The 56,745-nt window shown below is 73.1% G+C and carries 49 protein-coding genes, 1 tRNA gene and 1 pseudogene (1 of these 51 cut by a window edge); 13 read left to right on the forward strand and 38 right to left on the reverse strand.

What is annotated here, in order from left to right; all coding sequences use genetic code 11:
- Window positions 1–88 precede the first annotated feature (88 nt).
- Entirely contained in the window at window positions 89–568 is a 480-nt protein-coding gene (locus ACFV9M_RS05310) for a type II toxin-antitoxin system PemK/MazF family toxin (RefSeq protein ID WP_385062292.1), read from the forward strand.
- Between the two features lie 13 nt (window positions 569–581).
- Here the strand turns inward: ACFV9M_RS05310 and ACFV9M_RS05315 are convergent, their stop codons facing one another.
- The 7 genes from ACFV9M_RS05315 to clpS form a co-directional block, all read right to left on the reverse strand.
- Window positions 582–1,532 carry a PLP-dependent cysteine synthase family protein gene (locus tag ACFV9M_RS05315; protein WP_385062290.1) on the reverse strand — a complete coding sequence of 317 codons (951 nt, stop codon included), beginning with the start codon at window positions 1,530–1,532 and terminating at the stop codon, window positions 582–584.
- Window positions 1,533–1,548: 16 nt separating this feature from the next.
- Window positions 1,549–1,827 carry a MoaD/ThiS family protein gene (locus ACFV9M_RS05320; RefSeq protein ID WP_385062289.1) on the reverse strand — a complete coding sequence of 93 codons (279 nt, stop codon included), beginning with the start codon at window positions 1,825–1,827 and terminating at the stop codon, window positions 1,549–1,551.
- A 111-nt stretch (window positions 1,828–1,938) separates the two neighbouring features.
- Window positions 1,939–2,034 (reverse strand): putative leader peptide, encoded by a 96-nt coding sequence (locus ACFV9M_RS05325; RefSeq protein WP_385062288.1) that lies wholly within the window; start codon window positions 2,032–2,034, stop codon window positions 1,939–1,941.
- Between the two features lie 180 nt (window positions 2,035–2,214).
- The gene (locus tag ACFV9M_RS05330; protein ID WP_385062286.1) at window positions 2,215–2,637 is read right to left on the reverse strand and encodes a Mov34/MPN/PAD-1 family protein; all 423 of its coding nucleotides are present in this window, start codon (window positions 2,635–2,637) and stop codon (window positions 2,215–2,217) included.
- Between the two features lie 145 nt (window positions 2,638–2,782).
- Window positions 2,783–4,216, reverse strand: a complete 1,434-nt coding sequence (locus ACFV9M_RS05335) for an amino acid permease (RefSeq protein ID WP_385062284.1) — start codon at window positions 4,214–4,216, stop codon at window positions 2,783–2,785.
- Window positions 4,217–4,636: 420 nt separating this feature from the next.
- Window positions 4,637–5,239 (reverse strand): DUF2017 domain-containing protein, encoded by a 603-nt coding sequence (locus tag ACFV9M_RS05340; protein WP_385062283.1) that lies wholly within the window; start codon window positions 5,237–5,239, stop codon window positions 4,637–4,639.
- A gap of 11 nt (window positions 5,240–5,250) precedes the next feature.
- Complete coding sequence (clpS, locus tag ACFV9M_RS05345) at window positions 5,251–5,568, reverse strand: ATP-dependent Clp protease adapter ClpS (protein ID WP_365462008.1); 318 nt, start codon at window positions 5,566–5,568, stop codon at window positions 5,251–5,253.
- A gap of 56 nt (window positions 5,569–5,624) precedes the next feature.
- Between clpS and ACFV9M_RS05350 the strand changes: the two genes are divergently transcribed.
- Window positions 5,625–6,971, forward strand: coding sequence for a nicotinate phosphoribosyltransferase (locus ACFV9M_RS05350; protein WP_385062281.1), 1,347 nt, complete (start codon window positions 5,625–5,627; stop codon window positions 6,969–6,971).
- Window positions 6,972–7,114: 143 nt separating this feature from the next.
- Window positions 7,115–7,702 carry a nicotinamidase gene (locus ACFV9M_RS05355; protein WP_385062279.1) on the forward strand — a complete coding sequence of 196 codons (588 nt, stop codon included), beginning with the start codon at window positions 7,115–7,117 and terminating at the stop codon, window positions 7,700–7,702.
- Between the two features lie 49 nt (window positions 7,703–7,751).
- Here ACFV9M_RS05355 and ACFV9M_RS05360 read toward each other — a convergent pair whose 3' ends face one another.
- Together ACFV9M_RS05360 and ACFV9M_RS05365 are read right to left on the reverse strand one after the other, a co-directional pair.
- Entirely contained in the window at window positions 7,752–8,105 is a 354-nt protein-coding gene (locus ACFV9M_RS05360) for a hypothetical protein (protein WP_385062277.1), read from the reverse strand.
- Between the two features lie 132 nt (window positions 8,106–8,237).
- A complete protein-coding gene (locus tag ACFV9M_RS05365) occupies window positions 8,238–10,586 on the reverse strand; it encodes an immune inhibitor A domain-containing protein (RefSeq protein ID WP_385062275.1) in 2,349 nt (782 codons plus the stop codon).
- Between the two features lie 352 nt (window positions 10,587–10,938).
- Between ACFV9M_RS05365 and ACFV9M_RS05370 the strand changes: the two genes are divergently transcribed.
- Window positions 10,939–11,277: a hypothetical protein gene (locus ACFV9M_RS05370; protein WP_385062274.1), complete on the forward strand. Its 339-nt coding sequence runs from the start codon at window positions 10,939–10,941 to the stop codon at window positions 11,275–11,277.
- Window positions 11,278–11,338: 61 nt separating this feature from the next.
- Here the strand turns inward: ACFV9M_RS05370 and ACFV9M_RS05375 are convergent, their stop codons facing one another.
- Window positions 11,339–12,046 (reverse strand): RDD family protein, encoded by a 708-nt coding sequence (locus ACFV9M_RS05375; RefSeq protein ID WP_385062273.1) that lies wholly within the window; start codon window positions 12,044–12,046, stop codon window positions 11,339–11,341.
- 99 nt (window positions 12,047–12,145) lie between these two features.
- Window positions 12,146–14,224, reverse strand: coding sequence for an RDD family protein (locus ACFV9M_RS05380; protein WP_385102342.1), 2,079 nt, complete (start codon window positions 14,222–14,224; stop codon window positions 12,146–12,148).
- A 247-nt stretch (window positions 14,225–14,471) separates the two neighbouring features.
- Here ACFV9M_RS05380 and ACFV9M_RS05385 point away from each other — a divergent pair, with 247 nt between their 5' ends.
- Window positions 14,472–15,038 (forward strand): SsgA family sporulation/cell division regulator, encoded by a 567-nt coding sequence (locus tag ACFV9M_RS05385; protein WP_385076707.1) that lies wholly within the window; start codon window positions 14,472–14,474, stop codon window positions 15,036–15,038.
- A gap of 15 nt (window positions 15,039–15,053) precedes the next feature.
- On the opposite strand, the gene ACFV9M_RS05390 is transcribed toward ACFV9M_RS05385, so the two are convergent.
- A complete protein-coding gene (locus tag ACFV9M_RS05390) occupies window positions 15,054–16,472 on the reverse strand; it encodes an FAD-binding oxidoreductase (protein WP_385076704.1) in 1,419 nt (472 codons plus the stop codon).
- 92 nt (window positions 16,473–16,564) lie between these two features.
- Between ACFV9M_RS05390 and ACFV9M_RS05395 the strand changes: the two are divergent.
- Window positions 16,565–18,013, forward strand: a pseudogene (locus tag ACFV9M_RS05395) (tetratricopeptide repeat protein); the annotation flags it as partial.
- Window positions 18,014–18,405: 392 nt separating this feature from the next.
- On the opposite strand, the gene hppD reads toward ACFV9M_RS05395, so the two are convergent.
- Window positions 18,406–19,551, reverse strand: coding sequence for a 4-hydroxyphenylpyruvate dioxygenase (hppD, locus tag ACFV9M_RS05400; RefSeq protein ID WP_385076701.1), 1,146 nt, complete (start codon window positions 19,549–19,551; stop codon window positions 18,406–18,408).
- A gap of 123 nt (window positions 19,552–19,674) precedes the next feature.
- On the opposite strand from hppD, the gene ACFV9M_RS05405 reads away from it, so the two are divergent.
- The 5 genes from ACFV9M_RS05405 to ACFV9M_RS05425 are packed head-to-tail and all read left to right on the forward strand — an operon-like array spanning window position 19,675 to window position 23,935.
- The gene (locus ACFV9M_RS05405) at window positions 19,675–20,169 is read left to right on the forward strand and encodes an Lrp/AsnC family transcriptional regulator (protein WP_385076698.1); all 495 of its coding nucleotides are present in this window, start codon (window positions 19,675–19,677) and stop codon (window positions 20,167–20,169) included.
- Window positions 20,170–20,174: 5 nt separating this feature from the next.
- A complete protein-coding gene (locus tag ACFV9M_RS05410; RefSeq protein ID WP_385076695.1) occupies window positions 20,175–20,822 on the forward strand; it encodes an ABC transporter permease in 648 nt (215 codons plus the stop codon).
- Complete coding sequence (locus ACFV9M_RS05415) at window positions 20,815–22,077, forward strand: betaine/proline/choline family ABC transporter ATP-binding protein (RefSeq protein WP_385076693.1); 1,263 nt, start codon at window positions 20,815–20,817, stop codon at window positions 22,075–22,077. Before ACFV9M_RS05410 ends, ACFV9M_RS05415 begins: the two co-directional genes overlap by 8 nt.
- Window positions 22,074–22,910, forward strand: coding sequence for an ABC transporter permease (locus tag ACFV9M_RS05420; protein WP_385076690.1), 837 nt, complete (start codon window positions 22,074–22,076; stop codon window positions 22,908–22,910). The genes ACFV9M_RS05415 and ACFV9M_RS05420 overlap by 4 nt, the downstream gene beginning before the upstream one ends.
- 32 nt (window positions 22,911–22,942) lie before the next feature.
- Window positions 22,943–23,935, forward strand: a complete 993-nt coding sequence (locus tag ACFV9M_RS05425) for a glycine betaine ABC transporter substrate-binding protein (RefSeq protein WP_385076687.1) — start codon at window positions 22,943–22,945, stop codon at window positions 23,933–23,935.
- Window positions 23,936–23,956: 21 nt separating this feature from the next.
- Here ACFV9M_RS05425 and ACFV9M_RS05430 read toward each other — a convergent pair whose 3' ends face one another.
- The 6 genes from ACFV9M_RS05430 to ACFV9M_RS05455 all read right to left on the reverse strand — a co-directional run bounded on the left by ACFV9M_RS05430 (window position 23,957) and on the right by ACFV9M_RS05455 (window position 30,006).
- On the reverse strand, window positions 23,957–24,748 hold the full coding sequence (locus ACFV9M_RS05430; RefSeq protein ID WP_385076685.1) for a S16 family serine protease: 792 nt from the start codon (window positions 24,746–24,748) through the stop codon (window positions 23,957–23,959).
- A 206-nt stretch (window positions 24,749–24,954) separates the two neighbouring features.
- Complete coding sequence (locus ACFV9M_RS05435; RefSeq protein WP_385076682.1) at window positions 24,955–25,596, reverse strand: IclR family transcriptional regulator; 642 nt, start codon at window positions 25,594–25,596, stop codon at window positions 24,955–24,957.
- 380 nt (window positions 25,597–25,976) lie between these two features.
- Window positions 25,977–27,782 carry a DEAD/DEAH box helicase gene (locus ACFV9M_RS05440; protein WP_385076679.1) on the reverse strand — a complete coding sequence of 602 codons (1,806 nt, stop codon included), beginning with the start codon at window positions 27,780–27,782 and terminating at the stop codon, window positions 25,977–25,979.
- Between the two features lie 114 nt (window positions 27,783–27,896).
- Complete coding sequence (locus tag ACFV9M_RS05445) at window positions 27,897–28,280, reverse strand: type II toxin-antitoxin system death-on-curing family toxin (protein WP_385076676.1); 384 nt, start codon at window positions 28,278–28,280, stop codon at window positions 27,897–27,899.
- A 3-nt stretch (window positions 28,281–28,283) separates the two neighbouring features.
- Complete coding sequence (locus tag ACFV9M_RS05450) at window positions 28,284–28,481, reverse strand: Arc family DNA-binding protein (protein WP_385076716.1); 198 nt, start codon at window positions 28,479–28,481, stop codon at window positions 28,284–28,286.
- A gap of 49 nt (window positions 28,482–28,530) precedes the next feature.
- Window positions 28,531–30,006, reverse strand: a complete 1,476-nt coding sequence (locus ACFV9M_RS05455; protein ID WP_385076673.1) for an MFS transporter — start codon at window positions 30,004–30,006, stop codon at window positions 28,531–28,533.
- 212 nt (window positions 30,007–30,218) lie between these two features.
- Here ACFV9M_RS05455 and ACFV9M_RS05460 point away from each other — a divergent pair.
- Window positions 30,219–30,290 (forward strand) — tRNA-Cys (locus ACFV9M_RS05460).
- A 256-nt stretch (window positions 30,291–30,546) separates the two neighbouring features.
- Here ACFV9M_RS05460 and ACFV9M_RS05465 read toward each other — a convergent pair.
- The 9 genes from ACFV9M_RS05465 to ACFV9M_RS05505 form a co-directional block, all read right to left on the reverse strand.
- Window positions 30,547–31,728: an SUKH-4 family immunity protein gene (locus ACFV9M_RS05465; RefSeq protein ID WP_385076671.1), complete on the reverse strand. Its 1,182-nt coding sequence runs from the start codon at window positions 31,726–31,728 to the stop codon at window positions 30,547–30,549.
- Window positions 31,729–31,848: 120 nt separating this feature from the next.
- On the reverse strand, window positions 31,849–32,379 hold the full coding sequence (locus tag ACFV9M_RS05470) for an AAA family ATPase (RefSeq protein WP_385076713.1): 531 nt from the start codon (window positions 32,377–32,379) through the stop codon (window positions 31,849–31,851).
- Between the two features lie 14 nt (window positions 32,380–32,393).
- Window positions 32,394–34,703, reverse strand: coding sequence for a xanthine dehydrogenase family protein molybdopterin-binding subunit (locus ACFV9M_RS05475; RefSeq protein ID WP_385076668.1), 2,310 nt, complete (start codon window positions 34,701–34,703; stop codon window positions 32,394–32,396).
- Entirely contained in the window at window positions 34,700–36,595 is a 1,896-nt protein-coding gene (locus tag ACFV9M_RS05480; RefSeq protein WP_385076665.1) for a 2Fe-2S iron-sulfur cluster-binding protein, read from the reverse strand. Before ACFV9M_RS05480 ends, ACFV9M_RS05475 begins: the two co-directional genes overlap by 4 nt.
- Complete coding sequence (locus tag ACFV9M_RS05485; protein WP_385076663.1) at window positions 36,592–37,485, reverse strand: FAD binding domain-containing protein; 894 nt, start codon at window positions 37,483–37,485, stop codon at window positions 36,592–36,594. Before ACFV9M_RS05485 ends, ACFV9M_RS05480 begins: the two co-directional genes overlap by 4 nt.
- Before the next feature lie 283 nt (window positions 37,486–37,768).
- A complete protein-coding gene (locus ACFV9M_RS05490; protein WP_385076661.1) occupies window positions 37,769–39,418 on the reverse strand; it encodes a beta-N-acetylhexosaminidase in 1,650 nt (549 codons plus the stop codon).
- A gap of 374 nt (window positions 39,419–39,792) precedes the next feature.
- Window positions 39,793–40,047 carry a hypothetical protein gene (locus ACFV9M_RS05495; RefSeq protein ID WP_385076658.1) on the reverse strand — a complete coding sequence of 85 codons (255 nt, stop codon included), beginning with the start codon at window positions 40,045–40,047 and terminating at the stop codon, window positions 39,793–39,795.
- Between the two features lie 373 nt (window positions 40,048–40,420).
- Window positions 40,421–40,702, reverse strand: coding sequence for a DUF3039 domain-containing protein (locus ACFV9M_RS05500; protein ID WP_381017077.1), 282 nt, complete (start codon window positions 40,700–40,702; stop codon window positions 40,421–40,423).
- 29 nt (window positions 40,703–40,731) lie between these two features.
- Window positions 40,732–41,304 carry a YqgE/AlgH family protein gene (locus tag ACFV9M_RS05505; protein ID WP_385076655.1) on the reverse strand — a complete coding sequence of 191 codons (573 nt, stop codon included), beginning with the start codon at window positions 41,302–41,304 and terminating at the stop codon, window positions 40,732–40,734.
- Window positions 41,305–41,647: 343 nt separating this feature from the next.
- Here ACFV9M_RS05505 and murA point away from each other — a divergent pair, with 343 nt between their 5' ends.
- Complete coding sequence (gene murA / locus ACFV9M_RS05510; RefSeq protein ID WP_385076652.1) at window positions 41,648–42,994, forward strand: UDP-N-acetylglucosamine 1-carboxyvinyltransferase; 1,347 nt, start codon at window positions 41,648–41,650, stop codon at window positions 42,992–42,994.
- Between the two features lie 84 nt (window positions 42,995–43,078).
- Here the strand turns inward: murA and ACFV9M_RS05515 are convergent, their stop codons facing one another.
- The 10 genes from ACFV9M_RS05515 to ACFV9M_RS05560 form a co-directional block, all read right to left on the reverse strand.
- A complete protein-coding gene (locus ACFV9M_RS05515; RefSeq protein ID WP_385073629.1) occupies window positions 43,079–43,360 on the reverse strand; it encodes an HU family DNA-binding protein in 282 nt (93 codons plus the stop codon).
- Between the two features lie 460 nt (window positions 43,361–43,820).
- On the reverse strand, window positions 43,821–45,239 hold the full coding sequence (locus ACFV9M_RS05520; protein ID WP_385073627.1) for an NAD-dependent malic enzyme: 1,419 nt from the start codon (window positions 45,237–45,239) through the stop codon (window positions 43,821–43,823).
- A 382-nt stretch (window positions 45,240–45,621) separates the two neighbouring features.
- Window positions 45,622–48,036, reverse strand: a complete 2,415-nt coding sequence (locus ACFV9M_RS05525; protein WP_385073624.1) for a HelD family protein — start codon at window positions 48,034–48,036, stop codon at window positions 45,622–45,624.
- A 142-nt stretch (window positions 48,037–48,178) separates the two neighbouring features.
- Window positions 48,179–48,955 (reverse strand): anti-sigma factor family protein, encoded by a 777-nt coding sequence (locus tag ACFV9M_RS05530; protein ID WP_385073621.1) that lies wholly within the window; start codon window positions 48,953–48,955, stop codon window positions 48,179–48,181.
- A gap of 50 nt (window positions 48,956–49,005) precedes the next feature.
- Complete coding sequence (locus ACFV9M_RS05535; RefSeq protein ID WP_030167252.1) at window positions 49,006–49,590, reverse strand: sigma-70 family RNA polymerase sigma factor; 585 nt, start codon at window positions 49,588–49,590, stop codon at window positions 49,006–49,008.
- A gap of 313 nt (window positions 49,591–49,903) precedes the next feature.
- Entirely contained in the window at window positions 49,904–50,521 is a 618-nt protein-coding gene (locus ACFV9M_RS05540; RefSeq protein WP_385073618.1) for a CGNR zinc finger domain-containing protein, read from the reverse strand.
- 334 nt (window positions 50,522–50,855) lie between these two features.
- Entirely contained in the window at window positions 50,856–52,037 is a 1,182-nt protein-coding gene (locus ACFV9M_RS05545) for a uroporphyrinogen-III synthase (protein ID WP_385073615.1), read from the reverse strand.
- Window positions 52,038–52,157: 120 nt separating this feature from the next.
- Window positions 52,158–53,552 carry a nitrate/nitrite transporter gene (locus ACFV9M_RS05550; RefSeq protein ID WP_385073612.1) on the reverse strand — a complete coding sequence of 465 codons (1,395 nt, stop codon included), beginning with the start codon at window positions 53,550–53,552 and terminating at the stop codon, window positions 52,158–52,160.
- A 239-nt stretch (window positions 53,553–53,791) separates the two neighbouring features.
- Entirely contained in the window at window positions 53,792–55,054 is a 1,263-nt protein-coding gene (locus ACFV9M_RS05555; protein WP_385073609.1) for an acyltransferase family protein, read from the reverse strand.
- Window positions 55,051–56,745, reverse strand: the 3' portion of a protein-coding gene (locus ACFV9M_RS05560; protein WP_385073606.1) for a bifunctional polysaccharide deacetylase/glycosyltransferase family 2 protein. The gene runs 387 nt beyond the window's last position; the window shows 1,695 of its 2,082 coding nt (coding positions 388–2,082); the start codon falls outside the window, past its right edge; it ends in the stop codon at window positions 55,051–55,053. The genes ACFV9M_RS05555 and ACFV9M_RS05560 overlap by 4 nt, the downstream gene beginning before the upstream one ends.

Consider the following 56,745-nt stretch of genomic DNA (forward strand, 5'->3'; position numbering starts at 1 on the left):
GTGGTGTCACCGGTTCGGCTGGACGCGGGGCGTATGGGGCGCGCGAGAGGGCGCGCACGGTCGCGGGTGCGCCGGTAACGTCGTGTCCATGGACACGTCCTGGTGGCTGGCGCTCGCGGCGGTGGTGCTGCTCGCGCTGGTCGCCACGCTCGTCGACGGCTGGGGACGCGGCCGGCGGCCCAAGGGGCGGAGGTCCCGGCCCCCGGGGCGGCCGGCGCGGGGCCGCGGCCCGGCGGGGCGCGGCCGGGGTGCGGCGGGGCGGCCGCAGCCGGCGGAGATCTGGTGGGCGAACGTGCCCTACGAGGACGGGCCGGGCGCAAAGGACCGGCCGTGTCTGGTGCTGGTGGTGCGCGGTGACCGGGTGACGGTCGCGAAGATCACCAGCCGGTACCGCGATGTGCGGTCGGGGGTGATCCCGCTGCCGCCGGGCGCCGTCGGGGACGCGCGGGGGCGTCCGAGCTTCCTGGAGACGGACGAGCTGCGCCAGGTCCCGGTGCGGAACTTCCGCCGCCGGGTGGGTGTGGTGGACCCGGTCCTGTGGGACCAGGTCCGTCACCTGACGACGTGAGGCCCGCGGCGGCTCACGCCCAGAGCTGGCCCTGGAGCGTCTCGATGGCCTCTTCCGTGGTGGCCGCCGTGTAGACGCCGGTGGAGAGGTACTTCCAGCCGCCGTCGGCCACGACGAAGACGATGTCGGCGTCCTCGCCGGCCTGCACGGCCTTCTTGCCGACGCCGATCGCGGCGTGCAGCGCCGCGCCGGTGGAGACGCCCGCGAAGATGCCCTCCTGCTGGAGCAGCTCCCGGGTGCGGGTGACCGCGTCCGCCGAGCCGACGGAGAAGCGGGTGGTGAGGACGGAGGCGTCGTACAGCTCGGGGACGAAGCCCTCGTCGAGGTTGCGCAGGCCGTAGACCAGGTCGTCGTAGCGCGGCTCGGCGGCCACGATCCTGACGTCCGGCTTGTGCTCGCGCAGGTAGCGGCCGACGCCCATGAGGGTGCCGGTGGTGCCGAGGCCGGCCACGAAGTGCGTGACGGAGGGGAGGTCGGCGAGGATCTCCGGGCCCGTCGTCGCGTAGTGGGCGCCCGCGTTGTCCGGGTTGCCGTACTGGTAGAGCATGACCCAGTCGGGGTGCTCGGCGGACAGCTCCTTGGCGACCCGCACAGCGGTGTTGGAGCCGCCGGCGGCCGGGGAGGAGATGATCTGCGCGCCCCACATGCCGAGCAGGTCGCGGCGCTCCTGCGAGGTGTTCTCGGGCATCACGCAGACCATGCGGTAGCCCTTGAGCTTGGCCGCCATGGCGAGGGAGATGCCGGTGTTGCCGCTGGTCGGCTCGAGGATGGTGCAGCCGGGTGTGAGGCGGCCGTCCTTCTCCGCCTGCTCGATCATGTGCAGGGCGGGACGGTCCTTGACCGAGCCGGTGGGATTGCGGTCCTCCAGCTTGGCCCAGATGCGGACGTCGGCGGACGGCGACAGCCGCGGCAGGCGCACCAGAGGGGTGTTGCCCACCGCGGCCAACGGGGAGTCGTAACGCATGGGTGTCAGCGGCCTGTCAGGCCATGCCGCCGGCCACGGCCGGCAGGATGGTCACGGTGTCGCCGTCGGTCAGCTTGGTGTTGATGCCGTCGACGAAACGGACGTCCTCGTCGTTCAGGTAGACGTTGACGAAGCGGCGCAGCTGGCCGTCGTCCACGATGCGGGCCTGGATGCCCGCGTGCCGGGTCTCGAGGTCGGCGAACAGGTCGGCGAGGGTGGCACCGCTGCCCTCCACCGCCTTCTGACCGTCGGTGTACTGGCGGAGGATGGTCGGGATGCGGACCTCGATGGCCATGGCTCAGGGCTCCTGTCGGGGAGTGGTCAGGTCGGTAAGCGCGCGGCTGCGCAGTACGGAGGGTCGTGCGTCGCGCCGCGGCTCACGAGCCGTGCGGCGGCAGGGAAAGCGTCAACAGATGGCGCTGGCGAGCCTGCACAGGTCGACGTGCAGCCGCGCCACGAGCAGCGTGCCCGGCGTCCTGTCGCTCACGTCGTTGAAAACCATGGGCTCATCGTATCGATTCCCCCTCGGGCTACCCGAGGGTGATTCCACATGGTGGACGGAATCCGGCCGGAAAATGAGACCGCCCTGGTGGGACGGGTCCGGCGGACACCGCGCGGACCCGCCGTCGGCACGCGTCCCCTCCGTACGCGCGCCGTCCGCGTGCCGTCCGCGCGACGGGCGTCAGTACGCCTCGACGACGCGGACCTCCTCCTCGGTGACCTCGCCCTCGACGATGCGGAAGGAGCGGAACTGGAACTCGCCGGCGCCGTCGGTGTCGGCGGTGGAGACGAGGACGTAGTGGGCGCCGGGCTCGTTGGCGTAGGAGATGTCGGTGCGGGAGGGGTAGGCCTCCGTCGCGGTGTGGGAGTGGTAGACGATCACCGGCTCCTCGTCGCGGTCGTCCATCTCCCGGTAGAGCTTCAGCAGGTCACCGGAGTCGAACTCGTAGAACGTGGGCGACATGGCCGCGTTGAGCATCGGGATGAAGCGCTCGGGGCGGTCCGAGCCCGCCGGGCCGGCGACGACGCCGCACGCCTCGTCGGGGTGGTCCTTGCGCGCGTGCGCGACGATCCGGTCGACGAGGTCCTGGGTGATGGTCAGCATGGTCGCCAGGATAAGCAGAGGGGCCGCCCCGTACCGAGGGGCGGTACGGGGCGGCCCACATGGCGGACGTCCTGAGCGGCGGGCGGAGGGGGCACCGCGTGGGTCGGCGTGTGTCCCCTCCGGCCGGACGTCCCGCGGTGGCGGGTCAGCCCACCTTCTTCGGGGCCGCCTCGCGGCGCCCGGTGACCTCGGGGCTGCGGGACTTCAGCACGGCCCAGCCGGCCGCGAGGGCGGCGGCCCAGCCGGCCATCACGTAGAGGCAGACGCGGGAGTCGGCGTCGTAGGCGATCAGGCCGGTGACGAAGAGCAGGAACGCGATGGCGATGTAGGAGCACACCGCGCCGCCCGGCGCCGGGAAGGAGGAGGCGGGCAGCCGGCCCGCGTCGACCGCGCGGCGGTAGAGGACGTGGCTGATCAGGATCATCAGCCAGGTCCAGATGCCGGCGGCGGTGGCGACGGAGGTGACGTAGCCGAACGCCTTCTCCGGGACGATGTAGTTGAGGATGACGCCGATGCCCATGAAGAGGACCGAGACCGTGATGCCGAAGGCCGGGGTCTTGGAGGCGGACAGCCGCCGGAACGCCGCCGGGGCCTCGCCGCTGTCGGCCAGGTTCCGCAGCATGCGGCCGGTGGAGTACATGCCGGAGTTGCAGGAGGAGAGGGCCGCGGTCAGCACGACGAAGTTGACGATGGCGGCGCCGGCCGGGATGCCGATCTTGGCGAAGGCGGCGACGAAGGGGCTGACGCCCGGCGCGAACTCGGTCCACTTGACCACGCACAGGATGACGGTGAGGGCGCCGACGTAGAAGAGGGCGATGCGCCACGGGAGCGTGTTGATCGCCTTGGGGAGGGTCTTCTCCGGGTTCTCGGACTCGCCGGCCGTGACACCGACCAGCTCGACGGCGAGGTAGGCGAACATGACGCCCTGGAGGGTCATCAGGGACGAGCCGATGCCGTTGGGGAAGAAGCCGTCGAAGGCCCACAGGTTGGAGACGGCGGCGGTGTCACCGGCGGAGCTGAAGCCGAAGGTGAGGACACCGAGGCCGATCACGATCATGCCGATGAGGGCGGTGACCTTGACCATCGAGAACCAGAACTCCAGCTCGCCGAAGAGCTTCACGGAGATCAGGTTGACCCCGAAGAGGACCACCAGGAAGACCAGGGCCGTCACCCACTGGGGAATGGCCGGGAACCAGTAGTTGACGTAGATCGCGGCGGCCGTCAGCTCGGCCATGCCGGTGACGACCCACATCAGCCAGTACGTCCAGCCGGTGAAGTAGCCGAAGAACGGGCCGAGGAACTCGCGGGAGTACTCCGCGAACGAACCCGAGACCGGGCGGTAGAGCAGGAGCTCGCCGAGCGCCCGCATGATGAAGAAGATGATCACACCGGCGAGGGCGTACATGAAGATCAGGCTGGGGCCCGCTTTGGCGATGTTCGCCCCGGCCCCCAGGAACAGGCCGACGCCGATGGCGCCGCCGATGGCGATCATCTGGACCTGGCGACTGCCGAGGCCGCGCTCGTACCCCTCTTCCGGCTCTTCGGGGGCCTTTTCCGTGTCGACCTGAGCGGAGGTCATGTGGTGGTGCGCCTTTCTCCATGCCGACCCGGGCCTTCGTCGGCCTCGGATCGGGTCTCGATCCCCCCGGAAATGATGGAGCTGAGCGGGCCTCACGGGCCCGCTCGTGCCTGGCCGGCGATCCGCCGGCTCGGTGGCGCACCCGGCCGAACATTCGGGTGGTGTTCGCCGGGCGGTCGTGAAGATTTATCACGGCCGCAACAGTGATCACCCGTACGAAATATGACGCACGGCACAGGAAGAAGCGGACAAACAGCACCCGAAAGGGTCAAAGAAGGTTGTCGCGGTGACGCGATCGTTATCCGGATTTGAGTGTCCGCTGAGCGAACACGGAATCGTCACACGTCAGGACGGAACCCTCACGAGGACGGAACCCTCACGAGGACAAGACCCTCACCAGGAGGCCGAAGACCCTCACGATCACGGCATCAGCGTGGTCAGGAGCGTCTCCTGGAGCCCGCCCAGCCACAGGTACGCCATCACCATCGGCTTGCGCGGGTCCTCGTCCGGCAGCCGGTAGAGGAGGTCGGTGTCCTCGTCGTCGGCGATCTCCAGCCGGGACCCGATCGCCAGCCGCAGGTCGTTCAGGGCGCCGAGCCACTGCCGGGACTCGTCGGGCGACAGCTTCAGCACCGCCGCGCCCTCCTCCTCGACCGACAGCGCGTCCAGGGAGCGCACCACGGCCAGGGCGTTCTCGCGCTTGCCGGCCCGCAGGTCGTTCTCGGTGTACCGGCGGAACTCGGCGGAGCGCGTCCGCCGTTCCTCCGCCTCCCGGGGTCCCGGGGCCGCCTCGGGGTCGGTGTAGGCGTCGGGGAAGAGCCGCTTGAGGACCGGGTCGGCGGGCGGTTCGCTCGGGCCCTCGGCGAAGAGTTCGGCGAGCGGGTCGCGGGAGGCGTCCTCGGCGGGGCCGGGGCCGATCAGCTCCAGGAGCTGCACGGCCAGCGACCGGATGATGGAGATCTCGACGTCGTCGAGCGCGACGGCCGCGCCGCCGCCGGAGAGCGGTTCGAAGTGTCCTGGCATCAGTGAGGTGACTACTTCCGGTCCTGCTGGAGGGTGGCCCACAGACCGTAGCCGTGCATCGCCTGCACGTCGCGTTCCATCTCCTCGCGGGTTCCGCTGGAGACGACCGCCCGGCCCTTGTGGTGGACGTCGAGCATGAGCTTGGTGGCCTTGTCCTTCGGGTAGCCGAAGTACGTCTGGAAGACGTACGTCACATAGCTCATGAGGTTGACCGGGTCATTGTGGACGATCGTGACCCAGGGGACGTCCGGCTCGGGTACGGCGAAGACCTCCTCCGCCGACTCGGTGCGTTCGATCTCAAGGGGAGCGGGTGACGTCACACGAACCATGCTGCCACGCCCCCCGGAAATCGTCACACCGACGAGAAGGGAGTACCATCCTTGCCATGAACACAGCGGACCTTGGGCTGCCGGTGGACGTTCCCTCGACGGCGCTCTTCACGGACCAGTACGAGTTGACGATGCTGCAGGCCGCCCTGAAAGCGGGAACGGCCGGGCGGCGCAGCGTGTTCGAGGTCTTCACCCGCCGGCTGCCGGAGGGGCGGCGCTACGGCGTGGTGGCGGGCACCGGACGCGTGCTGGACGCCGTGGAGAACTTCCGTTTCGACCCGGGGGTCCTGGGCTTCCTGCGCGAGCGGTCGATCGTCGACGACGAGACGCTGGACTGGCTGGCCTCGTACCGCTTCTCGGGTGACATCTGGGGCTACCCGGAGGGCGAGGTGTACTTCCCGGGCTCGCCGATCATGCGGGTGGAGGGCTCCTTCGCCGAGTGCGTGCTGCTGGAGACGGTGATCCTGTCCATCCTCAACCACGACTCCGCGATCGCCGCGGCCGCCTCCCGCATGGCCTCCGCGGCCGGTGGGCGCCCGCTGATCGAGATGGGCGCCCGCCGCACCCACGAGCTGGCCGCCGTCGCCGCCTCGCGCGCCGCGTACGTCGGCGGCTTCGCCACCACCTCCGACCTCGCCGCCGGCTTCCGCTACGGCATCCCCACCGTGGGCACGAGCGCCCACGCCTTCACCCTCCTGCACGACGCCGAACGCGACGCCTTCCGGGCCCAGGTGGACTCGCTGGGCGCGGGCACGACCCTGCTCGTGGACACCTACGACGTCGCCGAGGCCGTCCGTACGGCGGTGGAGGTCGCCGGGCCCGGACTGGGCGCGGTGCGCATCGACTCCGGCGACCTGCTGCTCGTCGCCCACCGGGTGCGCCAGCAGCTCGACGAGCTGGGCGCGACGGGGACGCGGATCGTCGTGACCTCGGACCTCGACGAGTACGCCATCGCCTCGCTGGCGGCGGCCCCGGTGGACGCGTACGGCGTCGGCACCCAGCTGGTGACCGGCTCCGGGCACCCGACGGCCTCCATGGTCTACAAGCTGGTCGCCCGCGCCGAGTCGACCGACCCGAAGGCGCCGCTGGTGGCCGTGGCGAAGAAGTCGACCGGCGGCAAGACCTCCGTCGGCGGGCGCAAGTGGGCCGCCCGGCGGCTGGACGCGGACGGGGTGGCGGAGGCCGAGGTCGTCGGCACCGGCCCGGTCCCCGACGGGCTGGCCGGCCGGCAGCTCCTCGCCGAGCTGGTCAAGGACGGCGAGGTCGTCGGCCGGGAGTCCCTGGACGTCGCCCGCGACCGGCACCTCGCCGCCCGGGCCGGCCTGCCGATGTCCGCGACCCAGCTCTCGCGCGGGGAACCCGTCATCCCCACGGAGTACGTCCAGGCGCGCTCGGGTAACTAGGCCCTGTCGGCCCGGACCTGCCGGCCCGGGCCCTGTGCCGCCACGCGGGCCCTGTGCCGCCACGCGCTCGGGTCGCGCCCCTCCCCTCCCGCCGCCGAAGTCTCTAGGCTCGTACCGTCACCCATAGTCGAAGGACACCCACCATGCGCCGCGCCTTGATCGTCGTAGACGTGCAGAACGACTTCTGCGAGGGGGGCAGCCTGGCGGTGTCCGGGGGCGCCGACGTCGCCGCCGCGATCACCGAGCTGATCGGGCAGGCCCCCGCCGGTTACCGGCACGTCGTGGCCACCCGCGACCACCACGTCGCGCCCGGCGGCCACTTCGCCGACAACCCCGACTACGTCCACTCCTGGCCCGCGCACTGCGTCGCGGGCACCGAGGGCGTGGGCTTCCACCCGAACTTCGCCCCGGCGGTCGCCTCCGGCGCCATCGACGCCGTCTTCGACAAGGGCGCCTACGCGGCCGCGTACAGCGGATTCGAGGGCGCCGACGAGAACGGCGTCAAGCTGGGCGACTGGCTGCGGGCGCGGGAGATCGACGAGGTGGACGTCGTCGGCATCGCCACCGACCACTGCGTGCGGGCGACCGCGCTGGACGCGGCCCGGGAGGGCTTCCGCACGCAGGTCCTGCTCGACCTGACGGCCGGGGTGGCCGCGCAGACCACCGAGCGGGCGCTGGAGGAGCTGCGGGAGGCGGGCGTGGAGCTGTCCGGGAAGCCGGTGGTGCAGTAGGGGCCAGGGGCCCCCGGACGCCCGCCAGGCGCCGGGCCGCGGCCCGGGCTCACGGCTGGGGTGCCGGGCTCCTCAGCAGGGAGCGGATCGGGCGCCACAGCTCGGGGGCCGTGGCGGCGGCACCGCCGGGGGCGGCCCGCCATATCAGGCCGTCAGGGTGGTGCAGGACCGCGGTGATCTCGTCCGGGGTCGGTGGCGCCGCGTTGCCGCGCAGGTAGACGGCGCGCAGGCCCAGGTTGCGCAGCCGGGTCAGGGCCCGGGCGCGGTTGCGGGCGAGGACGAGGACGCGCACTCCCACGGCGGAGCCGGGGTCCGCGGTGGTGCCGTCGGCGGTGGGGCTGGGCAGGTTCAGTGCCACCACCACGGAGCCGTCGGGCAGCTTGCAGAAGCCTCCTGCGGCCATGCGGTCACACCCCCGTGCGTGTCGGTGTCGATGCGGGTGTCAATAACGAAGTCACAGGACGCACCTAAACACGATCGGCGGCGACCCGCCAGGGGTCGCCGCCGATACGCGTCTGACCTGCGAAGACGTCGACTAGTTCGCCGACGGTCCGACCTTGACCGTGATCGTCGAGCCGCTCAGGGGCTCGTTGACGATCTTGATCGAGGTGTCGGTGTCAGTGACCTTGACGCCGGCCAGCGGGTTCGACGCGTCGTAGTAGCTCGAGGCGCCGTCGTCGAAGACCGGGACGCCGGGACGCGCCTTGATCTTCGTGGCGACGTCGGCCTTGTGCAGCGTGATCGCGTCGGTCGGGTACTGGCTGAAGGTCGAGTCGAAGGCCTGGATGCGGTTGCGCATCAGGGTGCCGTCGGACCACTTCAGCGCCGTGGGGTGGGCGTCGACCGGCAGGATCAGGCCCTCGCCGGGGTGCTGGCTGGTGTTGTCGTCCGCCTGGGAGGTGTCCCACTTCCAGATCAACAGGCCGTTCTGGTACGGGTAGTGCTCCACCCAGTCCGGACGGGTCGTCGAGAAGCCGAAGTTGTACGGGCCGACCTTGAGGGTCTTGTCGTACGACACGTACTGGCGGTTCTCGGCGATGTAGTACTGGGCGTAGTCGTCCGTGATGGACGCGCCGACGCGGGTGAAGCCGTCGGCCGTCCAGGCGGCGTCCGCCGTCTCCGCGTCGTCGGAGAACAGGGTCGCGCCGTCGGCGGTCACGGTGATTCGGTCGGCCGCGAAGCCCAGCTGGGCCACGCCGCCGTCGGTGGCGTAGCGGAAGCGCAGGCCGATGTTCTGGCCGGCGTAGGCGTCCAGCGGGAACGTCAGCTTCTGGTAGGCGTCGACCGTGCCGGTGAGGGCGGGCTTGCCGCTGCCGTCGCGCGGGATGGCGGAGCCGTCGGCCAGCGTGCCGTCGATCGGCGTCCAGTTGGTGCCGTCGGTGGACACCTCGGTGTAGAGGTAGTCGTAGTCGGTCTCGATGTCCCACCAGCCGTCGAGGGACAGGGAGGCGGACGACGTGCCGGTCAGGTCGACCGAGCGGGTCAGGGTGTTGCGCAGGTCGTCACCGCTGCCGCTCCACCACTGGGTGGCGCCCTGCGCCGGGGTGACGACGTCGGTGGTGACCGTCTTCTCCGGCAGGACGACGACGACGGCCTGCGGGTTCTCGGTGTTGTACTCCGCCACGCCCAGCTTGTGGGTGGACTTCACGCCCGCCTCGGCGACGTCGTAGTCGAGCCAGCCGAGCTGGAGCTTGTCCCAGGCGTTCATGTCGCCGGGCAGGTCGCCGATGGACTCCTTGCCGGTGCCGAGCCAGGAACCGGACGACATCAGCGTCCAGAAGCCGGTGGAGTTCTCGCCGCCGCCGGAGGTGTCGTACTCGTCGGGCAGGCCGAGGTCGTGGCCGTACTCGTGGGCGAAGACGCCGAGTCCGCCGTTCTCCGGCTGGATGGTGTAGTCGCCGACCCAGATGCCGGTGTCGCCGATCTGGGTGCCGCCGAGCTTGTTGGTGTCCGGGCCGGTGGCGCCGGCGTCGGTGGCGAAGGCGTACCAGCGGTGCGCCCAGATGGCGTCCTCGCCCTGGGCGCCGCCGCCCGCGGACTCGTCCTCGCCGGCGTGCACGATCTGGAAGTGGTCGATGTAGCCGTCGGACTCGTTGAAGTCGCCGTCGCCGTCGTAGTCGTAGCGGTCCCACTGGTCGAACTCGGCGAGCTCCGCCTTGATCTCGGCGGCGGTGTCACCGGCGGCCTCACGCTCGGCGACCCAGGCGTTGACGCCGTCCTGCACGGCGTACCAGGCGCCGGTGGGGGCGTCGTTGGAGCCGTAACGGGCCTCGTTGTAGGGGACCTTGACCCAGTCGGTGACTTCGCCCTCGACCGAGTAGCGGCCCGAGGACTGCTTCTCGTAGTACTTCTTCAGCGACTCGGTGCCCGCGCCGGTGCCGAAGTAGAGGTCCTCGAAGTGCTGCTGGTTGTAATCCGCCTGCCAGGCCGTGCTGTTGTCCTGGGTGCGGTCCGGCTCGGCTATCTCGTTGTGGAGCGGGCCGGCGGTGCCGCCGTAGCGGCTGTCGACCTGGTCGCCGAACTCGACCAGGATCGTGAAGATCTTGTCGGTCTGCTCGCGGCCGAGCTCGACGTACTTGCTGCCGCCCTTCCCGCCCTGGAGCTGGACGACCTTGGAGCCGTCGCGCTCCTTGACCGTGGCCTCGCCGGATATGACCTGCTTGAGGGCCTCCTCGCGCTGGGCCTCCTGCGTCTTGCTGAGCGGCCCGTCGAAGTCGTGCTCGCGGGCCTCGGCCGGCTGCGGGTCCTGCCGGTCGGCCGCCGGGGCCTTCGCCGGCACGCTGTCGGCCGCCTGCGCCACGGCGAACGTCGAGAACGTCGCCGAGGCCGCCGCGAGGGCGACGACCGTGGCGGCCGTCCTGAACGTCCAGGATCTACTGGTCACTTGATGCCTCCCCTAACGCATCCCGATCGCGCGGATGGGGGATCCATGTCAAGGGATGTCCGCGCGCGGTTATACGCGTGTAGTCAAGTGCCGTCATTTGACTACTGGTTCGACGGAAAAGACAGACCTTGACTTGGACAGATCAAGTGCATTATTGGGAGCCGACGTTCGTATTGCGGACACATGACCGTAACGTGACGGGCGCGCACGGCCGTCCGGGTACCGAACGGCATGACTCCGTGCGCCCCCTGTGCTCCGGCACCGTGGGTTAGGTCACGCTTACTGCTCGTTCCGCTCGGGCATGCAGGCGAATAGAGTCGAGACCGCCCCCGCTTCCGAGGACACGATTGCCATGCCTCGTCCGACTGTCGCACAGCTCACGTACGGTTCCTGCACCGTGATCTTCTCGGCACTCGCCATGCTGGCGCTGTCCCAGACGAGTTCGGGCTCCCTCATCGCGGTCATCTCCATCACCGCGGTCGCCCTCGGCGTACTCGTCGCCATGACGGTGCCGGTCCCCCGGCGGGGCCCCGTCGTCGTCGCACGCTCCACCGCCACCGCGGACGAGCCCGTACGCGCCTCGGTCGTCCCGGCCGCCTCGGTCGTCCCGGTCGTCCCGGTCGCCTCGGTCGTCCCGGTCGTCCCGGCGGCCTCGGCACCCGAGCCCGTCCGGGAACCGTCGGCATCCTGACCTCCACGACGACGGGTCCCCGTCCGGCGCGGCGGGGGCCCGTCGTCGTGCTGTCACCGCGTCAGGCGGCGCTCACCACCACCGTCTTGGCCGCCTTGTCGTGCAGGCCCTGCTTGTAGGGCTTGTCGAAGAAGCTCCAGCCGCCGCAGATCACCGTCCACAGGCACGCGCAGCAGAACGCGAACGGCACCCACAGCACCAGGGCCCGGATCAGCGAGGTCTGCACGGAGGGCGTCGAGCCGTCCTCCAGGTTGGCCACCCGCATGCCGAGCCACTTCTTGCCCAGCGTCCGCCCGGTCCTGGCGATCAGGACGGTGTCGTAGGCGATGTAGAGCACGGCGGCGATCAGGGACTGGGCGAGGGACTTGCCGACCTCGACGCGGTCGCCCTCCATGTCGTACTCGTTGACCCCGAACCCCCACGTCAGCAGCCAGACGACGATCGCCACCAGGATCATGTCGATGATCCTGGCCAGCGTCCGCTTGCCGCTGTCGGCCAACGGGGGCATGCCGGCGAGCGGGTCGGCCGGGTATCCCCCGTACGGATCGCCGCCGTGCGGACCACCGCCGTACGGGCCGCCGCCGTAGGGCGGGGGCTGTCCACCGGGCGGCGGCTGCCCGCCCCCGCCCGCACCGCCGTACGGGCTGTCGTACGGCGACCCCTGGGGGCCCTGCCCCTGACCGTACGGGGGCTGCTGCGGGGGCTGCTTCCTGAACGGATCGTCCTCCGGCGGCTCGCCGCCGGAACCGGGGGGCGGTTCGGTCGTCATGGCCCGAGTCGACCGCGAACCCCGCGGCCGCGCATCCGGCGAGCGGCCGTCCGGAGTACGAATTTCCCTGCGCCGCCCGCCGTACGGGGTGGTGGCCGGTCAGTCCGCCACGAACGTGTGCGCCGCCTTGTCGTGCCAGCACTGGCGCCACGGCCGGTCGAACAGGCACCACAGGACACCCACGACACCGACGGCGAGCAGGCCGGAGACGCTGTACACGAGCCAGCGGCGCACGGCCGCGCCGAAGGACGGCGGCTGATGGCCCTCGATGTCCCGCACCTCCAGCCCGAACAGCCTCTTGCCCAGCGTGCGCCCCCACTTGGCGGTCGGCAGCGCCTCGTACAGGAGCCCGGCCACCAGCAGCACCGCGAGGACGATGCCGAGGTACACCGACGTCGTGCCGTCCAGCAGCCAGACGGTGACGGTCTGCCCGGTCAGCTCGGCCGCCTCGATCTTGTCGTTGACGTGGTCGACGGCCTTGGCACCGAGCGGGACGGCTGCCGCGGAAGTGACGGCGCCGAGGACGAGCGAGTCGACGAGCCGGGCGGCCAGCCGCTTGCCGAGCCCCGCCGGACGGGCCGCCGCCTGCCGCCGGGCGGCCGCCTGGAAGAGGTCCTCGACCGGCGGCTTCCACGGCACGACCGGCTGCTGGTCGTCGCCGGCCCCCGCCAGCCGGTGCACCTGCTGCGCCCAGGAGGGCTGCCCACCGCCGGGGCCGGCGCTCATCGGCGCGGGCTGGGCACCGGCGGGGGCGGCGGGGGAGGGCTGGGGGCCGACGGATTGCGGATTGGTGGGCTGGGGACCGATGGGCTGCGGATTGGTGGACTGCGGGCCGGTGGACTGCGGACCGGCGGACTGGGGACCGATGGACTGCGGATTGGTGGACTGCGGATTGGTGGACTGCGGGCCGGTGGACTGCGGGGGAATGCTCGGGGGGGCCTGTCGGGGGCCGGAGAAGGCGGGTCCGGAGCCCTGAGCGGCGTCCGGGACGGCGGACCGGGCGGCCGGCAGGCCCGTGGGGCCCTGCGCGGCCTGCGCGGCGGCCTGGGCCTGCGCGGCCTGCGACGCCTGCGCGGTCGCGGCGCGTTCGGCGGCGGCCTTGCCCGCGGCGAAGCCGGGCTTGGCGGCGGGCGCGGCGGACGGGCCGGCCGAAGCGGAAGGGGCGGCCGGAGCGGAAGGGGCGGCCGGAGCGGAAGGGGCAGCGGGGGCGGCCGGGGGGCCGAACCCGGCACCGGGGGCGCCGACGGGTCCCTGGGCGGCGCCGACGGGTCCCTGGGCGGCGCCGAGACCCGCGGCGGCCTCACCGGAGCCGGGCGCGCCCACGGGCCCCTGGGCCCCGAAGCCGCCGCCGGCCCCGCCCGGCCCGCCGTAGCCGGGCACGCCGTAGCCGCTTCCGGCGGCGGCCGGCGCGCCCGAGCCCGCGCCCGCACCCCCAGAGCCCGGCGGGCCGAAACCCGCCGCCGAGAGTCCCGGAGATCCGGCAGTCCCCGGAGTCCCGGGGTTCCCCGGGGTCGGCCGGGCGGGTCCCGCCGGTGCGCCCGTGCTTCCGGGCTGCGCCCCGGGCGCCCCGTCGGGGCGGGGCGTGCGCGGGACGGGCGCGCGGAAGGTCATGGTGCCGTCGTCGGAGCCGGGGCCACCGGGGTGGGAAGCGGCGGGCGGGGCGGCCGCGGGGGCGGATCCGGCCGTCGGCCGGCGGAAGACGAACGTGCTGCCGGAACCGGCCCGGCCCGCGCCCGCGTCCGGTTCCGCCGGAGGGGTCGCCGCCGTGCCCCCGCCGGCGGCCGGCCGCCCGTCCGGCGGGGCCGCGCCCACGCGCGGGTCCGGGCCCTGCGGACTCCCCCAGGCCGCCTGGCGGTCCTGGTCCCCGCCGGAGCCGGACCGGGGGGAGCCGTCGGCGCCCCACGCGGACGACGGGCCGTCAGGACCGCCGTAGGGCCCGGCCGGTGCCGGGTCCTCGTCGAAGAAGTGCGGGCCGGTCTCCTCCACGGACGCCGGGGGAGCCGCCGGCCGCGCACCGGACGGAGGCGCGAGCAGTTCGCCGTCGGACGGCGCCGGGCGGCTGGTGCCGGGCACCCAGGAGGCACCGTTCCAGTACCGGACGTATCCGGGGATGGACGGGTCCGGGTAATACCCTTCGCGGGGCCTGTCGTCGCCGGGGGCCGGGGTTGGGGCGCTCATGTCCGTCGTCCCGTATCTGCTCGGGGGTGGGATGGGGGCCTCCACATCTATCAGACGAGCGCAACCCCCACCGCCAGTCCCGCCGTACCCGCCCCCTTCCGGGCAACCGCGTGCACACCCTTCACACGTTCGGACCGCAGGCGGAACACGTTCTCACAACCCGCGTAATGCTCCGGGCCGGACCCGCTCTCCCTCCCGTACGGGTCACGCGGACCCCGTGCGGAACGGCACCGAGAGGAGAACGGACATGCATCCCACCGTGGTGGAGCGTGAACTGGAGGTCGGGCTCGTCCTGTCGCCGGAGCGGAGCGTCCCGGTCCCGGCCCGGCTCGGCTACCGCAGCGACGACCCCTTCGCCGTGCACATCACCTTCCACATCGACTCCGAACGGCCCGTCGAGTGGACGTTCGCCCGCGAACTGCTGGTGGAGGGCGTGTTCCGGCCGTGCGGGCACGGGGACGTACGGGTGTGGCCGGCGAAGGCGCACGGGCGCGGTGTCGTGCTGATGGCGCTGAGCTCACCCGACGGTGACGCGCTGCTGGAGGCGCCGACGGCCCAGGTATCGGCCTGGCTGGAGCGGACGCTGCGGCTGGTGCCGCCCGGCACCGAGGGCGGGCGGCTCGGGATCGACGACGCCCTGGCCGGCCTGCTGGCCCCCACGCCCGCGGACGGGCTGTGGGGGTGGGAACCCCACGGCCCTCTCGCCCCCCTCGACCCCCTCGACCCCCACGCCCCCCCCGACCGCCACGACCCCCGCGACCGCCGCGACCCCCGGTGCGCGTGGCCGTCGGACGGGTCCGCGGACGCGGAGTGAGCCGTCGCGGGAGGGTCAGAACAGTTTGCCCGGGTTGAGGATGCCGAGCGGGTCGAAGACGTCCTTGACGGCCCGCTGCATCTCCAGGCCCACCGGGCCGATCTCGCGCGCCAGCCACTCCTTCTTCAGCACGCCCACCCCGTGCTCGCCGGTGATCGTGCCGCCGAGCTCCAGACCGAGGGCCATGATCGCGTCGAAGGACTCGCGGGCGCGCCGGACCTCGTCGGGATCCTGGGCGTCGAAGCAGACCGTCGGGTGGGTGTTGCCGTCGCCCGCGTGGGCGACGACGCCGATGGTCAGCCGGTACTTCTCGGCGATCCGCTCGACGCCGTCGATCATGTCGCCGAGCCGCGACCGGGGCACGCACACGTCGTCGACCATGGTGGTGCCCTTGACGGCCTCCAGCGCGACGAGCGTGGACCGCCGCGCCTGCAACAGCAGTTCGGACTCGGCCGCGTCCTCGGCGGGGACGACCCGGGTGGCGCCGGCGGCCTCGCACAGCGCGCCGACGGCGGCGAGGTCGGCCGCCGGGTCGGTGGTGTCGAAGGCGGCGAGCAGCAGGGCCTCGGTGGCCTCGGGCAGGCCCATGCGCGTGAGCTCGTTGACGGCCCGGACGGTCGTACGGTCCATGAGTTCGAGGAGGGACGGCACGTGCCCCGCCTCCATGATCCGGCACACGGCGTCGCAGGCGGCGGCGCCCGACGCGAACTCGGCGGCCAGCACGAGCTGCGCGGGCGGCTTCGGCCGCAGCGCGAGGACGGCGCGCACGACGACGCCGAGCGAGCCCTCGGAGCCGACGAAGAGGCGGGTCAGGTCGTAACCGGCGACGCCCTTGGCGGTGCGGCGGCCGGTGGACATCAGGCGGCCGTCGGCGAGGACGACGTCGAGGCCGAGGACGTACTCGGCCGTCACCCCGTACTTCACGCAGCACAGGCCGCCGGAGGCGGTGCCGATGTTGCCGCCGATCGTGCACGTCTCCCAACTGGAGGGGTCCGGCGGGTAGGACAGGCCGTACTCGCCCACCGCCCGGGAGAGCGCCGCGTTGACGACGCCCGGCTCGACGACGGCGATGCGGTCGACCGGGTCGATCTCCAGGATCCGGTCCATCTTCGTCAGGGAGAGCACGACGCAGCCGTCGGTGGCGTTGGCGGCGCCCGACAGTCCGGTGCGGGCGCCCTGCGGGACGACCGGGACGCGCAGCGCGGTGGCGGTGCGCAGGACGTGCTGGACCTGTTCGACCGTGCGCGGCAGCACCACCACGGCCGGGCTGCCGGCCGGGCAGAAGCTCGCCATGTCGTGGGCGTACGAGGCGGTGACGTCGGGGTCGGTGAGGACGGCCTCGGCGGGCAGGCCGTCCAGCAGACGGGCCGGCAAGGACTCCGGGAGGCCGCCGGTCGCTTCGTCGCGGGGAGCTTCGATACGGCTCATGATCACAGCGTCGCACCCGGGGCCATCGGTGTGAACCCCGTCCGCGGCACCCGGCGGAAGCTGTAATCCGGTCGTCGTACTGACGCACAGTGAACGCCATGGACAGCGCCGTGCAGACCGAAGCCGCGGGCCGGCAGCCGCGGCCCCCCGCTTGCCGTGAAGGGGCCCGGCCGGACCGCTCCCGGCGGCGGCGCCGGCTGTTCCTGGGCGCGCTGGCCGGATGCCTGGCGCTGGTCGGGGTGCTGGTGCCGGTGCTCGCGGAGCGGGGGCGGCCGCCCGGACCGCTGCCGGGGGCGCAGGCCCACACGGCGGTGCGCACCGGGGTGGCGGCCGCGCTGCCCGACCTGGCCGCGCTGATCGACGAGCGCGAGGACCGGGTGCGCGACCGGCCCGGGGACGGCCGGGCCTGGGCGGTCCTCGGCGCGGCCTACGTCGAGCGGGGCCGGCGCACCGCCGACGCCGCCGTCTTCTACCCGAAGGCCGATCGGGCGCTGCGCACGTCGCTGAAGGTGCGCCCCCACCGCAACGCCGAGGCGCTCACCGGCCTGGCCGCCCTCGCCAACGCCCGCCGCGACTTCCGGGCGGCCCGGGCGTGGGGAGAGGCCGCGCGCAAGCTGGCGCCGAGGCAATGGACGACGTACGCGCAGCTCATCGACGCCTACACCGGGCTCGGTGACCACAAGAAGGTCCGTTCCGCGCTGGACCGGATGACGGCGCTGCGGTCCGGTACGGCGGTGCGGGGGCGGGCGGCGGCCGTCTACCGGGACCGGGGCCGGCGCGAGGACGCGGCGGCCGCGCTGTCCGACGCGGCGGCCGGGGCGGCCACGGCCGCCGAGGAGGCGGCGTGGCGGGAGCGGGCCGGGCAGCTCGCCTTCGAACGCGGCGATGCGGAGGTGGCCCTGCGGTACTTCCGGGAGGCGGTGCGCCTCGACGCCGACCAGCGGGCCGCGCGGGCCGGGCAGGGGCGGGTGCTGGCGGCCCTGGGGCGGACGACGGAGGCGGTGCGCGCGTACCGGTCGGCGCTCGCCCGGCAGCCGCTGCCGGAATACGCGCTGGAGCTGGGCGAGCTGTACGAGTCGCTGGGGATGGTGCGGGCGGCCCGGGTGCAGTACGACCTGGTGCGGACGCAGGTGCGCAAGGAGGCGGTCGGCGGGGTCGACGGGGAACTGGTCCTCGGCCGGCTGGAGGCCGACCACGGGGATCCGGCGGAGGCGGTGCGGCGGCTGCGCGCCGAGTGGCGGCGGCAGCCGGGCGTCGAGGTCGCGGACGCGCTGGGGTGGGCGCTGCACCGGGCCGGCCGGGACGCGGAGGCGCTGCGGTACGCCGTGATCGCCACCGACCGGGCGCACGGCGGCGCGGTGCGCAGCGCGCCGTACGCCTACCACCGGGGGATGATCGAACTCGGGCTGAAGAAGCACGGGCCGGCCCGGCGGTACCTCGCCGAGGCGCTGCGGATCAACCCGTACTTCTCCCCGTCGGCCGTGCGCGCGGCCCGGGCGGCCCTGGCCGAGCTGGGCGAGCCGTCGCCGGCGGCGCCCCCGGAGGTGACCGCCACCTGGCCCTCTCCGCAGGACGACGCTCCCGACACGGCCTCCGTCGAGCGGCCTTCGCAGGACGGCGCTCCCGGTGCGGCGTCCGCCGGGCGGTCCTCGCGGGACGACGCTCCCGGTACGGCCTCCGCCAGACGGTCCTCGCAGGAGGACGACGATGCCGGCGCGGCCTCCGCCAGACGGTCCTCGCAGGAGGACGACGATGCCGGTGGGGCCTCCGCGGGGCCGTCCGAGCGGGGCGGTTCCCGCTCGGAGACCGAACCGTCCGAGCGGGACGGCTCGCGCTCGGAGACCGAACCGTCCGAGCGGGACGGTTCCCGCTCGGAGGCCCCCGCCGGGCCGTCCTCGCGGGGCGGCCGGCCCTAGGCCAAGGCCAAGGCCAAGGCCTGCTAGAGGTTGCCGCGCCGGGCCTGCTCCCGTTCGATCGCCTCGAACAGGGCTTTGAAGTTGCCCTTGCCGAAGCCCATCGAGCCGTGCCGTTCGATGAGTTCGAAGAAGACGGTCGGGCGGTCCTGGACCGGCTTGGTGAAGATCTGGAGCAGGTAGCCGTCCTCGTCGCGGTCGGCGAGGATCTTCAGCTCGCGCAGGGTCTCGACGGGGACGCGGGTGTCGCCCACCCACTCGCCGAGGGTGTCGTAGTAGGAGTCGGGGGTGTCGAGGAACTGCACCCCGGCGGCGCGCAGGGTGCGGACCGTCTCGACGATGTCGTGGGTGTTGAGCGCGATGTGCTGGACGCCGGCGCCGCCGTAGAACTCCAGGTACTCGTCGATCTGCGACTTCTTCTTGGCGACGGCGGGCTCGTTGATCGGGAACTTGACCTTGAGCGTGCCGTCGGCGACGACCTTCGACATCAGCGCGCTGTACTCGGTGGCGATGTCGTCGCCCACGAACTCCTTCATGTTCGTGAAGCCCATGACCTTGTTGTAGAAGCCGACCCATTCGTTCATCCGGCCGAGTTCCACGTTGCCGACGCAGTGGTCGATCGCCTGGAAGGTGCGGTGGGCCGGCGGCTCGACGATCGGGCTCGCGGCGACGAAGCCGGGCAGGTAGGGGCCGTCGTAGCCGGTGCGTTCGACGAGCGTGTGGCGGGTCTCGCCGTAGGTGGCGATCGCGGCCAGCACGACGGTGCCGTGCTCGTCCTTCAGTTCGTACGGTTCGGCGACCGGGCGGGCGCCGTGCTCCACGGCGTAGGCGTACGCGGCACGCGCGTCCGGGACCTCGAGGGCGAGGTCGACCACCCCGTCGCCGTGCTCGGCCACGTGCCGGGCGAGGAAGTGGCCCCAGGGGCTGTCGGGCCTGATCACCGAGGTGACGACGAAACGCGCGGAGCCGTTCTCCAGGACGTAGGAGGCGGTCTCGCGGCTTCCGTTCTCCGGTCCGGAGTACGCGACCAGCCGCATGCCGAAGGCGGTGGAGTAGTAGTGCGCCGCCTGTTTGGCGTTGCCCACGGCGAAGACGACCGCGTCCATTCCCTTGACCGGGAAGGGGTCGGCCTGCCGGGCGGTGTCGGGAGTGTGCTGTGTGGTCTGCGTCATAGCCGAAGCCTCGCGCCGCCCGGCAAGGTGCGCAACACTTCGCTCGTCCGCTGGGCAGTCCGCCCAGTGCCACGGCGCCTGCGGCGGGCTTTCTGTACAGGCTGACCATCTCGGAGGCAGGGTATGGCGATCGATCGTCTGGACGGCCGGATCATCGTGCTGCTGGCCCGGGAGCCGCGCATCGGCGTGCTGGAGATGTCCCGGCGGCTGGGGGTGGCGCGGGGCACCGTGCAGGCGCGGCTCGACCGGCTTCAGTCGAACGGAGTCATCCGCGGGTTTGGTCCCGAGGTGGACCCGGCGGCCCTCGGCTACCCGGTCACGGCGTTCGCCACGCTGGAGATCCGGCAGGGGCAAGGGGCCGACGTGCGGGCGCACTTGGCGGGCGTCGCGGAGGTGCTGGAGCTGCACACCACCACCGGCAGCGGGGACATGCTGTGCCGGCTGGTGGCCCGTTCCAACGCGGACCTCCAACGGGTGATCGACCGGGTTGTCGGCTTTGATGGGATCGTCCGGGCCTCCACCGCGATCGTGATGGAGAACGCCGTTCCGCTGCGGATCATCCCGTTGGTGGAGCAGGCGGCCCTGGGACCGGGAGAGGAACTGACCGACTCGGGGTGAGGCGCGTGAACTTCTGGGAGTACCTGGGCAACCGTCACCAGCAGTTGCTCACCGACGCCTTTCAGCACGCCAGCGTCGTCTTCCAGTGCATGGTCGTGGCGACGGTGCTCGGTGTGCTGATCGCGGTCGTCACCTACCGCAGCGGCTGGGCCGGCAACCTCGCCACCACCGCCACCTCCACCGTGCTGACCGTCCCGTCCCTCGCGATGATCGGTCTGCTGATCCCGCTGGTGGGCCTGGGTGTGCCGCCGACGGTGATCGCGCTGACCCTGTACGGGCTACTGCCGGTCGTACGGAACGCGATCGTGGGCCTGCGGGGCGTCGACCCGTCCCTGGTGGAGGCGGCGACGGGCATCGGGATGTCCCGGCTGACGCGGCTGGCGCGGGTGGAGCTGCCCCTGGCCTGGCCGCCGGTCCTGACCGGCATCCGGGTCTCCACGCAGATGCTGATGGGCATCGCCGCCATCGCCGCGTACGCCTCGGGGCCCGGCCTCGGCAACGAGATCTTCCGCGGCATCGCCTCCCTGGGCAGCGCGAACGCGCTCAACCAGGTCCTCGCGGGCACGCTCGGGATCATCGTGCTGGCCCTGCTGTTCGACGCCGCCTACGTCCTCATCGGGCGGCTGACGATTCCGAGGGGGATCCGTGTCTGAGGCCCGGCCCGGCTCCCCGGACACGTCCGCCTCCCACGGCGCGACGATCGAGCTGGAGAACCTCACCAAGCACTACCCCGGCAGCGCGCAGCCGGCCGTGGACAACGTGACCATGGAGATCAAGGCGGGCGAGACCGTCATCTTCGTCGGGCCGTCGGGCTGCGGGAAGTCGACCACCCTGAAGATGATCAACCGGCTGATCGAGCCGAGCGGCGGCCGCATCCGCATCGACGGCGAGGACGTCACCGACATCGACCCGGTGCGGCTGCGCCGCAAGGTCGGCTACGCCATCCAGTCGTCCGGCCTCTTCCCGCACATGACCGTCGCGCAGAACGTCGCGGTCGTGCCGCGGATGCTGAGCTGGCCGAAGGCGCGGACCAGGGACCGGGTGGACGAGATGCTCGACCTGGTCGGCCTCGACCCCGGGGAGTTCCGCGGCCGCTATCCGCGCCAGCTCTCCGGCGGGCAGCAGCAGCGCGTGGGCGTGGCGCGGGCGCTGGCGGCGGATCCGCCGGTGCTGCTGATGGACGAGCCGTTCGGCGCCGTGGACCCGATCACCCGCGACCACCTCCAGGACGAGCTGATCCGGCTCCAGCACGAACTGCACAAGACGATCGTGTTCGTCACCCACGACTTCGACGAGGCGATCAAGCTGGGCGACCGGATCGCGGTGCTGCGCGAGCGCTCGCACATCGCCCAGTTCGACACCCCGGAGGCCATCCTGACCAACCCGGCGGACGACTTCGTGTCCGGGTTCGTGGGCGCGGGGGCGGCCCTGAAGCGGCTGAACCTCACCCGCGTACGGGACGTCGAGGTCACCGGCTACCCGACGGTGAGCGTGGAGGACCCGCTGCAGACCGTCTTCAACCAGCTGCGCACCAGCGGCACGAACGAGATCCTGCTGCTGGACCGGCGGGGCCGCCCCTACAAGTGGCTGCGGCGCGGCGACCTGATGCGCGCCAAGGGCTCGCTGGCCCGCGCGGGCACGCTGGTGACCGACACCGTGACCAGGGACGCGACGCTGCGGGACGCGCTGGAGGCGGTGCTGACGGACAACACCGGGAGGGTCGCGGTCACCGGGCGGCGCGGCGAGTACATCGGCGTCGTCGACATGGAGACGCTGCTGAACTCCGTGCACGAGCTGCTGGAGGCCGACCGGCTGGAGGCGCTGGAGGCCCAGCACGAGCTGGAGGAGGCGCGGGCCCCGCAGACGCACGCGGAGCAGGAGGGCCACGGCGGCGAGGTGAAGGCATGAGGAGCCCGGAACCGGCCGAGGAGGAGCTGAGGGACGCGGAGGCCCCCGGCCTGGACGGCACCGAGGGCCCGCCGCCGGCGCCCGGTCCCCCGCGGCGCCACCTCACCTGGCAGCAGCTGACGATCCTGCCCGCCTTCCTGGTCGCCCTGCTGCTCGCCACCTGGCTGTGGTTCCAGCAGGCGGACCTGGACACGATCTCCGAGAACGCGCTGTCCGGCGGACAGGTGTCGAAGGCGCTGTGGCAGCACATCGAACTGACCGTGATCTCCACCTTCTTCGTGCTGGTCATCGCGATCCCGCTGGGCATCCTGCTCACCCGCATGCCCCTGCGCAGGGCCACCCCCTTCGCGATGGCCATGGCCAACATGGGGCAGGCGACCCCCGCGATCGGTCTGCTCGCGCTGCTGGTGATCTGGCTGGGCACGGGCGAGAAGGCGGCCCTGATCGGCATCATCGTCTACGCCATCCTGCCGGTGCTCTCCAACACCATCGCCGGGCTGAAGGCGAACGACCCGACGCTGCTGGAGGCTGCGCGCGGCATCGGGATGTCACCGGTGGGCGTGCTCACGAAGGTGGAGCTGCCGCTGGCGGTCCCGCTGATCCTGGCCGGTGTCCGCACCGCGCTCGTCCTGAACGTCGGCACGGCGACCCTGGCGACCTTCGGCGGGGGCGGCGGGCTCGGCGTCCTGATCACCACCGGCATCACCAACCAGCGGATGCCGGTACTGGTGCTCGGCTCCGTCCTCACCGTCGCCCTGGCCCTGCTGGTGGACTGGCTGGCCTCGCTGGCCGAGGTGCTGCTGCGGCCGCGGGGGCTGGAGGTGGGCGGATGAGACCTCGGAGGCGGACGAGACCACGCAGGCATATGCGGCCCGTGAGGTCGACGAGACCCGTGAGGCGGGTCCGGCGCACGGCCGGGTGCCTCGCCGGGGCGCTGGTGCTGGCCTCCGGCTGCGGGCTGACCAGCGGCTCCCCCATGGTCGACGACGTCTCGCCCGGGTCGATCGGGCAGGGCGAGCCGCTCAAGGGCGCCCATCTCACCGTGACGTCGAAGTCGTTCACCGAGAACCTCATCCTCGGCGCCATGATGGGCATCGCCTTCCAGGCGGCCGGCGCCGACGTCCTGGACCGCACCGGCATCCAGGGCTCCGTCGGCAGCCGCGAGGCCATCCGCAACGGGGACGCCGACGCCATGTACGAGTACACGGGCACCGCCTGGATCACGTACCAGGGCAACAGCGAGCCCATCACCGACCCGCGGAAGCAGTGGGAGGCCGTGCGCGACGCGGACGTGCGCAACGGGGTGACGTGGCTGCCGCAGTCCCGGCTGAACAACACCTACGCGCTGGCGACGAACCAGGCCAACTACAAGAAGTACCGCACCAGGACGCTGTCGGAGGTGGCCGCGCTGTCCACGTCCGACCCGGCCGCCGTCACCCTGTGCGTGGAGAGCGAGTTCGCCAACCGGGCGGACGGGCTGCCGGGCATGCAGAAGGCGTACGGCATGAACGTGCCGACGTCGCGGATCACCCAGATGGACACCGGCATCATCTACACCGAGACGGCGAAGGGGAGCTGCACGTACGGGGAGGTGTTCACCACCGACGGGCGCATCAAGTCCATGAACCTGGTGGTGATGGAGGACGACAAGAAGTTCTTCCCCAACTACAACGCCGCCCCGGTGATCAACACCAGGACCTTCGAGAAGTGGCCGGCGATCGCGGACGTCATCGACCCGGTCACCGCGAAGCTGGACAACACGGTGGCCCAGGACCTGAACGCCAAGGTGGACGTGGACGGCGAGGACCCGCACCAGGTGGCGCTGGACTGGATGAAGGAGCAGGGGTTCGTGAAGTAGGTGACCGGGCCTGCCAGGGGCTCAGCAGCTCGGTACGGAGCCCTTGCCCGTCGCCAGGGCGGTCAGGGAGGCCACCGCCCCCTTCAGGGTGGTCACCGGGATCAGCCGCAGCCCCGCGGGCAGCTCGGCCCGGGCGTCCGCGCACTCGTCCTTCGGCACGAGGAAGACGGTGGCGCCGTCCCGGCGGGCGGCCTGCGTCTTCAGCGCGACCCCGCCGACCGCGCCGACGGTGCCGTCGGCGTCGATCGTGCCCGTCCCGGCGACGGTACGGCCGCCCGTGAGGTCACCGCCGCTGCCGTCGCCGTCCAGCTTGTCGACGATGCCCAGGGAGAACAGCAGACCCGCGCTGGGACCGCCGACGTCGGCGAGCCTCAGCGTGACCTCGATGCCGTCGTCGTCGCGGCCGAGGTACCGCAGCGCCGCCTCGGTCGCGGCGTCCTGGGACGCCTCCATCTGCTCGGTGTTGTACCGCTCGATCTCCTCGGTGCTGTCACCGCTGGGGTACACCGAGTCCCGCGGCATGATCGCCTGGTCGGTGCGGAACCAGCCGTCGACGACGTCCTCCAGCGAGACCCGCGCGTCCGGACCGGTCGCCTCGATGGTCGTCATCCGCAGCTGCCCCCGGGTCTCCCGGGCGGTCGCCCCGGAGATCGTGATGACCGGGGTGCCCTTGTTCTCCCCCAGCACATCCGCCGTCATCCCCGGCTGCGCCACCGAGAACGGCAACGGCGCCAGCCCCGCGGTGGCGAGCAGGGCGACGAGGGGCAGGGCACAGACAGCCAGGGACTGGAGACGCGTGAGGCGTGAGAGCACGGAGTCAATCTAACGCGAGGGGGTGACGCGGCCGCGGGGGCGGTGGGCAGGGGCCGCAGCCGTATCCGTCGCAGCCGCGGGCGGTCGGCCGCGGGGGCGGTGGGCAGGGGCCGCAGCCGTATCCGTCGCAGCCGCGGGCGGTCGCGCCCCAGCCCAAGCCGCCGTACCCGCCGCAGCCGCGGGCGGTCGCGCCCCGGCGCCCGGCGTCAACGCAACGCCTCCGCCACCTCCCGGGCAGCGTCCACCACCCGCCGGCCCACCCGCTCCGGCACCGCCTCGGCCAGCATCACCACTCCCACACTGCCCTCGACCCCCGTCACCCCCAGCAGCGGCGCGGCCGCGCCGCTCGCGCCCGCCTCCAGCTCGCCGTGGGTCAGCGCGTACCCGGGATCCTCCAGCGCCCGGTGCCGCGCGGCGAGTATCGCCTTGCCCGCGGCCCCCCGGTCCAGCGGGTGCCGGAACCCGGCCCGGTACGCCACGTGGTAGTCCGTCCACGTCGGCTCCACCACGGCGACGGCCAGCGCGTCCGTCCCGTCGACCAGGGTCAGATGGGCGGTCGCGCCTATGTCCTCGGCGAGGGACCGCAGCGCCGGCAGCGCCGCCTCCCGCACCAGCGGATGCACCTGCCGGCCCAGCCTCAGCACTCCCAGCCCGACCCGGGCCCGTCCGCCCAGGTCGCGCCGTACGAGTGCGTGCTGCTCCAGCGTGGCGAGCAACCGGTACACGACGGTCCGGTTCACGCCGAGCCGCTGGGAAAGCTCGGTGACGGTCAGCCCGTGGTCGGTGTCGGCCAGCAGCTTGAGGACCCGCAGCCCTCGATCGAGCGTCTGGGAGGTCTCCGCGGTCACGACGCCCACTCCTTAGTGGTGAGGTCGGCGGCCCTCTCGCGGCGGATGCGTCACCGAGTCCCGTCGGAGACGCGCTTCAGAGGCCGCCGATCGGCAGGTGGGCCCGGCGTGTCCGGGCCCGGTCGCTTCACGGCTGCGCTCCGCGGCGGCGCTGCCACGGGGCGTGTGCGTATCCGGACAGTAGCGAAGCCGGTTCGCTGAGCGGAAGGCTCCGTCCAGAATCCGGGCAACGACCGGATGGGACTACCTGTGTTTGTCCCGATACGTACAGCACGCACCGCGGAACGCCGGAGAACGCCGGAGAACGGCGGAGAAAGAAGGGGCGGCGGGGCGGCGGGGGGCCACGGAAGAAGCGTGGCCCCCCGCCGTCCCCGGGAACGTCACTTCATCCGGGTCGCCCACTCCTGCACCTTGGCGATCCGCTGCCGCAGCTGGCCGGCCGTCGCCTCGGCGCTCGGCGGCCCCCCGCACACCCGCCGCAGCTCGGTGTGGATCACCCCGTGCGGTTTGCCGCTCTGGTGGACGTAGGCGCCGACCATCGTGTTGAGCTGCCGGCGCAGCTCCATCAGCTCCTTGTGGGAGACGACCGGCCGCCGTTCGGCGGGCAGCTCCAGCAGGTCGGCCTCGTCGTCCGGCTTCTTGCGGCTGTGCGCGATCTGCTTGGCCTGCCGCTTCTGCAGCAGCAACTGCACCTGCTCGGGCTCCAGCAGCCCCGGGATGCCGAGGTAGTCCTGCTCCTCCTCGCTGCCCGGGTGGGCCTGCATGCCGAACTCGGCCCCGTTGTACATGACGCGGTCGAAGACGGCGTCGGACTCCAGCGCCTCGAAGGGCAGCATGTCCTGCTCGCCGGTGTCCTCGTCCTGCTCCCGGTTCGCCTCGTCCATCTCCTTCTCGGACTCGGCGTACGGGTCCTCCTCGCCGCCCTCCTTCTTGGGCTTGTCGAGGACGTGGTCGCGCTCGCGCTCCATCTCGTTGGCGAAGCCGAGCAGGTCGGGGACGGTCGGCAGGAACACGGACGCGGTCTCGCCGCGCCGCCGCGACCGTACGAAACGCCCGACGGCCTGCGCGAAGAAGAGAGGGGTGGAGATGGTGGTGGCGTACACCCCGACCGCGAGCCGCGGCACGTCGACGCCCTCGGACACCATCCGCACCGCGACCATCCACCGGTCGGTGCCGCCGCTGAACTCGTCGATGCGGTCGGAGGCGCCGGCGTCGTCGGAGAGGACGAGGGTCGCCTTCGTCCCCGTGATCTCGCGGATCAGCTTGGCGTAGGCGCGCGCGGAGTCCTGGTCGGAGGCGATCACCAGCGCCCCCGCGTCCGGAATCGCCTTGCGGACCTCCGTCAGCCGCTGGTCGGCGGCGCGCAGCACGCTCGGCATCCAGTCGCCGCGCGGGTCCAGGGCCGTACGCCAGGCCTGGCTGATCGCGTCCTTCGTCATCGGTTCGCCGAGCCGCGCGGCGATCTCGTCGCCGGCCTTGGTCCGCCAGCGCATGTTGCCGCTGTAGGAAAGGAAGATCACGGGCCGCACGACGTTGTCGGCCAGCGCGGACCCGTACCCGTACGTGTAGTCGGCGGCCGACCGCCGGATCCCGTCGTTGCCCTCCTCGTACGTCACGAAGGGGATGGGGTTGGTGTCGGAGCGGAACGGCGTACCGGTGAGGGCGAGCCGCCGCGTGGCCGGCTCGAACGCCTCCAGACAGGCCTCGCCCCACGACTTGGAGTCACCGGCGTGGTGGATCTCGTCGAGGATGACGAGCGTCTTGCGCTGCTCGCTGCGGTTGCGGTGCAGCATCGGCCGCACCCCGACGCCCGCGTACGTCACCGCGACGCCGTGGTAGTCCCTGCCGAGCGGCCCCGCGCTGTACTCGGGGTCCAGCCGGATCCCTATCCGGGCCGCCGCCTCCGCCCACTGCTTCTTCAGGTGCTCGGTCGGCGCGACCACGGTCACCTGCTGCACGACGTGGTGGTGCAGCAGCCAGGACGCCAGCGTCAGCGCGAAGGTCGTCTTGCCGGCGCCGGGGGTGGCGACGGCGAGGAAGTCGCGCGGCTGCTCCTGGATGTACTTCTCCATCGCCCCCTGCTGCCAGGCCCGCAGCTTGCTGGCGGTGCCCCAGGGGGCTCGGCCGGGGAAGGCGGGTGACAGATGGTGGGAGTGGGAGGTGGAGGAGGCGGCGGTGGTAGTCACGGTCTCCGGTTCGGGGGTCGGTCTCGGCTACGTATGACAACCGGGCCACCCTACCGGCGGCCCGCCCTCGTCATCGCGTGGACGAGGCGGGGGCGCGCCCGGATGGGAGACAGGTCACATCGCCTCGTGCAGAGCCTCCAGCCGCCGGGCGATCATCCCCACGTCCTCCAGGCTGCCCGACGCCACCTCGATGACGAGCTTGTACGCCTCGTCCTGGTCGACGCCGATCATGTCCGTGCCGTTGAAATCGAGGAAGACGACGGTGGACATCCAAGCCATGCGCTTGTTGCCGTCCACCAAGGGGTGGTTGACGGCAAGCGACTGAAGCAGCGCGGCAGCCTTCTCGAACAGGTCCGTGTACGCCTCGACGCCGAACATCTGGGACCGGGGGCGGTGCACAGCCGAGCTGAGCAGACCCAGATCGCGTACGGCGATCTCCTGTCCTCCGCACGCCAGCTCGGCCAGATCCAGGACCTCCTGGACCGTCAGGTACTTCACCTGCTACTCCCCCAGCCTCCGCAGCAGGTCCGCATGGGCTGCCGCGTACTTCGCCCCGAGGCGTCGCACCGTGGTCCGGTCCGCCTCCTGCTCCAGATACCGGTCGATCGCCTGAAGCACTATGGCGTGCATACTGCGCCCTTCCTCCTCGGCCCGCAGCCTCAGCGCTTCCTGCTGGTCGTCACGGAGACGGAGATTCATAGCCATACCAAAACGGTACCACGCATGGGGTCATTCTGGTACCACTCGCTCACGGGTCCGTCAACCGGGTCGTCACCCAGGCGCCCGCCAGAGCCACCGCCGCCATCGGCAGGAAGACGGCCGCGAAGGCGGTCGGGTGGGAGGCGGAGGCGCCGGCGGCCGCGTGGGTAACCGTGCCGCCGCCCAGCGCGGCGAAGGCGGCGCCGCCCGCCGCCAGCAGCAGGACGTTGGAGAGCGCGTCCGAGATCTGGAGGGCGGCGGAGTTGCTGCCGGCCTCCTCGGGGGCGGACAACTGGAGCAGGAGCACGCTGCTGGAGGAGATCACCAGGCCCATGCCGAAACAGCCGAAGCCCCAGGCGACGGCCACCGTCCAGGCGGGCACGGCGTCGATCAGCACGCTGGGCGCGGCAGCGATGGCGGCCGCCACCAGCACCATCCCGACGGTCATCAGCCGCTCCCGGTACGGCTCCACCCGCGGCCGGGACTGCACCCACGAACCCAGCGCCCAGGTCGCCCCGCCGGCCGCGAGGGAGAAGCCGGCGAGCGTCGGGCTGAGCCCCCGCTGCGTGACCAGCATCAGCGGCACGAAGGACTCGGCGGCGACGAAGGAGCCCGCGGCGAGTCCGCGCAGCAGCACCACCGAGGGCAGTCCGCGGGCCGCCCGGCAGATGCCGCGCGGGAGGAGTCCGAGGACGGCCGGCACGAGCAGCGCGGCGCCCGCGACGGCGGGCAGGAGGGACAGCGGCCGCAGGTCCTGGGCGGCGTACTGGAGCAGGCCGGCGCCGAGGGAGATGCCGAGCGCGAGCCGGACGCGGCGCCGGTCGGGCGAGGCGCCCCCGGCCCCGTCGACCGGGCCGCCCGCCCGCCGCCGTATCTGGGGCAGCGCGAGCGCGAGCGGCAGCACGACCAGCACCGGAATCCCCACGAACACCCACCGCCACCCCAGGTGCTCGGTCACCGCGCCCGCGGCGAGCGGCCCCACGACGGACGGCACCACCCAGCACGCCGCGAACGCAGCCATGATCGCCGGCCGCAGCCGCTCCGGATAGGCCCGCCCGACGACGACGTACAGGGCGACGATGACGAGTCCCCCGCCCAGCCCCTGCACGGCCCGCCCGAGGACGAACTGCCACATGGTCCCGGCGGTCCCGGACAGCAGAAGCCCGGCGGCGAAGGCGGCGATACCGCTGGTCAGCGCCCCCAGCGGCCCCCGCCGGTCGGACCACTGCCCCGCCAGCACCATGGCGAACAGACTGGTGGTGAAGTAACCGGAGAACGCGAACGCGTACGCCGACACCCCGTCCAGCTCCCGCGCCGCCACCGGCATCGCCGTGCCCACGGCGGTCGCCTCGAAGGCGATCAGGAGCACGACCGAGACGATCCCGATGCTCAGGGACCGGTAGGAGCGCCCGAGCACGGTGTCGCCCGACGACGACTGCGGCGACGGCGATGGGGGCGAGGTCGGACCGGCGGTTGTCGGGGAGTCGTCTGCGACACCGGTGTCGCGGGGTTCGAGGGCGGCCATGCCCGCCAGCGTAAGGCCCGCAACCGACAGTGACCCCTGTCTGGAGACGGGCCCTCGGCTGGTCCGTTGGTCCTACGCCCCGCCCCGTTTCATGAACGCCGTATGGCAGTCGCATTGCAGCCCGCGCGCCCCCCTTGAGCCCCCACCCGCCCCCGCTCTACGGTCGTGTCACGCGGTTCGGCAGGGCACACCACCCGGTGGAACCGATGAACGGCCGTGTGCCCGAGTGGCTTAGGGACTCGCCTGCAAAGCGAGGTACGTGGGTTCAATTCCCGCCACGGCCTCTACCTGGCCCGACCGGGCAGAACGGAAGGGCGGCACCCCCGAGGGGGCGCCGCCCTTCCGGCCGTCCGTCTCAGGTCCCGTCTCAGTCGGCCGGCGCGGGCGTCCGTCCCCCCTCAGGGCGTGATCAGGGCGCAACGGGTGCAGGCGGACGGGGCGTTCCGGTGCGGGGCGCGGCACGAGGGGCACACGGGGGTCCGTCCGGCGCTCACGTTGTGGCCGGGCCGTGTGCCCGACCGGAGCCGTCGGTCCCGTCGCCTACGCGTACAGCCCCCCGCCCGCCTCGTCCTCGAACACCTCCGGCCAGTACCTCCACCCGTCGTCGCCCGGTGTCGACGGGGTCGGGTCGCAGGCCAGGGGGTCGAGGGCGGCCAGGGTGCGGGTCATGGTGGCGGCCAGTTGGTCGTAGGCCTCGGTGAGGGCGTGGTCGGCGTCGAGGGCGCGTTCGCGGTGGATCAGCCAGAGGGTGAACGCGAGGGTCGAGACGTCGGCGTTCAGGGGGCGCAGGGTGGTCTCCGCCTCGCTCCAGGCGAGGACCGCGCCCGTGGTGCCGTCGACGACGAGGCCGGTGTCCTCGGCGAGGTGGCCGAGGCGGATCAGGTGGGCCGCGCCGGCGGGGAGGGCGGCGTCCGGGTCGTCCGCCCGGTGCTCGGTGAGGGTGGGCAGGGGGGCGTCGGTGTCCAGGGTGAACCAGACGCATTCCTCCGGCAGGCCCACCTCCCGCAGGAAGCGGCGGGTCGGCTCGTGGGTGAGCGCGGCCGGGAAGTCGACGTCCTCGAAGCGGACGACGGCGCGGGCGCCGAACTCCTCGTCCAGGAGCCGGGGCGGGAGGTCCAGGGCCAGGTCGGACCGGGTGCCGGGGCCCGCGATGAGGGCCAGGGGGCGGACCACCGCGGCCAGCCGCCAGAACGGGGGCACCTCGCCGTCCGAGCCGGCCTCGTACAGGGCGAGCAGCCGGCCGGTGGCCTCCGCCACCACCTCGGGTCCGCACCGGCCCGCGTAGGCCGCGAACTGGCCGCGCAGCGCCGCCAGTTCGTCGGCGGCCGTGGCGAACCGCACCAGCGTCTGGAGGGACGGCGCGAGGGGCCGGCGGTCCATCAGGTCGGGGCGGTCGTGGAGGAAGTACGTCGACGTGACCTCGCCGGTGGCGCCGTCGAGCAGCACCGACTCCGTCGCGGGGCCGTCGAGGCCGGCCAGGCCGCCGATGACGAGCTGGTCGCGCAGGCCGGGCGCGAGGCGGCCCTCCGGGTCGCCGGTGGAGTCGGCCACCGTGCGCAGGCCGTCCGCGCGCAGCGCGTCGAACGTCAGCAGCTCGCCGACGCCCGGCAGTCCGGGGCCGGTCAGCCAGCGGCGCGTCGGCGCGTGGGTGACGTACGGATCCAGCTCGGCCTCGGTGAAGGTGATCACCGCCGCACCGGCGGCGGTCCCGGTCGTGCCCATCGGTCCCCCGTGCGTGAAGTGTGTGTGCCGTCCGGCGACGGCGGGCCCCCGGCCCGCCGCTGTTCCACTGCCTCGAACACTACGCGGCACCACTGACAACGGGCCCCGCCCGGGAAGACGTCAGACCACCCTCGCGCGTTCCCGTCCCGACAGGATCGCCTCGACCGTCTCCCCCACCGTCCACTTGGTGGTGTCCAGCCACAGTCCGATGCGCGGGGTGCGGGTGCGCAGCTCCGTGTCGAGGCCCCGCACCGTCCAGCCGCCGCCGTAGCCCGTCTTCTCCCGGCCGGCCTCGCGGGCCGCCACCGCCGCCGCGTCCGGCGCGAGGACGACCACGTACAGAGGACGGGTGCGGACCGTCTCCACGTACGCCGTCAGGTGCGCGCCCAGGACGACGTCCTGCACGACCGCGGTGAAGCCCGCCCGCGCGTACGCGTCCGCGGTCGCCGCCGACAGCGCGTACCGCAGCCGCAGCTGGGCCTCCGCCTCGCCGCCGGCGCCGGGCGCGTACTCCTCGCGGCCGGAGACGACCATCCGCCGGAAGACGTCCCCGCGCACGTGCGCCGCCCGCGGCAGGCGCAGCGCCAGGGCCTGCGCGACCGCCGACTTGCCGGACGCCATCACCCCGGTGACGAGCACCACCCCGTTCACGGCGGGGTGCCCGCTCACTGGCCCGTGACCACCGCCGCCTGCGGCCTTATCGGCAGCCGGTTGACCGGGCGGCCCGTCGCGGCGCGTACGGCGGAGGCGATGGCCGCCGGTGAGGTCACGACCGGGACCGCGCTGACCGCCTTGGCGCCGAACGGCGCGACCACGTCCCGTTCCTCGACGAGTTTGACGATGCGGATGTCGGGCGCGTCCAGGGCCGTCGGGAGCGCGTACCCGGTGAGGTCGGGGTGGCGGATCAGGCCGCGCGGGGTGCGGAGGTTCTCGGTGAGGGCGATGCCGACGCCCTGGGTGAGGCCCGCCTCGATCCGCGCGTCCAGCTGCGCCGGGTTGAGCACCCGGCCCACGTCCTGGGCGACCGCCAGCTCCACGACCCGTACCGAACCCAGTTCGATGTCGACGTCGACGACCGCGCGGATCGCGCAGAAGGCGAGGCCGACGAACGCGTCGCCCTGGCCGGCGCCGTCCAGCGGCTCGGTCGGGTGCGGGCGGCACTGGGCCGTCGCCCACAGCTCCTTGCCGACGAGCTCCTCGGTGACGGTGGTCGACAGGACGCCGTCGTAGGAGGTGATCTTGCCGTCGGTGATCTGGAGCAGTTCGGTGGACATGCCGAACTTGTGGGCCAGGGGCTGGAGGAGCTGGGTGCGGACCATCTTCGCCGCGCGTTCGACCGCGCCGCCGGAGACCCAGGTGTGGCGGCCGCGGCAGCCGGGGCCGGCCGGGGGCTGGTCGGTGTCCACGGGGGCGACGTGCACCTCGTCGATGCCGAGGGTCTCCTGGACGATCTGGCGGGCCAGTGTCGTGAAGCCCTGGCCGGTCTCCACCGCGGCGCACAGCACCGTGGCGACGCCGTCCTGGACCTTGACCGTGGCCGTGGAGACCTCGTCGGCGCCCTCCGCGCCGAGCATGTGCACCATGCCCAGGCCGTAGCCGACGCCCCGGCGCACCGCGCCGGGTTCGCCCGCGCCCTCGGGGCCGCCCGGCAGCAGCCAGTCCTCCTCCGGGGTGTCCTTCGGCAGGGCCGGCAGCGGGAACTCCTGGACGGCCTGGAGGAGTTCGGCGACCGGTGCCGGGCAGGTCACGGTCTGGCCGGTCGGGAGCACGTCGCCGGTCGCCATGACGTTGCGCAGCCGCAGTTCGGCCGGGTCGACGCCGAGTTTCTTGGCCAGCTTGTCCATCTGCGCCTCGTAGGCGGCGCAGACCTGCATCGCGCCCTCGCCGCGGACGTGGCCGGAGGGCGGGTTGTTGGTGCGTACGGCCCAGCCCTCGATGAAGGCGTTGGGGACGACGTAGGGGCCGCAGGCGAAGGAGACGGCGGCGGCCAGGGCCTCGGCGGAGGTGTCGGCGTAGGCGCCCGCGTCGAGCAGGATCTGCGCCTCGACCTTGACCAGCCTGCCCTCGGCGTCCGCGTGGTGGCGGTACCGCAGGAGGGTGGGGTGGCGGTGGGCGTGGCCGAGGAAGGACTCCTCGCGGGTCGCCGTCAGCTTCACCGGGCAGCCGGTCCGCAGGGCCAGCAGGCCGAGCGGGAGCTGGAAGCCCTGGTCCTCGCGGTCGGCGGTGGCGCCCGGCACCCCCGTCACGACGATCTTCACCCGATCGGGTGAAAGGCCGTAGCAGGCGGCGGCGGTGTCGCGGTCGGTGTGCGGGTCGGTGGAGGCCACGTAGAGCTCCACGCCGCCGTCGGGGCGGGGCACCGCGAGGCCGGCCTCGGCGCCGATGGGGGCGGGGTCGGCGCGGCCGATGCGGTACTGGCCCTCGACGACGACCTCGCCGGACGCGGCGGGGTCGCCGTGGCGCAGCGGGATGTGCCGGATCAGGTTGCCGTCGGGGTGGAGGAGCTCCGCCTCGAAGGCCTGCTCCGGGTCGGTGACCGGGTCGAGCACCTCGTACTCGACGATGACGGCCGCGGCGGCCATCCGCGCGGTGTCGGGGTGGTCGGCGGCGACGGCCGCGATGGGCTCGCCGTGGTGGCGTACGACCTCGGAGGCGAACACCGGGCGGTCGGCCGTGCCGCGTCCGTGCAGCGGGCTGCCGGGCACGTCCTCGTGGGTGACGACGGCCCGCACGCCGGGCATCTCGCGCGCGTGGGAGGTGTCGATGGAGACGATGCGCGCGTGCGCGTGCGGGGAGCGCAGCACGGCCGCCCACAGCAGGCCCTCGGCCCACAGGTCGGCCGCGTAGGGGAAGGTGCCCTCCGTCTTGGCGCGGGCGTCGGCGGGCGGCAGGGACGCGCCGAGGCCGTGCGGGATCGGCTCGGGGGCGGGGGCGGCCTCCGCGGGCGTCGTCGCGGTGGCTGCTTCGTTGCTCACGCCTGGCCTCCGTCCTGGCCCTGTCCGTGTCCGTGTCCGTACACCGGGTCGTTCGGGTGCGGTTGTGCCGGGTTCTCGAACGCCGACGGGTTGACGCCGCCGGCGCCCGGGCCCGCCTGGTGCGGGATGCGGGCCTCGTCGCCGTCCGCGTCGGCCTCGGCGGCGGCGTGCGCCTCGCGTTCGGCGACGACGTCCCTGACGGCCCGCAGGACGCCCCGGTAGCCGGAGCAGCGGCACAGGTTGCCGCACAGGGCCTGGCGGGCCTCCAGCTCGGTGGGCGCGGGGTTGCCCTCCAGCAGGTCGTGCACGGTCATCGCCATGCCGGGCACGCAGAAGCCGCACTGCACGGCCCCGCACCGGGCGAGCGCCCGCTGCACGTCGGAGGGCTGCCCGTCGACGGCCAGGCCCTCGACGGTGCGGATCTCGCTGCCGGCGGTGGTCACGGCGGGCACCAGGCAGGAGGCGACGAGCCGCCCGTCGACCTGGACGTTGCAGGCCCCGCACTCGCCCTGCGAGCAGCCGTCCTTGGCGCCCGCCAGGCCGAGCCGCTCGCGCAGCACGTAGAGCAGCGACTCGCCGATCCAGGCGTCGGTGACCGGGCGGTCGGAGCCGTTGACGCGCAGCGCGTAGGAGGCGAGGGGGTGGTCGTCGTGGAGGGGCGGGGCGTCGGCGGCCTCGGCGGCGTCCTCCGCTCCGGCGTCGTCCCCGTGCGGGGTGGCCTCGGCGCCGGGGGCGTCCCCGTGCGGTGCGTCCTCGTGCCCGTCGCGGGGGGCTCCGGCGGGGTCGGTGTCGGCCGGCGGTCCGGCGGCCACCGGCGCCTCGGGTGCCCCGGCCGGGCCGGGTCCGTCGAACGGCGGCTCGGGGGTGACCGGTTCGGCGCCGGCCGGGTCCGCCGTCGGGTGTGCCGTCGGGTCCGCCGTCGGGTGTGCGGCTCCGGGGGCCGTGCGGGCCGCTTCCGGGCCCTGTGCGACCTCGGGAGCGCCGTGGGTGTCCACGGGGGCCTCACCGGCCTCGGAGGCGGCCTGTGAGGCGTCCACGGCCTCTCGCTCGACCCGCCGGTCCCGCTCGTCCCACTCGTCCCACTCGCCCGGCCCGTCCCGCTCGGCCATCGGGGACTCGTACGAGGTGGTCTCGTACGGCGGCATCTCGTACGACGGCCCAGGGGCGGGCGGTGCGGCGTGCGGTGCCGCGTGCTCGGGTGCCGGCGCGAACGCGGAGGGCTCCGCCACCGGTTGGGCGTGCCCCGGTGCGCCGGGGGGAACGGCGGCGTCGGACGGATGCCCGGCGGGGCCCTCCGGCTGCCGGTCCCACTGCTGTGGCGGGGTGTTCCCCGCGTCCGGTGCCGGTCCGGTCGCCCAGGGCGCGGGCGCGCCTCCCGGCAGGGTCGCCGGGGGTGTGCCGCCCCACTGCTCGACGAGGGACGACGTGGTGAACTCGCCGGACTCGTCGGGAAGGTCGCCCCCGGCGACCGGGATCGACCACTGCCCGGTCACGTCGTGGCCGGGGGCGGGGCCGGGTTCCGCGGCGGGCGCGGTGGTCTCGTCGAAGGTCCACTGCCCGGTGGCGCCGGGGTGGTAGGTGAACCGGTCGTCGCCGGCCGTGCCGCCCGTCGCGGGGGCGGGCCACTCGGTGCCTCCGGCCGGGTTCGTCCACGCGTCCGCGCCGTTCGCCGCGGGGTCGGTGGCCTCGTGCGCCGCCGCGATCCGTGGCGGCACGTACCCGTGCCCGGGGGCGGCGAGCGGGCTGTCGCCGCGCCCGGCCAGCAGGGCGTCGATCCCGCCCTCGGGAAGCTTCACGAAGGCGGTGGCGCCGTCGTCGTAGTCGCCCTGGGGCAGCGGGTCCCAGCGTCCGCCGCCCTGCGGCGTGCCCTGTCCGTGCTGGTCGTCGGTCACGACAGCGCCCTCCCCAGTGCTCGTCGGGCCAGCGCGGCGACGGTGCGCCGCAGGTGCAGTACGGCGGGCGGAAGCGGCTGCACCGAGCCGTCCTCGGCGGGGGCCGGGTCGGGGATGCAGGCGGCGGCGACGTACTCGCCGAAGGCGTGGAGCGCCTCGGGGACGATCGCGCGGTTGTTGTCCCAGTCGATGAGCCGGGCGACCCACTGCTCCGCCTCCAGGGGCCGCAGCGGCATCGGCGCTATGGCGCCGACGGCGCACCGGACTCCGCGCCGGGCGGGGTCGAGGACGAGGGCGACGGACGCGACGGCGCGGCCCGGACCCGTGCGGCCGGTCGCCTTCAGGAAGACCTGCGGGGCGTGCAGCAGCGGCACGCGCACGTACCCGATGAGTTCGCCGCCGCGCAGCATCTCCATGCCGGCCAGCAGGTGCGACACCGGGATCTCCCGGCGGGCGCCGCCGGGGCCCGCGACGACCACGGTCGCCTCCAGGGCCGCCAGCACGGGCAGCGCGTCGCCCGTGGGGGACGCGGAGGCGATGTTGCCGCCCAGGGTGCCCGCGTTGCGGATGTGCGGCGGGCCCGCGGCGCGCGCGGCGGCCGCGAGCGCCGGGATGAGGGCGGCGAAGTCGGGGCGGCCCATGCGCGCGTGGGTGAGTCCGGCGCCGAGCAGGGCGTGCCCGTCCTGGTACTGCCAGCCGCGGATCTCGCTGATCCGGCCGAGGCCGACCAGCGCGGCGGGCCTGAGCTGCCCGGAGTTGACGGCGGCCATCAGGTCGGTGCCGCCCGCGACGGGTACGGCGGCGGGCATGGCCGCGAGGGCCGCCACCGCCTCGTCCAGCGTCGTGGGCAGCGTGACGGCCTGCGCCGCCTGCGGTGCGTGCGTGGTCAAACCGGCTGCCCCTTCCCGCTGCCCCACCTGGTCCCACCTGTGTTGCCGTACGGTACGTGCTGACAGGCCGGACGTGGCAACTCTGGCACATCTTCGCAACGCCCGAACGCGGGGGTCCGCTAGGAGGCATTCGCCCACCTCACCAGGGAGATGGACCGGTTTCGCACATCATCACCGATGTGCTCGGATTGCCACTCTTCGGTGACCCTGTCGTGGTTTTTCCGTGACGTGACGTGACGTGCCGAGGCGGGACGGCGCGGTCCGCCGCCGCCCCCTCGTGCGGCTACCGGCCGGGGGGCGGTCCGTCGAGCGGCCGTCCGAGCACCCCTGGCCGCCGCTGCCACGGCCGGGGCCCGCCCGGCGGCCGGTAGGCGACGCCGAGGGCGTCAAGTCGCGCGTAGTGGGCGTCCATCCGCCGCTCGAAGTCGGCGAAGTCGCGTTCCGCCGGGGCGGGCAGTCCGCTCCAGGCGACCTCGGCGAAAGCGGCGAGGCGAGGGAAGGCCTGGTAGTCCACGCGCGCGGTGTCCTCCATCGCCTCGGTCCACAGGTTGGCCTGCGCGCCCAGCACCCGGCCGGCCTCCTCGGGCGTCAACTCCGGTGGGACGGGCTCGAAGCGGTAGACGTCCTCCAGGGTGCGCACGTAGCCGATCGGCACGGGCTCGTCCGGGCCGCCGTCCTGCCGGTGGTCGAGGTACACCTGCTGCTCGGGGCACATGACGACGTCGTGTCCCGCGCGCGCGGCCGCGATCCCGCCCGCGTAGCCCCGCCACGACGACACGGCCGCCCCGTCGGCGAGCCCGCCCTCCAGGATCTCGTCCCAGCCGATGAGCCGGCGCCCGCGCGCGGCCAGCCAGGTGCCGAAGTGCCCGACGAACCACGCCTGGAGCGCGTCCTCGCCGGCGAGGCCGAGTTCCTCGATCCGGGCCTGCGCGGCGGGTGAGCGCCGCCACTGGTCCTTGGGGCATTCGTCGCCCCCGATGTGGACGAACGACGAGAACTCGGCGGCGTCCGCGGGGAAGAGATCCAGCACTTCCTCGAACACCCCCTCGTAGAAGCGCAGGGTGTTGTCGGTGGGGGCGAGTACGTTCGGATTGATCCCCCAGGTGTCCCAGACGGAGAGGGCGGTGGTGTCGATGACGTCGGTGTTGCCGAGTTCCGGATACGCGGCGATGGCGGCCTGCGAGTGGCCCGGTACGTCGATTTCGGGGACGACGGCGATATGCCGTTCGGCGGCGTAGGCGACGATCTCCCGGATGTCGTCCCGCGTGTAGAAGCCACCGTGCGGCCTGTCGTCCCACAGCGGTGAGGCGCGGTGGCCGAATTTCGTGCGGGACCGCCATGAGCCGATGCCGGTGAGCCGCGGATACCTCGTGATCTCGATGCGCCAGCCCTGGTCGTCCGTCAGATGGAAGTGGAGGACGTTCAGTTTGTGCGCGACCATCAGATCCAGGTAGCGCAGGACGCCTTCCTTGGGCATGAAGTGCCGGGCGACGTCGAGGAGGAGACCGCGCCAGCGGAAGCGGGGGGCGTCCTCGACGGTCTGGGGCGCGAGGCCGTGGGGCGTGCCGGGGCGTACGGGCGCGCGCCGGAAGGCGTCGGGGCCCAGCAGCTGGCGCAGGGTCTGCGCGCCCCGGAAGACGCCGGCCGCGCTGCCGCCCCGGATGTCCACGCCGCCGCCGGCGACGGCGGAGAGCCGGTAGGCCTCGGGGTCCAGGGTGCCGTCGACGTGCAGCCGCAGGGCGTCGCGCGCGTCCCGGGGACCCGGCCGCAGGGGCAGGCCGAGGGCCGGGCCGAGGACGGCCCGCAGCCAGCGTTCGGTGGTGTCCGTGCCCGGCCCCGCGTACAGCGCGGTGTGCCGGTCGAGCAGGACTCCGCGGCCGGGGAGAGCCTCGACGGCCCTCGGCCTCGGGATCACGTCGTTTCCGGACGTCATGCCGGAAGCGACGGCCGACGTCGCGTCGGACGTCGGCGCAGAACTCAGGCCGGACGTCGGGTCAGAACTCAGGCCGGACGTCGGGTCAGAACTCAGGCCGGACGTCGGGTCAGAACTCTGGCCGGAAGACGGGCCGGAACTCACGCCGGAAGCCGCGTCGGAAGTCGGGGCGGAACTCAGGTCGGAACTCAGGTCTGAACGCACGTCGGAAGTCACGTCGGTCCTTCACGCCGGGCCGGCCGGGAGACCGGCCGGCGCTGTACGGGTAACCGGATCGCAAAACACCGTACGGGCCGTCGGAGACGTCGGCGGGGAAGTGCCGCCGGGGGCGAACGGCTCGCCGGAGGGGAAGTCGCCCGGAGGCGGATCGGCCTTTACCGAAGCTTTTCGATGGCCGTATCGGCATCGGTGTCGCGCAGGGCGAGGAGAGGGCGGGGGAAGCGGCGGAAACGCCCTCGGGACGACCGCCGGGCGGCGTTCCGCCGGGGGCGGAACAGCGGGTTGCCCGGCCCTTCCAGGGGCATCGCCCGCGGCACCGGGAAAACGATCGACGGGGCGTCCGGGAGGCGAAAGCGGAAGCACGGGGCGGCCGTCGCGGCGAGAAACACGATCACCGCCGAGACGATCATCCGGCACCCGCGAGAAGGCGCTTGCCGGGGAAGTCGCGGCGCAATTCCGGGCCGTCCCGAGCAGGCCGGGAAAGGAGCTCACCGCGCACCCCCGGCTCGCGTCGCGGCATGCGCAAGGGCGGTTTCGTCCAGCACGACGGCAGCACGACGGCAGCACAGAGGCAGCACAGCGGCAGCACAAAGACAGCACAAAAGAAAGCCCGACGGCAGCCCGACGCCGACGCGGCCAGGCGTTCCGCCCGCCCGGCCACAAGGGGGTGCGGACACGGCGACAGAACGACGCGAAGGCCTCCGGGGCGCACCGGTACGCACCCTGAAGGCCCTGTCGTCGGACGATGTGCGGACGGAACCCGGCGAGGCCCCGGCCGCCGCGCTACTTGTCGCCCTTGCCCTGGTCGTCGCCCCCGGCGCCCATGGAGTCGTAGATCTCCTTGCACATCGGGCACACGGGGTACTTCTTCGGGTCGCGGCCGGGCACCCACACCTTGCCGCACAGCGCGACGACGGGCGTCCCGTCGAGGGCGCTCGCCATGATCTTGTCCTTCTGGACGTAGTGCGCGAAGCGCTCGTGGTCGCCGTCACCGTGCGACACCTGCGGCGTCGGCTCTACGAGGGTCCCCGTACCGGTGCCGCGCTCGGGCTCGAGAGTGCTCATACCGCCAAGAATACTGAAGCTCATACGCATCAGTTGAGCGAAGGGTCGTCCGGATACGTCGCCACCATCGCCAGCTCGTTGCGCTGGCGGCGCAGCACCTCCCGCCAGAGTCTCTCCGGGCACGGCGAGGACACATCACCGGGCTCGGACTCCACGACGTACCAGGCGCCCTCCACCAGCTCGTCCTCCAGTTGGCCGGGGCCCCAGCCGGCGTACCCGGCGAAGATCCTCAGGGAGCCGAGGGCGGAGGCGAGCAGCTCCGGCGGGGCCTCCAGGTCGACGAGGCCGATCGCGCCGTGCACCCGCCGCCAGCCCAGGGGGGTGCCGTCGACGGCCGGCCCGCCCGGGATCACCGCGACGCCCAGCGCCGAGTCGAGGGAGACCGGGCCGCCCTGGAAGACGACCCCGGGTTCCCCGGTGAGGTCCGCCCAGCCCTCCAGGATGTCGCCCACGCCCACCGGCGTCGGACGGTTGAGGACGACACCGAGCGAGCCCTCCTCGTCGTGGTCGAGGAGGAGCACCACCGCACGGTCGAAGTTCGGGTCCGCCAGGGCGGGGGTAGCCACGAGCAGCCGCCCTGTGAGCGAGGACACCTCGGTCATGCCAGACATGATCCCCCATCTTCCCGCCGCATGGGGAGGCAATACGGCGAGGAGGGTGAGGGCGGCGGTGTCACGGGGGGAGCGCGCCGGGCCGCGCCGGCACCGCCGCGGGCGGCGGTCGCGCGGACGGACGCGGTGCGGGCGCACAGACGCGGTGCGGGCGCACGGACGCCGCGGGATGCCCGCGGTGACCCCATGTGCCCGATGAGGCACAGTTCGTGTTGTGACACAGCTATGACGTAGCTGGGCGTTGCTTGGGCTTACTGAAGGGGGCCGCGCGGCGTTTACTCTGTCCTCTCCGGCCCTGACCCACTCCACCACAACTCCACGGAACGCGAGATACATGACCGTCAACGGCTCTGACGACGTACTGCTTGTCCACGGCGGAACCCCGCTGGAGGGCGAGATCCGGGTGCGCGGTGCGAAGAACCTCGTACCCAAGGCCATGGTCGCGGCCCTGCTGGGCGGTGAGCCGAGCCGGCTGCGCAATGTTCCGGACATCCGTGACGTGCGGGTCGTACGCGGTCTGCTGCAACTGCACGGGGTGACGGTCCGTCCGGGCGAGGAGCCCGGCGAGCTGGTGATGGACCCCACCTACGTGGAGAGCGCGAACGTCGCCGACATCGACGCGCACGCGGGTTCGAGCCGTATCCCGATCCTGTTCTGCGGTCCGCTGCTGCACCGGCTCGGGCACGCGTTCATCCCGGGTCTGGGCGGCTGCGACATCGGCGGCCGGCCCATCGACTTCCACTTCGACGTGCTGCGCCAGTTCGGCGCGAAGATCGAGAAGCGGGCGGACGGCCAGTACCTGGAGGCCCCGCAGCGGCTGCGCGGCACCAAGATCCGGCTGCCGTACCCGTCCGTCGGCGCGACCGAGCAGGTGCTGCTGACGGCCGTCCTCGCCGAGGGCGTCACGGAGCTCTCGAACGCGGCCGTGGAGCCGGAGATCGAGGACCTGATCTGCGTCCTGCAGAAGATGGGCGCCATCATCGCGATGGACACCGACCGCACGATCCGCATCACCGGTGTGGACAAGCTCGGCGGCTACGACCACCGCGCCCTCTCGGACCGTCTGGAGGCCGCCTCCTGGGCGTCCGCCGCGCTGGCCACCGAGGGCAACATCTACGTCCGCGGCGCCCAGCAGCGCTCGATGATGACGTTCCTGAACACCTACCGGAAGGTCGGCGGCGCCTTCCGCATCGACGACGAGGGCATCCGGTTCTGGCACCCCGGCGGCCAGTTGAAGTCCATCGCGCTGGAGACGGACGTCCACCCCGGCTTCCAGACGGACTGGCAGCAGCCGCTGGTGGTGGCGCTGACGCAGGCCACGGGCCTGTCGATCATCCACGAGACGGTGTACGAGTCCCGTCTCGGCTTCACCTCCGCGCTGAACCAGATGGGCGCCCACATCCAGCTCTACCGCGAGTGCCTCGGCGGCTCCGACTGCCGCTTCGGCCAGCGCAACTTCCTGCACTCGGCGGTCGTGTCGGGCCCCACCCGGCTCCAGGGCGCCGACCTGGTCATCCCCGACCTGCGCGGCGGCTTCTCGTACCTGATCGCCGCCCTCGCCGCCCAGGGCACCTCCCGCGTCCACGGCATCGACCTGATCAACCGCGGCTACGAGAACTTCATGGAGAAGCTCGTGGAGCTGGGCGCGAAGGTCGAACTGCCCGGCAAGGCCCTCGGCTAGCGCGTCCGCGGCGGCACAGGCCGCCGGAGAACCCCGAAGGGGCGGCACCCGGACTCCGGGTGCCGCCCCTTCGGGAATGGTGGCTTACTTGCCCTTGGCCGCTTCCTTGAGCTTCGAGCCCGCGGAGACCTTCACGCTGTAGCCGGCCGGGATCTGGATCGGGTCGCCGGTCTGCGGGTTGCGCGCGGTGCGAGCGGCACGGTGGGTGCGCTCGAAGGTCAGGAAGCCGGGGACGGTGACCTTCTCGTCCCCCTTGGAGACGACGTCGCCGACGACCTCGGCGAACGCGGCCAGCACGGCGTCGGCGTCCTTGCGGGTCACCTCGGCGCGGTCGGCCAGCGCGGCCACCAGCTCACTGCGGTTCATGTTCTTACTCCCGTGTTCTTCTTGCCGTTGCGGCGTGCCACGCGGCGGAGCCGCATGTCGGGCACAGCGAATGCCGATGCGCTCGCGCCCAGAGACGCATCCTGCCCCCACCTGCGGCGGGAAAGCCAATCCGGCACCCACAGGAGTCGTCAGAACACCCTTGGGAGTCACACGGAAAGCGCCTTCGCCCGGCCGTCACCCTAGAGGGCGCCCACGAGGACGCCGTTTCGCGACGCGCCGACCCGGGACCGCCGTGGCGATCCTCACAGCTCCCGCACAGTGCGGCCCCCGCACAGTGCGGCCCCCGGTCCGTGCGGCCCCCGGTCCGTGCGGCCCCCGGTCCGTGCGGCCCCCGGTCCGTGCGGCCCCCGGTCCGTGCGGCCCCCGGTCCGTGCGGCGCCGTGGCGCCGCGGGGTCTCCCCCACGACGCCGTACGACGCCGTGGCACCCGCCGTCTCCCCTACGACGCCGTGGCGCCCGCCGCCTTCGCGGCCTCGCGCACCGCGCCGGCCACGGCGCCGGCGACCTTGTCGTTGAAGACGCTGGGGATGATGTAGTTCGCGTTCAGCTCGTCCTCGGTCACCACGTCCGCCAGGGCCTTCGCGGCCGCGAGCATCATCTCGGTGTTGACCGTGCGGGACTGCGCGTCCAGCAGGCCGCGGAAGACACCCGGGAAGACCAGCACGTTGTTGATCTGGTTGGGGAAGTCGGAGCGGCCGGTGGCCACAACTGCGGCCGTCTGGCGGGCGATTGCCGGGTCCACCTCGGGGTCCGGGTTCGCGAGCGCGAACACGATCGCGTCCTCGGCCATGGCGGCCACGTCGTTGCCGTCGAGGACGTTCGGGGCGGAGACGCCGATGAAGACGTCGGCGCCGCGCACGGCCTCCTTCAACGTGCCGGTGAGGCCCTCGGGGTTGGTGTTGTCGGCGATCCAGCGCAGGGCGGAGTCCGGGGCGGCGTCGACGAGGTCCTCGCGGCCGGCATGGACGACGCCGTGGATGTCGGCGACGACGGCGTTCTTCACGCCCGCCGCGATCAGCAGCTTGAGGATGGCCGTACCGGCCGCGCCGGCGCCCGACATGACGACGCGGATGCTCTCCATCGTCTTGCCCGCCACGCGCAGGGCGTTGGTGAGCGCGGCGAGGACGACGATCGCGGTGCCGTGCTGGTCGTCGTGGAAGACAGGGATGTCGAGGGCCTCGCGCAGCCGCGCCTCGATCTCGAAGCAGCGGGGCGCGGAGATGTCCTCGAGGTTGATGCCGGCGAACCCGGGGGCGATCGCCTTGACGATCTCGACGATCGCGTCGGTGTCCTGGGTGTCCAGGCAGAGCGGCCAGGCGTCGATGCCGGCGAACCGCTTGAAGAGGGCCGCCTTGCCCTCCATGACCGGCAGCGCGGCCTTGGGGCCGATGTTGCCCAGGCCCAGCACGGCGGAGCCGTCCGTCACGACCGCAACGGAGTTGCGCTTGATGGTGAGGCGGCGCGCGTCCTCGGGGTTCTCCGCGATCGCCATGCAGACGCGGGCCACGCCCGGCGTGTAGACCATGGACAGGTCGTCACGGTTGCGGATGGGGTGCTTCGACGCCATCTCGATCTTGCCGCCGAGGTGCATCAGGAAGGTACGGTCGGAGACCTTCCCGAGGGTGACGCCCTCGATGCCGCGGAGCTGCTCGACGATCTCGTCGGCGTGTGCGGTCGAGGTGGCCGCGATGGTGACGTCTATCCGGAGCTTCTCGTGTCCGGACGCGGTGACGTCGAGGCCGGTCACCGAGCCTCCGGAGGACTCCACGGCGGTGGTGAGCTGCGAGACGGCGGTTCCGCTCGCGGGCACCTCCAGCCGGATCGTCATCGAGTAGGAGACGCTGGGCGCCGTTGCCATGGCCGACTTCCTCTGCTTTCACCTGTGCCGCTGGGTATGCCGTCCGATCGTCGCACCTACCCCGGAGTACGTGGTAGCCGCCCCGAGTTGCGGTGGTTTTGTTCACAGCCAGGCAGTGACGGAGACATGTTTTCGGAAACTTAATTCCACCATACGAGAGAACGCGGAGGCAATGAAAGAGGCCCACATCACAATCGGATGTGGGCCTCTCCCTACGTTGATGACACCGACCCGCCATGCTCGCCTCGCGGCAAGTGGTCGCTCGTAGCGACGAAGGTTGGGCCCGGGGGCTTGGATCGGGCCGGTGCCATCACCCAGGCTAACAAACGGATGCGCCGGGACCATTCCCGTCCGGGGAGTTCACAGGAACGGTTCCGTCCGGTCAGTCCCTCAGGAGGTCCGGCACCCCGTCGGCGTCCGGTTCGTCCCGCTCCCCCGACACGACCGTCAGCTGCTGGGTCGCCCGGGTCAGGGCCACGTACAGCACCCGCAGGCCGGCCGGGGACTCGTCGGCGATCTCGGCCGGCGACACGACGACCGTCGCGTCGTACTCCAGGCCCTTGGCCTCCAGGCTGCCGAGGGCGACGACGCGGTCGCCGAGGCCGGCGAGCCAGCGCCGGGCCTCGGCGCGGCGGTTCATGGCGACGACGACGCCGACGGTGCCGTCGACCCGCTCCAGCAGGTGTTCGGCCTCGGCGCGCACGGTGGCGGCGAGGGAGTCCGTCACGGCGGTGAAGCGGGGCACGATGCCGGTGGAGCGGACCGCGGACGGGGACTCGGCGCCGGGCATGGCCAGGGCCAGGACCTTCGCGGCCAGCTCGGCGATCTCGGCCGGGTTGCGGTAGTTCACGGTGAGCCGGAAGCGGCGGCGCGGCCGGGTGCCGAGCGCCTCGTCGCGGGCCTCGGCGGCCTCGTCGGGGTCGGACCAGGAGGACTGGGCGGGGTCGCCGACGACCGTCCAGGTGGCGTGCCGGCCCCGGCGGCCGACCATGCGCCACTGGAGCGGGGTGAGGTCCTGGGCCTCGTCGACGATGACGTGGGCGTACTCGGTGCGCTCCTGGGCGAGTCGCTCGGCCCGCTCGCGCTGCGACTCCTCGCGGACCGGCATCAGCTCCTCCAGGCCGGTCAGCTGGTCCAGCGGGTCGAACTCGCGTCTCTTCCGCGGGCGGGCCGGGGCACCGAGGATCGCCTGGAGCTCGTCGAGCATCGCGATGTCGTGCACGGTGTGGCCGTCGCGCCGCAGCGAGCGGGCGACCTTGCGGACCTCGCCGGGGTTGAGGATCCGCCGGGCCCAGCGGCCGAGCCGCCGCTCGTCGGCCATGGCCGCGAGGACTGACTGCGGGGTGAGCTCGGGCCACCAGGCGTCGAGGAACGCGATGAAGGAGTCCTCGCCGGTCACGTCCTCGTCGAAGGAGGAGCGCAGTTCGGCGGCGAGCTCGGGGTCGGTGTGCCGGCCGGCCGCGCCCGAGCGCTCCCACAGGGCGTCCAGGAGGAGCCTGCGGGCGCGGGGCCGCAGCAGGTTCACGGGGGCGGTGCCGCCGAGGGCGGTGCGGCGGACGCGGTCGAGGTCCTCGGCCTCCAGCTCCAGCCGGCGGCCGAAGGCGACCACGCGCAGCCGGGCGGGCGGTCCGGAGGGGGCCGGGGCGGTGTCCTCGTCCTCCTCCCCGAGGGCGAGCTGTCCGGGGGCGGGCTGTCCGAGGGCGAGCTGCCCGGGGGCGGGCTGTCCGGCGGCGGGAGCGCCCGGACGGCCCAGTTCCAGAGCGCCCCGCGCCGCCTTCCGCAGCACCTTCAGCATGCGCGACGAGCCCTTCGCGCGGGCCACCGCCGGGGAGTCGTACAGGGTGGCCTCGACGCCGTCGACGAGGGAGCCGATGGCGCGGATGGCGACCTGGCCCTCCTCGCCGAGGGAGGGCAGGACGCCCTCGGTGTACGCGACGAGCAGCGGGGTCGGCGAGACGATCAGGATGCCGCCCGCGTACCGGCGCCGGTCCTGGTAGAGGAGGTAGGCCGCCCGGTGCAGGGCGACGGCCGTCTTCCCCGTCCCGGGGCCGCCCTCGACGTGGGTGACGGAGGCGGCGGGGGCGCGGATGACCAGGTCCTGCTCGGCCTGGATGGAGGCGACGATGTCGCGCATGGTGTGGCTGCGGGCCTGGCCGAGGGCGGCCATGAGGGCGCCGTCGCCGATGGCGGGCAGTTCACGGCCGTCGAGGAAGGCCGTCAGCTCGGGACGCATCAGGTCGTCCTCGACGCCGAGCACCCGGCGGCCCTTGGAGCGGATGACCCGGCGGCGCACGACGCGGCCCGGGTCGACCGGGGTGGAGCGGTAGAACGGGGCCGCGGCGGGTGCCCGCCAGTCGATCACCAGCGGGCTGTAGTCCTCGTCGAGGACGCCGATGCGGCCGATGTGCAGGGTCTCGGCGATGTCGGCGGTGCGGTCGGGACGGATGGCGCCCTCGGCCGGCTCCACGGCGGTGTAGGCGCCGTCGGGGCCCTTCTTGCCGTCCTTGCCGAGCAGCAGGTCGATCCGGCCGAAGAGGAAGTCCTCGAACTCGTTGTTGAGCCGGTTGAGGTGGACGCCCGCGCGGAAGACCTGCGCGTCCCGCTCGGCCAGGGCGCCGGGCGTGCCGACCTGGCCGCGGCGGGCCGCGTCGTGCATGAGGAACTCCGCCTCGTGGATCTTCTCCTCCAGGCGGCGGTACACCCGGTCCAGGTGTTCCTGTTCGATGGTGATCTCCCGGTCGCGAACTGTGTCCGGAACCGGGCCGACCGCGGTTTCCTGCTGTGCCTGAGCGGCCACCGGGCCCCCTTCTGACGTGCTGGGCAGCCGTCAACCGTACGCGAAGGGAGCCCCTGGAGGCGAGGGGCCCGCCCGGCGGATCCGCGGGGGCGGGCTCGCGGGGCGGGCCCGGTCGCCGCCGTGTCGCCGGGCGGGTGGGGTGCTAGGCGTCGACCTCGACGAGCTTCTCGCCGTCGAAGGTCGAGACCTCGTAGTGGTCGATCTCGTCCGGGCTGAGGGCGGCGCCGCCCTGGACGTAGAGCGGGTTCCTGGCCTGTTCGGTCTTGGCGTCGGGGAGGCCGTAGCCCCATTCCGGGACCGACCAGGACGCGATGGTCTCGCGCTCGCCGTTGTGGCCCACCGCGATGAGCGAGCACTTGTTCGGGCCCGCCACGTTCTTCAGCTCCACGACGGCCTCGGTGCCCCAGGCCTTCTCCTGGGTGGCGACGGTCGCCGTGACCTTGGTGCCCGGGTCGGTGGCGGTGACCTTGTCGGTCAGGGTCTCGAAGGCGGTCTTGGCGGAGCCGGCGTCCGCCAGCACCTGCGGGGTCCCGCCTCCCTCGTCGCCGCCGCTCGTCGCCATGGCCACGAACGGGCCGCCGACGATCAGCGCGGCCGCCGCGGCGATCATGTAGAAGCCGCGCCGGCGCTTCTGGGCGCGGCGGTCGGCGATCTCGCCGACGAGCTTCTCCACGAGCCGTGGACCGGGCCGGGCGGACAGGGACTCGCCGATCGCGGGGGTGCCGGCACCCGGCAGGTCCGCGAGGGCGGCCATCATGGGCTCCATCCCGGCGAGTTCGTCGAGCTGCTGCGCGCACCACTCGCATCCGGCGAGGTGGGCCTCGAAGGCGGTCGCCTCGGCGTCGTCGAGGATGCCGAGGGCGTAGGCGCCGACGGTCTCGTGTTCGCTCGGGCCCGGAGATCCCACAGCTCCCTGCATGGGACCAGACATACCCGACCCACCCGCTCCGAACCCCCCGTACATGCTCATCACGCCGTCACCCCCCGCTCCTCCAGAGCCAGCTTCATCGACCGCAGGGCATAGAAAACCCGTGAGCGCACGGTGCCACTGGGTATGCCCAGCGTCTCGGCCGCCTCATTGACGGTACGCCCCTTGAAGTACGTCTCGACGAGCACCTCCCGGTGCGCCGGGGTCAGGTCGTCGAGCGCGTCGGACAGCGTCATCAGCCACAGCGCCTTGTCGATCTCGTCCTCCGCGGGGATGACCTCCAGCGGCGACGGGTCGACCTCCTGCGGCCGGGCCTGCCGGCTGCGGTGGCCGTCGATGACGATGCGGCGTGCGACCGTCACCAGCCAGGGGCGTACCGATCCGGTCGCTCGATTGAGCTGTCCGGCGTTCTTCCAGGCACGGATGAGTGTCTCCTGCACGACGTCCTCGGCGCGCTGCCGGTCTCCGGCGACCAGGCGCAGGACGTAGGCGAGCAACGGCCCGGCGTGCTCCCGGTAGAGAGCGCGCATCAGCTCCTCGTCGGGTTCCGAGGGCTGTGAGGACATGCGATGTCGGGCCCTCGATCCGCGTTCATTGGCCACGGCCGCATCCTTGCGCACGCCCACCTCCGGTGTCCGGGGGTTCCCCCGAGTCGGTCGCTCCCCCACCGGTACGGAAACGGCTCGTCGCGTGTTCAAACCGAACTGACAGATTTCCTCGGGGTGTCGTGACGAGAGGGACATGAGGTCACATTCCCGCCCCTCTTCCTTCACGTTTCCGCCACATGGCAGAGAGGGCGGGCGCCGCCCGGCGGACGGTGACGGCAACCGGCGTGTGGGCTAGGTCACTTGGGCGGCCGCCGCCCCGAGCGCGGCCCGGGCGGACGGGGAGACGGAGGGCGCCGCGCGGCGGGACGGACGGCGGTGGCCCGGACGCGTGTCACGCGCGCGCGAGCGCGGCCCTTCTGCGGTGCCGGGCGACCCGCTCCCGGTTCCCGCAGACCTCGCTGGAGCACCAGCGTCTGCGGCGCCCGCGGGACGTGTCGACGTACACGATCGGGCAGTTGTCGCCCTCGCACTGCCGCAGCCGCGCCCGCGCGGCGGGATCGGTGAGCAGTTCCACCGCGTCCCGGGCGACCACCGCGAGCAGTGCGGCGCACTCCGGTGGCCCGTCCAGCGCCCGTACGAGCGTGCCGTCCCGACCGGGTACGGCGCGGGGTGCCGGGGGCGCGGCGCGGGCCGCGTCGTTGACGCGGGCGAGGGAGAGGGCGAGGGCGTGGGACCGGGAACCGGCGTACGGGCGGAGGTCACCGGCGAGCCCGGCGGTCACCAACCGGCCGATGTCGGCGCGCAGTTCGCGGAAGGCGGCCGGCCAGGCGGGGCCGGCGTGGGCCAGTCGGGTGCCGGGCGGGACGAGTCCCGAGCCGGCGATCCACGCGCACAACGGCCCGACGGCGTCGAGCCGTTCGAGGGGGTGGGTGGTGGCGAGGAGGTCCAGGCAGACCCGTCCGGCGTCGAACCGCAGGTCGTACGGGGACGGAGGCGTACCCAGCGCCATGTGCGGTCACCGCCTAGGGAAGGCTCCTCGGGAAGCGTTCCCTTCACAGTGCCGGGTGCGCCGCATCGCCGGAACCCCCTGTACCGGCGGCGGGCGCGGGACACCCGCCCGGCCGGGGGCTGGGGCGGAGGCCGGCCGGGGGCTGGGGCGGAGGCCGGTCCGGGGCCCAGGCGGGGTTCCGGGGCGGGCCCGTCCGGGGTGGGCCCGTCCGGGGCGGGCCCGTCCGGGGCGGGCCGAGGGCTCGGGACGGCACCCCGCCCGGGCCGGGAGGGGGGCCGGGCCGGTGGGCGGCGGGCGGTGAGGGCGGCGGCGGTCCGGGGCCCTCACCGTCCGCTCACACGTCCGCGTACTTGGCGTCCGTCGCCGGGTCCAGGGCCAGGCGGTATCCCCGCTTCACCACCGTCTGGATCAGCTTCGGCGCCCCCAGAGCCGTACGCAGCCGCGCCATCGCCGTCTCGACGGCGTGCTCGTCGCGCCCGGCCCCCGGCAGCGCCCGCAGCAGGTCGGCCCGCGGCACGACCCAGCCGGGCCGCCGCGAGAGCGCCCGCAGCAGGGACATCCCGGCCGGCGGCACGGGTTTCAGCGCGCCGTCGACCAGGACCGCGTGCCCCCGGATCTCCATCCGGTGCCCGGCGACCGGCAGGGCGCGCGCCCGGCCCGGCAGCTCCTGGCACAGCAGTTGCACGAGCGGCCCGAGCCGGAACCGCTCCGGCTGGACGGTGTCCACGCCGCGCGCCTGGAGCGGCAGCGCGGTGACCGGGCCGACGCAGGCCGGCAGGACGTCGTGGTGGAACGCCGAGAGCAGCTCGGCCAGCAGGCCGCGCTCCTCCGCCCGCGTCAGCAGCGAGGCCGCGGCCGGCGCGCTGGTGAAGGTGATCGCGTCCACTCCGCGGGAGACGGCGGCGTCGAGGAGCCGGTCGAGCGGCGAGAGGTCCTCCGGCGGCATCCACCGGTACACCGGCACGCCCACGACCTCCGCTCCCCCGGCCCGCAGCGCCTCCACGAAGCCGGGCAGCGGCTCGCCGTGCAGCTGGACGGCGACCCGACGGCCGTCGACGCCCTCCTCCAGCAGCCGGTCGAGGACCTCCGCCATCGACTCGCTCGACGGCGACCAGTCCTCGGTGAGGCCCGCGGCGCGGATGGCTCCCTTGACCTTGGGCCCGCGCGCCAGGAGTTCCACGTTCCGCAGCCGGGCCAGGAGCTGCTCGCCGAGCCCCCAGCCGTCGGCGGCCTCGACCCAGCCGCGGAAGCCGATGGCCGTGGTGGCCACGACCACGTCCGGCGCCTGGTCGAGGAGGTCCTTGGTGGCGGCGAGGAGCTCGCCGTCGTCGGCGAGCGGCACGATCCGCAGGGCGGGCGCGTGCAGTACCGCCGCACCGCGCCGCTGGAGCAGCGCTCCGAGCTCGTCGGCCCGGCGCGCCGCGGTGACCCCCACGGTGAAACCGGCGAGGGGTCCGTACTGCTCGCCGTCCCGGCCGCCGGGCCCGTGGTCCGGTTGCTGCTGTTGCTCTTGCATAACTCTCGTCCCGCACTCGAGTCGAAGCACTTACACGAGGTGTGGTGTCACCCGCATGCCGAGCGAGCCTGTCAACGGTGCGTGACAGGCTCGGTTCGGCTTCATGTCGCCAGTGTTACGTCACACCTTGGCGTAGCTGAGCTGCGACTTCGCCTCGGAGGTACCGCCGGACGCGGTGATCCGGCCCGCCGGACGGCGAAGGTATACGGCCCAGGTGACCGCGAAGCAGGCGGCGTAGAAGGCGAGGAAGACGACGAACGCGCCGGTGCCGGAGCCGTAGGAGAGGAACGACTGCCGGAAAGCGAGGTTGATGGCGACGCCGCCGAGGGCGCCGACGGCCCCGATGAGTCCCATGGAGGCGCCGGAGAGACGACGGCCGTAGCTCGCGGCCGCCTCGCCCTCCAGGCCCTGGGCGACGGCCTTCGCCTGGAAGATGCCGGGGATCATCTTGAACGTCGACCCGTTGCCGAGCCCGCTGAGCACGAACAGCACGACGAAGACGGCGACGAAGAGCGCCAGCGACTTCTGCATGCTGGCCCAGACCAGGACGGCGGTGGCGGCGGCCATGCCGACGTAGTTGTAGAGGCTGATGCGGGCGCCGCCGTAGCGGTCGGCGAGCCAGCCGCCGAGGGGGCGGATGAGCGAGCCGAGGAGCGGGCCGATGAAGGTGAGGTAGGCGGCCTGGAGCGGGGTGCGGCCGAACTGGGTGGTCAGCACCTGCCCGAAGGCGAAGCTGTAGCCGATGAACGATCCGAACGTGCCGACGTAGAGGAAGGACATGATCCAGGTGTGGGCGTCCTTCGCGGCGTCCTTGGCGGCGCCGGTGTCGTTCTTCACGGACGCGAGGTTGTCCATGCACAGCGCGGCGAGGGCGGCGGCGACGAAGATGAGCGGGATGTAGATCCCGAGCAGCACGCGCGGCCCGCCGCCGGCCCCGATGATGGCGAGGGTGACCAGCTGGATCACCGGCACGCCGATGTTGCCGCCGCCCGCGTTGAGCCCGAGCGCCCACCCCTTCTTGCGGAGCGGGAAGAAGGCGTTGATGTTGGTCATGGAGGAGGCGAAGTTGCCGCCGCCGATGCCCGCCAGCAGGCCGACGAGGAGGAAGGTGTCGAACGAGGTCCCCGGCTTCATCACGGCGAACGCGGCGATGGTGGGCACCAGCAGCAGGCCGGCCGAGATGATCGTCCAGTTGCGCCCGCCGAAGATCGCGACGGCGAAGGTGTACGGCACCCGGACGACGGCCCCGACCAGCGTCACCACCGACGTCAGCAGGAACTTGTCCGCGGGCGTCAGCCCGTACTCCGGGCCCATGAAGAGCACCAGCACGGACCACATGGTCCAGATCGAGAAGCCGATGTGCTCGGAGACGACGGAGAAGACGAGGTTGCGCCGGGCGATCTTCTCGCCGCCCGCCTGCCAGGCTGCCTCGTCCTCCGGGTCCCACTGCTCGATCCAGCGGCCCCCCCGCCTCGGGGAGGTCGGGGGTGCGGGGGCTGTGCTCGGGGCTGTCATGACGCCTCCACGGTGCTCCGGGGCTCGGGTGGTCCGGGGTGATGAGCGGTGATGCTTCCCGAAGGTAGGGAGCACGCGTTTCCGCACTGTGGCCATGGGTGACCGGAAAGGAACGTTGCTCTCACCTCGGGCGGAGGCGGGGTGAGAGGTCTTGGGGCGCGGTGCGGGGGGCGGGGGGCGGGCCGGGCCCGTGGGAGCGCGCTCACCCCGGCCGCGCGCTCACGCCCGACGGCACGCGCTCACCCCAGTCGGCGCGTGGGGCCGCCGTCCGGCCACAGCCGGGGTCCGCGGCCCGCCGCGAGGTCCTCGGCCCACCCGAAGCAGAGCACGCACCCGGCCGTCAGCAGCCACACCACCGGCAGCTGCGGCCAGGGGCTCTCCAGCAGCCACGGCGTGCCCTCCTCCAGCGCGGTGATGTCCCACAGGTGGTCCCAGAGCGCCTCGGTCAGCACGATGCACACGTTGTGCCACAGGTAGATCGTGACGGCGCGGGAGTTGAGGAGGGCGATCAGGCGGTCCCAGCGGCGCAGCCGGGGCGGCCAGGTGTGCCAGGCCGGGCTGATGTGCAGCAGGAGCAGGACGGCCGCGAAGGACCACAGGGACTGGGCGAACGGCATGTCGTCCAGGTCGTGGCCGGGCCGCGGGTCGTGGGCGAGGGCGTACCAGAGGCCCGCCGCGGCCACGGCCGGGGCGAGGGACGGCACCACGTAGCGGGGCAGGCGGCGCAGGACGCCCTCCCGGTGGGCCATGCCCAGCAGCCAGCAGGCGCCGAACGCCCCGACGTCGCTGAGGACCGCCTCCGCGCGCCAGCCCGGTACGGCCACCAGGCCGGACTCCAGCGCCGCCGACAGCGCGAGGGGCGCCAGGACCGTCGCCCAGGGCAGCCTGCGCAGGGCGCGCAGCAGCAGCGGGGAGAGCAGGACGAACCAGAGGTAGGCACGCAGGTACCACAGGGGCACGCCCAGGGCCACCGCCCAGTCGTCGGCGATCAGGCCGGGGACGCCGGGCAGGCCCTCGCCGTAGGGCGGATCGCTCAACGGGAGGATCCAGAAGGCGAGGTGGAGCCACCACCAGCCGGGGTGCCCCTCCGCGTCGGGGCCCCAGCCGGCGAGGAGCATGCCCGTCACGCCGACCGCGCCCAGCAGCCACAGCGGGGGCAGCAGGCGGCGCAGCCGGCCCCGGACGACGTCCACGGCCGGGCGCCTGTCCAGCGAGCGGGCCGTCAGGCTGCCGGCCAGGGCGAACATCACGCCCATGGACGGGAAGACGACCGGCAGCCACGCCCAGCCCATCAGGTGGTAGAAGACCACGCGGGAGAGGGCGACGGCGCGGAGGAGGTCGAAGTAGCGGTCGCGGGACGGCCGGGCGCCGGCACCGCCCGGGTCGGCCGGCGGGTCGGCCTGCTGGTCGGTCGGCGGGCCGGCCTGCTGGCCGGTCGGCGGGCCGGTCGGCGTGGGCGCCGCGGGTTCCGCCACCGGGGGCTCGGAGGACCGGGTGCTCATCGCGCCGCGCCCCCTTCCACGGCCGCCTCGCCCGGCGGCACCGCCACCTGCCCCTTCCTGCGCAGTTTCTGCCAGCGCAGCCGGCCGCCGGTGAGCGCGGTGATCCACGACTGGAGCAGGACGATGTACATCAGCTGGCGGTAGAGCAGCTGCTGCAACGGCAGGGAGACCAACGGGGTCAGGCGTTCCTTGTCGAGGACGAACGCGTACGCCGCGCAGGCCGCCTGGACCGCGAGGACGCCGAACCAGGCCGCGACCGTCCTGCCCGTCGGGCCGAACAGCAGGCCGTAGACGAGGAAGAGGTCGATGAGGGGGGCCAGCAGCGGGGCCACCACCATGAACAGCGAGACCAGGGGCAGGCCGACGCGGCCGAAGCGGCCCGACGGGCCGCGGTCCACCAGGGCGCGGCGGTGCTTCCAGATCGCCTGCATGGTGCCGTAGCACCAGCGGTAGCGCTGGGACCACAGCTGCTGCACCGACTCGGGGGCCTCGGTCCAGGCGCGGGCCTTCTCGGCGTACACCACCTTCCAGCCGTCGCGGTGCAGGGCCATGGTGATGTCGGTGTCCTCGGCGAGGGTGTCGTCGCTCATGCCGCCGACGCGCTCCAGCGCCGAGCGGCGGAACGCGCCGACCGCGCCGGGGATGGTCGGCATGCAGCGCAGGACGTCGTACATGCGGCGGTCGAGGTTGAAGCCCATCACGTACTCGATGTGCTGCCAGGCGCCGATGAGGGTGTCCTTGTTGCCGACCTTGGCGTTGCCGGCGACCGCGCCGACCTCCGGGTCGGCGAACGGCTGGACCAGTTCGCGGACGGTGGACGGTTCGAAGACGGTGTCGCCGTCCATCATGACGACGATGTCGTGCCGGGCGTTGGCGATGCCCCGGTTGAGCGCGGCGGGTTTGCCCGCGTTGAGCTGGCGGACGACCCGGACGCCGGGCAGGTCCAGTTCCTCGACGATGCGGGCGGTGCCGTCCGACGAGCCGTCGTCGACGACCAGGATCTCGACGGGGTGGTCGCTGCGCACCAGGGAACGCACCGTGTTCTCGATGCACTTGGCCTCGTTGTACGCCGGGACCAGCACCGACACCGGTTCGGTGACCGGGGCGTCGGGGCCCCGGACGAAGTCGCGCCGTCGGGTGCGGCGCGTGTGCAGGCCGGACAGCAGCAGCATCAGGCCGAAGCGGGCGAAGACGAGGAAGCCGATGACGGCCAGGCCCACGACGAGAACGCCGGTCAGGCCGTCGGCGGCCTTGACCAGGGCGGTCCAGGCGCGGCCCTTCCACAGGTCGGGGCCGGTGACCTCGGTGTGCGCGCTGGGGGCGTTCAGGGCCTCGGTGAGGTTCTCGAACGCGTAGCCGCGGCGCTGGAGTTCGGGCAGGTAGGTGTCGAGCGCCCGTACCGTCTGGCCGCGGTCGCCGCCGGAGTCGTGCATGAGGACGATCGCGCCCCTGCCGTGCTCGGGCGTGGAGTTCCGGGCGATCCGCGCGGCGCCCGGCCGGCGCCAGTCCTCGCTGTCGAGGCCGGTGAGGACCGTGAGGTAGCCGCGGCTGCCGACGTACTCGGTGACCGGCCAGGAGGTGTTGTCCAGGGCGGAGGCGCCGGAGGAGTACGGCGGGCGGAAGAGGGAGGTGCGGATGCCGGCGGCGCCCGCCAGGGCGAGCTGGTTCTGGGTCAGCTCCCAGTCGATGCG

It is taken from the genome of Streptomyces sp. NPDC059895 (assembly GCF_042731035.1).
Taxonomy (GTDB): domain Bacteria; phylum Actinomycetota; class Actinomycetes; order Streptomycetales; family Streptomycetaceae; genus Streptomyces.

Excerpts from the sequence above, each read along its gene's own strand:
- ACFV9M_RS05545 (WP_385073615.1), bottom strand. The coding sequence starts at position 52,037 with ATGCAAGAGCAACAGCAGCAACCGGACCACGGGCCCGGCGGCCGGGAC.
- ACFV9M_RS05380 (WP_385102342.1), bottom strand. The coding sequence starts at position 14,224 with ATGAGCGCCCCAACCCCGGCCCCCGGCGACGACAGGCCCCGCGAAGGG.
- ACFV9M_RS05555 (WP_385073609.1), bottom strand. The coding sequence starts at position 55,054 with ATGAGCACCCGGTCCTCCGAGCCCCCGGTGGCGGAACCCGCGGCGCCC.
- ACFV9M_RS05320 (WP_385062289.1), bottom strand. The coding sequence starts at position 1,827 with ATGGCCATCGAGGTCCGCATCCCGACCATCCTCCGCCAGTACACCGAC.
- ACFV9M_RS05495 (WP_385076658.1), bottom strand. The coding sequence starts at position 40,047 with ATGATCGTCTCGGCGGTGATCGTGTTTCTCGCCGCGACGGCCGCCCCG.
- ACFV9M_RS05490 (WP_385076661.1), bottom strand. The coding sequence starts at position 39,418 with ATGACGTCCGGAAACGACGTGATCCCGAGGCCGAGGGCCGTCGAGGCT.
- murA (WP_385076652.1), top strand. The coding sequence starts at position 41,648 with ATGACCGTCAACGGCTCTGACGACGTACTGCTTGTCCACGGCGGAACC.
- ACFV9M_RS05515 (WP_385073629.1), bottom strand. The coding sequence starts at position 43,360 with ATGAACCGCAGTGAGCTGGTGGCCGCGCTGGCCGACCGCGCCGAGGTG.
- ACFV9M_RS05375 (WP_385062273.1), bottom strand. The coding sequence starts at position 12,046 with ATGACGACCGAACCGCCCCCCGGTTCCGGCGGCGAGCCGCCGGAGGAC.
- ACFV9M_RS05385 (WP_385076707.1), top strand. The coding sequence starts at position 14,472 with ATGCATCCCACCGTGGTGGAGCGTGAACTGGAGGTCGGGCTCGTCCTG.
- ACFV9M_RS05450 (WP_385076716.1), bottom strand. The coding sequence starts at position 28,481 with ATGAATCTCCGTCTCCGTGACGACCAGCAGGAAGCGCTGAGGCTGCGG.
- ACFV9M_RS05350 (WP_385062281.1), top strand. The coding sequence starts at position 5,625 with ATGAACACAGCGGACCTTGGGCTGCCGGTGGACGTTCCCTCGACGGCG.
- ACFV9M_RS05500 (WP_381017077.1), bottom strand. The coding sequence starts at position 40,702 with ATGAGCACTCTCGAGCCCGAGCGCGGCACCGGTACGGGGACCCTCGTA.
- ACFV9M_RS05335 (WP_385062284.1), bottom strand. The coding sequence starts at position 4,216 with ATGACCTCCGCTCAGGTCGACACGGAAAAGGCCCCCGAAGAGCCGGAA.
- ACFV9M_RS05405 (WP_385076698.1), top strand. The coding sequence starts at position 19,675 with ATGGCGATCGATCGTCTGGACGGCCGGATCATCGTGCTGCTGGCCCGG.
- ACFV9M_RS05325 (WP_385062288.1), bottom strand. The coding sequence starts at position 2,034 with ATGGTTTTCAACGACGTGAGCGACAGGACGCCGGGCACGCTGCTCGTG.
- clpS (WP_365462008.1), bottom strand. The coding sequence starts at position 5,568 with ATGGTTCGTGTGACGTCACCCGCTCCCCTTGAGATCGAACGCACCGAG.
- ACFV9M_RS05540 (WP_385073618.1), bottom strand. The coding sequence starts at position 50,521 with ATGGCGCTGGGTACGCCTCCGTCCCCGTACGACCTGCGGTTCGACGCC.
- ACFV9M_RS05505 (WP_385076655.1), bottom strand. The coding sequence starts at position 41,304 with ATGACCGAGGTGTCCTCGCTCACAGGGCGGCTGCTCGTGGCTACCCCC.
- ACFV9M_RS05425 (WP_385076687.1), top strand. The coding sequence starts at position 22,943 with ATGCGGCCCGTGAGGTCGACGAGACCCGTGAGGCGGGTCCGGCGCACG.
- ACFV9M_RS05340 (WP_385062283.1), bottom strand. The coding sequence starts at position 5,239 with ATGCCAGGACACTTCGAACCGCTCTCCGGCGGCGGCGCGGCCGTCGCG.
- hppD (WP_385076701.1), bottom strand. The coding sequence starts at position 19,551 with ATGACGCAGACCACACAGCACACTCCCGACACCGCCCGGCAGGCCGAC.
- ACFV9M_RS05420 (WP_385076690.1), top strand. The coding sequence starts at position 22,074 with ATGAGGAGCCCGGAACCGGCCGAGGAGGAGCTGAGGGACGCGGAGGCC.
- ACFV9M_RS05315 (WP_385062290.1), bottom strand. The coding sequence starts at position 1,532 with ATGCGTTACGACTCCCCGTTGGCCGCGGTGGGCAACACCCCTCTGGTG.
- ACFV9M_RS05355 (WP_385062279.1), top strand. The coding sequence starts at position 7,115 with ATGCGCCGCGCCTTGATCGTCGTAGACGTGCAGAACGACTTCTGCGAG.
- ACFV9M_RS05360 (WP_385062277.1), bottom strand. The coding sequence starts at position 8,105 with ATGGCCGCAGGAGGCTTCTGCAAGCTGCCCGACGGCTCCGTGGTGGTG.
- ACFV9M_RS05455 (WP_385076673.1), bottom strand. The coding sequence starts at position 30,006 with ATGGCCGCCCTCGAACCCCGCGACACCGGTGTCGCAGACGACTCCCCG.
- ACFV9M_RS05370 (WP_385062274.1), top strand. The coding sequence starts at position 10,939 with ATGCCTCGTCCGACTGTCGCACAGCTCACGTACGGTTCCTGCACCGTG.
- ACFV9M_RS05310 (WP_385062292.1), top strand. The coding sequence starts at position 89 with ATGGACACGTCCTGGTGGCTGGCGCTCGCGGCGGTGGTGCTGCTCGCG.
- ACFV9M_RS05530 (WP_385073621.1), bottom strand. The coding sequence starts at position 48,955 with ATGCAGGGAGCTGTGGGATCTCCGGGCCCGAGCGAACACGAGACCGTC.
- ACFV9M_RS05330 (WP_385062286.1), bottom strand. The coding sequence starts at position 2,637 with ATGCTGACCATCACCCAGGACCTCGTCGACCGGATCGTCGCGCACGCG.
- ACFV9M_RS05465 (WP_385076671.1), bottom strand. The coding sequence starts at position 31,728 with ATGGGCACGACCGGGACCGCCGCCGGTGCGGCGGTGATCACCTTCACC.
- ACFV9M_RS05550 (WP_385073612.1), bottom strand. The coding sequence starts at position 53,552 with ATGACAGCCCCGAGCACAGCCCCCGCACCCCCGACCTCCCCGAGGCGG.
- ACFV9M_RS05520 (WP_385073627.1), bottom strand. The coding sequence starts at position 45,239 with ATGGCAACGGCGCCCAGCGTCTCCTACTCGATGACGATCCGGCTGGAG.